The organism is Rhizobium sp. AG207R (genome assembly GCF_027109195.1).
Classification (GTDB): Bacteria; Pseudomonadota; Alphaproteobacteria; order Rhizobiales; family Rhizobiaceae; genus Rhizobium; species Rhizobium dioscoreae.
Window position 1 is genome coordinate 218,508 of the sequence record NZ_JAEPVT010000008.1, and the last position, 56,379, is coordinate 274,886.

General features: G+C 58.1%; 54 protein-coding genes and 3 pseudogenes (2 of these 57 running past the window's edge). 23 read left to right on the forward strand and 34 right to left on the reverse strand.

Annotation, left to right across the window (positions count from 1 at the left end):
- The 3 genes in view from traG to traC are tightly spaced (at most 4 nt apart) and all read right to left on the reverse strand, a layout consistent with a single transcriptional unit that may run on beyond the window.
- Window positions 1-707, reverse strand: partial view of a Ti-type conjugative transfer system protein TraG gene (gene traG / locus JJQ51_RS20670; RefSeq protein WP_269245229.1) — the 5' portion only. 1,231 nt of this gene lie to the left of the window's left edge; only the first 707 of its 1,938 coding nucleotides appear in the window; the start codon lies at window positions 705-707; the stop codon falls past the left edge of the window.
- Complete coding sequence (gene traD / locus JJQ51_RS20675; RefSeq protein WP_069610808.1) at window positions 694-909, reverse strand: type IV conjugative transfer system coupling protein TraD; 216 nt, start codon at window positions 907-909, stop codon at window positions 694-696. The genes traG and traD overlap by 14 nt, the downstream gene beginning before the upstream one ends.
- Before the next feature lie 4 nt (window positions 910-913).
- The gene (gene traC / locus JJQ51_RS20680; protein WP_269245230.1) at window positions 914-1,222 is read right to left on the reverse strand and encodes a conjugal transfer protein TraC; all 309 of its coding nucleotides are present in this window, start codon (window positions 1,220-1,222) and stop codon (window positions 914-916) included.
- Window positions 1,223-1,473: 251 nt separating this feature from the next.
- Between traC and traA the strand changes: the two genes are divergently transcribed.
- The 5 genes and pseudogenes from traA (at window position 1,474) to JJQ51_RS20705 (ending at window position 8,532) form a co-directional block, all read left to right on the forward strand.
- Window positions 1,474-4,797 (forward strand): Ti-type conjugative transfer relaxase TraA, encoded by a 3,324-nt coding sequence (traA, locus tag JJQ51_RS20685; RefSeq protein WP_269245231.1) that lies wholly within the window; start codon window positions 1,474-1,476, stop codon window positions 4,795-4,797.
- Window positions 4,794-5,360: a conjugative transfer signal peptidase TraF gene (gene traF / locus JJQ51_RS20690; protein WP_113354740.1), complete on the forward strand. Its 567-nt coding sequence runs from the start codon at window positions 4,794-4,796 to the stop codon at window positions 5,358-5,360. The genes traA and traF overlap by 4 nt, the downstream gene beginning before the upstream one ends.
- Complete coding sequence (locus tag JJQ51_RS20695; protein ID WP_269245232.1) at window positions 5,350-6,513, forward strand: conjugal transfer protein TraB; 1,164 nt, start codon at window positions 5,350-5,352, stop codon at window positions 6,511-6,513. The genes traF and JJQ51_RS20695 overlap by 11 nt, the downstream gene beginning before the upstream one ends.
- Window positions 6,514-6,529: 16 nt before the next feature.
- Window positions 6,530-7,132, forward strand: coding sequence for a TraH family protein (locus JJQ51_RS20700; protein WP_269245233.1), 603 nt, complete (start codon window positions 6,530-6,532; stop codon window positions 7,130-7,132).
- Window positions 7,133-7,344: 212 nt separating this feature from the next.
- Window positions 7,345-8,532 (forward strand): annotated as a pseudogene (locus JJQ51_RS20705) (ATP-binding protein).
- A gap of 111 nt (window positions 8,533-8,643) precedes the next feature.
- Here JJQ51_RS20705 and JJQ51_RS20710 read toward each other — a convergent pair.
- On the reverse strand, window positions 8,644-8,865 hold the full coding sequence (locus JJQ51_RS20710) for a helix-turn-helix domain-containing protein (protein ID WP_269245234.1): 222 nt from the start codon (window positions 8,863-8,865) through the stop codon (window positions 8,644-8,646).
- Window positions 8,866-9,101: 236 nt separating this feature from the next.
- On the opposite strand from JJQ51_RS20710, the gene JJQ51_RS20715 reads away from it, so the two are divergent.
- Complete coding sequence (locus JJQ51_RS20715) at window positions 9,102-9,422, forward strand: transcriptional repressor TraM (RefSeq protein WP_145323663.1); 321 nt, start codon at window positions 9,102-9,104, stop codon at window positions 9,420-9,422.
- A gap of 3 nt (window positions 9,423-9,425) precedes the next feature.
- Here the strand turns inward: JJQ51_RS20715 and JJQ51_RS20720 are convergent, their stop codons facing one another.
- Window positions 9,426-10,130, reverse strand: a complete 705-nt coding sequence (locus JJQ51_RS20720; protein ID WP_269245235.1) for an autoinducer binding domain-containing protein — start codon at window positions 10,128-10,130, stop codon at window positions 9,426-9,428.
- 652 nt (window positions 10,131-10,782) lie between these two features.
- Between JJQ51_RS20720 and JJQ51_RS20725 the strand changes: the two genes are divergently transcribed.
- The 4 genes from JJQ51_RS20725 (at window position 10,783) to JJQ51_RS20740 (ending at window position 14,730) form a co-directional block, all read left to right on the forward strand.
- Window positions 10,783-11,448, forward strand: coding sequence for a LuxR family transcriptional regulator (locus tag JJQ51_RS20725; protein WP_269245236.1), 666 nt, complete (start codon window positions 10,783-10,785; stop codon window positions 11,446-11,448).
- Between the two features lie 204 nt (window positions 11,449-11,652).
- On the forward strand, window positions 11,653-12,711 hold the full coding sequence (locus tag JJQ51_RS20730; RefSeq protein WP_269245237.1) for a class I SAM-dependent methyltransferase: 1,059 nt from the start codon (window positions 11,653-11,655) through the stop codon (window positions 12,709-12,711).
- A gap of 27 nt (window positions 12,712-12,738) precedes the next feature.
- The gene (locus tag JJQ51_RS20735) at window positions 12,739-14,142 is read left to right on the forward strand and encodes a hypothetical protein (RefSeq protein ID WP_269245238.1); all 1,404 of its coding nucleotides are present in this window, start codon (window positions 12,739-12,741) and stop codon (window positions 14,140-14,142) included.
- A 75-nt stretch (window positions 14,143-14,217) separates the two neighbouring features.
- Complete coding sequence (locus JJQ51_RS20740; RefSeq protein WP_173002565.1) at window positions 14,218-14,730, forward strand: GNAT family N-acetyltransferase; 513 nt, start codon at window positions 14,218-14,220, stop codon at window positions 14,728-14,730.
- Window positions 14,731-15,064: 334 nt separating this feature from the next.
- Here JJQ51_RS20740 and JJQ51_RS20745 read toward each other — a convergent pair whose 3' ends face one another.
- The 3 genes from JJQ51_RS20745 to JJQ51_RS20755 form a co-directional block, all read right to left on the reverse strand.
- On the reverse strand, window positions 15,065-16,012 hold the full coding sequence (locus JJQ51_RS20745; RefSeq protein ID WP_269245239.1) for a hypothetical protein: 948 nt from the start codon (window positions 16,010-16,012) through the stop codon (window positions 15,065-15,067).
- On the reverse strand, window positions 16,002-17,471 hold the full coding sequence (locus JJQ51_RS20750) for an Eco57I restriction-modification methylase domain-containing protein (RefSeq protein ID WP_113354748.1): 1,470 nt from the start codon (window positions 17,469-17,471) through the stop codon (window positions 16,002-16,004). The genes JJQ51_RS20745 and JJQ51_RS20750 overlap by 11 nt, the downstream gene beginning before the upstream one ends.
- 367 nt (window positions 17,472-17,838) lie before the next feature.
- Window positions 17,839-18,069: a helix-turn-helix domain-containing protein gene (locus tag JJQ51_RS20755; protein WP_083258085.1), complete on the reverse strand. Its 231-nt coding sequence runs from the start codon at window positions 18,067-18,069 to the stop codon at window positions 17,839-17,841.
- A gap of 133 nt (window positions 18,070-18,202) precedes the next feature.
- Here JJQ51_RS20755 and JJQ51_RS20760 point away from each other — a divergent pair, with 133 nt between their 5' ends.
- The 7 genes from JJQ51_RS20760 to pepT all read left to right on the forward strand — a co-directional run bounded on the left by JJQ51_RS20760 (window position 18,203) and on the right by pepT (window position 26,889).
- Window positions 18,203-18,778: a hypothetical protein gene (locus JJQ51_RS20760; RefSeq protein ID WP_113354750.1), complete on the forward strand. Its 576-nt coding sequence runs from the start codon at window positions 18,203-18,205 to the stop codon at window positions 18,776-18,778.
- 266 nt (window positions 18,779-19,044) lie between these two features.
- Window positions 19,045-20,634 (forward strand): ABC transporter substrate-binding protein, encoded by a 1,590-nt coding sequence (locus JJQ51_RS20765; protein WP_113354820.1) that lies wholly within the window; start codon window positions 19,045-19,047, stop codon window positions 20,632-20,634.
- A 5-nt stretch (window positions 20,635-20,639) separates the two neighbouring features.
- On the forward strand, window positions 20,640-21,617 hold the full coding sequence (locus tag JJQ51_RS20770; protein ID WP_113354751.1) for an ABC transporter permease: 978 nt from the start codon (window positions 20,640-20,642) through the stop codon (window positions 21,615-21,617).
- A gap of 11 nt (window positions 21,618-21,628) precedes the next feature.
- The gene (locus JJQ51_RS20775) at window positions 21,629-22,504 is read left to right on the forward strand and encodes an ABC transporter permease (RefSeq protein WP_113354752.1); all 876 of its coding nucleotides are present in this window, start codon (window positions 21,629-21,631) and stop codon (window positions 22,502-22,504) included.
- Window positions 22,501-24,174, forward strand: coding sequence for a dipeptide ABC transporter ATP-binding protein (locus JJQ51_RS20780; RefSeq protein ID WP_269245240.1), 1,674 nt, complete (start codon window positions 22,501-22,503; stop codon window positions 24,172-24,174). Before JJQ51_RS20775 ends, JJQ51_RS20780 begins: the two co-directional genes overlap by 4 nt.
- A 90-nt stretch (window positions 24,175-24,264) precedes the next feature.
- Window positions 24,265-25,548, forward strand: coding sequence for a CapA family protein (locus JJQ51_RS20785; RefSeq protein WP_269245241.1), 1,284 nt, complete (start codon window positions 24,265-24,267; stop codon window positions 25,546-25,548).
- Window positions 25,549-25,644: 96 nt separating this feature from the next.
- Window positions 25,645-26,889: a peptidase T gene (gene pepT / locus JJQ51_RS20790; RefSeq protein ID WP_269245242.1), complete on the forward strand. Its 1,245-nt coding sequence runs from the start codon at window positions 25,645-25,647 to the stop codon at window positions 26,887-26,889.
- 127 nt (window positions 26,890-27,016) lie between these two features.
- Here the strand turns inward: pepT and trbI are convergent, their stop codons facing one another.
- From trbI to JJQ51_RS20850, 12 genes are read right to left on the reverse strand one after another with little or no spacing between them, the layout of a single operon-like run.
- A complete protein-coding gene (gene trbI, locus JJQ51_RS20795) occupies window positions 27,017-28,312 on the reverse strand; it encodes an IncP-type conjugal transfer protein TrbI (RefSeq protein WP_269245243.1) in 1,296 nt (431 codons plus the stop codon).
- 11 nt (window positions 28,313-28,323) lie between these two features.
- Entirely contained in the window at window positions 28,324-28,761 is a 438-nt protein-coding gene (gene trbH / locus JJQ51_RS20800) for a conjugal transfer protein TrbH (RefSeq protein ID WP_113354756.1), read from the reverse strand.
- Between the two features lie 3 nt (window positions 28,762-28,764).
- The gene (gene trbG / locus JJQ51_RS20805) at window positions 28,765-29,577 is read right to left on the reverse strand and encodes a P-type conjugative transfer protein TrbG (protein ID WP_113354757.1); all 813 of its coding nucleotides are present in this window, start codon (window positions 29,575-29,577) and stop codon (window positions 28,765-28,767) included.
- A gap of 16 nt (window positions 29,578-29,593) precedes the next feature.
- Window positions 29,594-30,256: a conjugal transfer protein TrbF gene (locus JJQ51_RS20810; protein WP_113354758.1), complete on the reverse strand. Its 663-nt coding sequence runs from the start codon at window positions 30,254-30,256 to the stop codon at window positions 29,594-29,596.
- 18 nt (window positions 30,257-30,274) lie between these two features.
- Complete coding sequence (gene trbL, locus JJQ51_RS20815; protein WP_113354759.1) at window positions 30,275-31,462, reverse strand: P-type conjugative transfer protein TrbL; 1,188 nt, start codon at window positions 31,460-31,462, stop codon at window positions 30,275-30,277.
- Window positions 31,463-31,466: 4 nt separating this feature from the next.
- Window positions 31,467-31,643, reverse strand: coding sequence for an entry exclusion protein TrbK (trbK, locus tag JJQ51_RS20820; RefSeq protein WP_113354760.1), 177 nt, complete (start codon window positions 31,641-31,643; stop codon window positions 31,467-31,469).
- A complete protein-coding gene (gene trbJ / locus JJQ51_RS20825) occupies window positions 31,637-32,440 on the reverse strand; it encodes a P-type conjugative transfer protein TrbJ (RefSeq protein WP_113354761.1) in 804 nt (267 codons plus the stop codon). The genes trbK and trbJ overlap by 7 nt, the downstream gene beginning before the upstream one ends.
- Window positions 32,412-34,868, reverse strand: a complete 2,457-nt coding sequence (locus JJQ51_RS20830; RefSeq protein WP_269245244.1) for a conjugal transfer protein TrbE — start codon at window positions 34,866-34,868, stop codon at window positions 32,412-32,414. Before JJQ51_RS20830 ends, trbJ begins: the two co-directional genes overlap by 29 nt.
- A 10-nt stretch (window positions 34,869-34,878) precedes the next feature.
- Window positions 34,879-35,178 (reverse strand): conjugal transfer protein TrbD, encoded by a 300-nt coding sequence (locus JJQ51_RS20835; protein ID WP_069610839.1) that lies wholly within the window; start codon window positions 35,176-35,178, stop codon window positions 34,879-34,881.
- Window positions 35,171-35,554, reverse strand: a complete 384-nt coding sequence (locus tag JJQ51_RS20840) for a TrbC/VirB2 family protein (RefSeq protein WP_069610840.1) — start codon at window positions 35,552-35,554, stop codon at window positions 35,171-35,173. The genes JJQ51_RS20835 and JJQ51_RS20840 overlap by 8 nt, the downstream gene beginning before the upstream one ends.
- Window positions 35,544-36,524, reverse strand: a complete 981-nt coding sequence (trbB, locus tag JJQ51_RS20845; RefSeq protein ID WP_269245245.1) for a P-type conjugative transfer ATPase TrbB — start codon at window positions 36,522-36,524, stop codon at window positions 35,544-35,546. Before trbB ends, JJQ51_RS20840 begins: the two co-directional genes overlap by 11 nt.
- 10 nt (window positions 36,525-36,534) lie before the next feature.
- Window positions 36,535-37,158 (reverse strand): acyl-homoserine-lactone synthase, encoded by a 624-nt coding sequence (locus JJQ51_RS20850; RefSeq protein ID WP_113354764.1) that lies wholly within the window; start codon window positions 37,156-37,158, stop codon window positions 36,535-36,537.
- Between the two features lie 443 nt (window positions 37,159-37,601).
- Here JJQ51_RS20850 and JJQ51_RS20855 point away from each other — a divergent pair, with 443 nt between their 5' ends.
- The gene (locus tag JJQ51_RS20855; protein WP_113354827.1) at window positions 37,602-37,838 is read left to right on the forward strand and encodes a hypothetical protein; all 237 of its coding nucleotides are present in this window, start codon (window positions 37,602-37,604) and stop codon (window positions 37,836-37,838) included.
- 206 nt (window positions 37,839-38,044) lie between these two features.
- Here the strand turns inward: JJQ51_RS20855 and JJQ51_RS20860 are convergent, their stop codons facing one another.
- The 3 genes from JJQ51_RS20860 to JJQ51_RS20870 are packed head-to-tail and all read right to left on the reverse strand — an operon-like array spanning window position 38,045 to window position 39,875.
- Window positions 38,045-39,220 carry a site-specific integrase gene (locus tag JJQ51_RS20860; RefSeq protein ID WP_113354765.1) on the reverse strand — a complete coding sequence of 392 codons (1,176 nt, stop codon included), beginning with the start codon at window positions 39,218-39,220 and terminating at the stop codon, window positions 38,045-38,047.
- Window positions 39,217-39,621, reverse strand: a complete 405-nt coding sequence (locus JJQ51_RS20865) for a type II toxin-antitoxin system VapC family toxin (RefSeq protein ID WP_113354766.1) — start codon at window positions 39,619-39,621, stop codon at window positions 39,217-39,219. The genes JJQ51_RS20860 and JJQ51_RS20865 overlap by 4 nt, the downstream gene beginning before the upstream one ends.
- Window positions 39,618-39,875 carry a type II toxin-antitoxin system VapB family antitoxin gene (locus JJQ51_RS20870; RefSeq protein WP_113354767.1) on the reverse strand — a complete coding sequence of 86 codons (258 nt, stop codon included), beginning with the start codon at window positions 39,873-39,875 and terminating at the stop codon, window positions 39,618-39,620. Before JJQ51_RS20870 ends, JJQ51_RS20865 begins: the two co-directional genes overlap by 4 nt.
- A gap of 118 nt (window positions 39,876-39,993) precedes the next feature.
- Between JJQ51_RS20870 and JJQ51_RS32975 the strand changes: the two are divergent.
- Window positions 39,994-40,215: pseudogene (locus JJQ51_RS32975) on the forward strand (WGR domain-containing protein); the annotation flags it as partial.
- Here the strand turns inward: JJQ51_RS32975 and JJQ51_RS20875 are convergent.
- From JJQ51_RS20875 to JJQ51_RS20905, 6 genes are all read right to left on the reverse strand, one after another.
- Window positions 40,199-40,519 carry a DUF736 family protein gene (locus JJQ51_RS20875; RefSeq protein ID WP_269245246.1) on the reverse strand — a complete coding sequence of 107 codons (321 nt, stop codon included), beginning with the start codon at window positions 40,517-40,519 and terminating at the stop codon, window positions 40,199-40,201. The pseudogene JJQ51_RS32975 and the gene JJQ51_RS20875 overlap by 17 nt on opposite strands.
- 684 nt (window positions 40,520-41,203) lie before the next feature.
- Window positions 41,204-41,572: an HVO_A0114 family putative DNA-binding protein gene (locus JJQ51_RS20880; RefSeq protein ID WP_269245247.1), complete on the reverse strand. Its 369-nt coding sequence runs from the start codon at window positions 41,570-41,572 to the stop codon at window positions 41,204-41,206.
- The gene (locus tag JJQ51_RS32980; protein ID WP_442967335.1) at window positions 41,569-42,102 is read right to left on the reverse strand and encodes a toxin-antitoxin system TumE family protein; all 534 of its coding nucleotides are present in this window, start codon (window positions 42,100-42,102) and stop codon (window positions 41,569-41,571) included. The genes JJQ51_RS20880 and JJQ51_RS32980 overlap by 4 nt, the downstream gene beginning before the upstream one ends.
- Before the next feature lie 88 nt (window positions 42,103-42,190).
- Complete coding sequence (locus tag JJQ51_RS20890) at window positions 42,191-42,502, reverse strand: addiction module antidote protein (RefSeq protein WP_113354769.1); 312 nt, start codon at window positions 42,500-42,502, stop codon at window positions 42,191-42,193.
- A 279-nt stretch (window positions 42,503-42,781) separates the two neighbouring features.
- The gene (locus JJQ51_RS20900; protein WP_069610762.1) at window positions 42,782-43,159 is read right to left on the reverse strand and encodes a type II toxin-antitoxin system VapC family toxin; all 378 of its coding nucleotides are present in this window, start codon (window positions 43,157-43,159) and stop codon (window positions 42,782-42,784) included.
- Complete coding sequence (locus JJQ51_RS20905) at window positions 43,156-43,446, reverse strand: type II toxin-antitoxin system Phd/YefM family antitoxin (protein ID WP_113354770.1); 291 nt, start codon at window positions 43,444-43,446, stop codon at window positions 43,156-43,158. Before JJQ51_RS20905 ends, JJQ51_RS20900 begins: the two co-directional genes overlap by 4 nt.
- Window positions 43,447-43,921: 475 nt before the next feature.
- Here JJQ51_RS20905 and JJQ51_RS20910 point away from each other — a divergent pair, with 475 nt between their 5' ends.
- The 3 genes from JJQ51_RS20910 (at window position 43,922) to JJQ51_RS20920 (ending at window position 50,115) form a co-directional block, all read left to right on the forward strand.
- Window positions 43,922-46,486, forward strand: a complete 2,565-nt coding sequence (locus JJQ51_RS20910; protein WP_269245248.1) for a hypothetical protein — start codon at window positions 43,922-43,924, stop codon at window positions 46,484-46,486.
- Window positions 46,431-47,894, forward strand: coding sequence for a hypothetical protein (locus JJQ51_RS20915; RefSeq protein ID WP_269245249.1), 1,464 nt, complete (start codon window positions 46,431-46,433; stop codon window positions 47,892-47,894). Before JJQ51_RS20910 ends, JJQ51_RS20915 begins: the two co-directional genes overlap by 56 nt.
- Before the next feature lie 262 nt (window positions 47,895-48,156).
- A complete protein-coding gene (locus tag JJQ51_RS20920; RefSeq protein WP_269245250.1) occupies window positions 48,157-50,115 on the forward strand; it encodes a DUF4209 domain-containing protein in 1,959 nt (652 codons plus the stop codon).
- Window positions 50,116-50,492: 377 nt separating this feature from the next.
- Here JJQ51_RS20920 and JJQ51_RS20925 read toward each other — a convergent pair whose 3' ends face one another.
- The 5 genes from JJQ51_RS20925 to JJQ51_RS20945 form a co-directional block, all read right to left on the reverse strand.
- The gene (locus JJQ51_RS20925; RefSeq protein WP_269245251.1) at window positions 50,493-51,533 is read right to left on the reverse strand and encodes a hypothetical protein; all 1,041 of its coding nucleotides are present in this window, start codon (window positions 51,531-51,533) and stop codon (window positions 50,493-50,495) included.
- A 230-nt stretch (window positions 51,534-51,763) separates the two neighbouring features.
- Window positions 51,764-52,693 carry a hypothetical protein gene (locus JJQ51_RS20930; protein ID WP_269245252.1) on the reverse strand — a complete coding sequence of 310 codons (930 nt, stop codon included), beginning with the start codon at window positions 52,691-52,693 and terminating at the stop codon, window positions 51,764-51,766.
- Window positions 52,694-53,247: 554 nt separating this feature from the next.
- Window positions 53,248-53,922, reverse strand: coding sequence for a hypothetical protein (locus JJQ51_RS20935; protein ID WP_269245253.1), 675 nt, complete (start codon window positions 53,920-53,922; stop codon window positions 53,248-53,250).
- A 455-nt stretch (window positions 53,923-54,377) separates the two neighbouring features.
- Window positions 54,378-55,193: a hypothetical protein gene (locus JJQ51_RS20940; RefSeq protein ID WP_269245254.1), complete on the reverse strand. Its 816-nt coding sequence runs from the start codon at window positions 55,191-55,193 to the stop codon at window positions 54,378-54,380.
- A gap of 1 nt (window position 55,194) precedes the next feature.
- The gene (locus JJQ51_RS20945) at window positions 55,195-55,878 is read right to left on the reverse strand and encodes a helix-turn-helix transcriptional regulator (RefSeq protein WP_269245255.1); all 684 of its coding nucleotides are present in this window, start codon (window positions 55,876-55,878) and stop codon (window positions 55,195-55,197) included.
- 401 nt (window positions 55,879-56,279) lie between these two features.
- Between JJQ51_RS20945 and JJQ51_RS20950 the strand changes: the two are divergent.
- Window positions 56,280-56,379, forward strand: a pseudogene (locus tag JJQ51_RS20950) (DNA polymerase Y family protein); its annotated part runs 334 nt beyond the window's last position; the annotation flags it as partial.

Here is a 56,379-nt window from a genome sequence, read left to right on the forward strand (position 1 = left end):
TTGAAACCGCCCGAACCGGCGAAAACGATACCGTGCGACGATCCGAACGAACCGTCGAAACACAACAGCGATGCCTTGCCGCCGCCGCCCCAGCTCTCGGCGTCGCCCGCGCGGAAGGGACGCGCCGCGGTGCTATCCTTGTCGACGCGGTAGCGTTCGCCGATGACGATGCCGCCGGTGTCGGGAAAAAGCCTCGCCGCGTCCCGCATGTTCATCCAGTCGGCCTCGCCATGCAGCGCCCTGCGCCCTCGGATACGCCTCGGCTCGGCGCGGGCGAACGCGGCGTTGCCGATGAGCATCACCCGCAGCGCGAAACTTCCCACCATCAATGCGGCCACCGCGCCGATCATCGTTGCGGGGTCGAGATACGCGGCGATGGACCCACCCGCCGGAATCTGACCGACGAATGACATGAGGCGTGTCGTCTCGCGTATCGCCGCGATCAGGATCGTCACCATGCTCCCGGCGGCGACGCCCCAACCCGCGAACTTGATGCCGGTCGCGCCCGTGCTGGCGAACAGGAAGGTCAGGCCGATGGCCGAAGCGGTGACATAGGGCGTCGCGATGCCCACGCGGCCCAATGCCAACCTCGCGGCCTCCGTCCTTCCAAAGGCCGATAGCCAATCCTCGATACCGGCCGTGCCGAGGACGGCGAGCATCATCAGCACGATTGGCGCGGCGAGGAGAGCAAGCTTATTCGCCGTCATCGCTGAACGCTTTCACACCGATCGCGATCAGCCGCGCCCGCTCGCCTTCGTCCGACCTCAGCCGGGCGTTCAGTTCGAGCAACGCTCCAAGCAGAAGCGCGCGTTTCTCATATCGCAAGCCGGCTTTGACGATCAGGCCGCCGAGTTCGATTTTCTCGCGCGTGTCCTTCTTGCGGGCATCGGATGTCGTCGTTCTCGCCATCCGATCAAGCCTCGCGACCGCCGCCCTGAGCCGCGCCAGGCGGGACCATCGCGGTCGGCGTACCCGTGGTGCCTTTTCCATCGCCTTTTTTGCCGCCGGTCGTGGCCCCATTCCCGCCATCTTGGCCTGCGCGAAAACGTTGCGCGATATTCTCGAAGGCCGCCTGTAGCTCGGCTTCATCGATCTCGGTTTCTCCAAGACCAGCCTTGAGGGCAATTCGGCCGATCCGCTCGGCTTCGCGGGTTTCCGCGGCCTTGAGCTGTTCCTGGAGTCTGGCGATTTCGTCGCGGATTTTCGAGGAAGGTCTCTTCATTTGCGATCGTCTCCTGGCTGAGAAAGCGTGTCTTTCAAGGCCAGTTTCCGGAACTCGAGTAGCGAAGGCACTACTGTGAATCCTACAATCGCCAAGGGCGATGCTTTGGTGAATGATCCCTGCCGTTCCGAAGGAGCGGGTTCCAAGGGCGCAATTATACGTCGCTGTCGCGACGCTTAGCTTTTCGCCCCGGCGAGGCCCGCTCCCGACGCAAGCATTGGTTTTGTCCGCAACCGGGAGCCCAGACCGTCGTGGCCGTGCCTCATTTCTCCGTCAGCGTCGTCGCCCGCGGCTCCGGCCGCAGCGCGGTGCTGTCGGCGGCCTATCGCCACTGCGCGAAAATGGAATACGAGCGGGAAGCGCGGACGATCGACTATACCCGCAAGCAGGGCCTCCTGCATGAGGAGTTCGTCATTCCAACCGACGCACCGGAATGGTTGCGGTCGATGATCGCCGATCGCTCGGTGTCGGGCGCATCGGAAGCCTTCTGGAACAAGGTCGAGGATTTCGAGAAACGTTCCGATGCCCAGCTCGCCAAGGATGTCACGATCGCGCTGCCGATCGAACTCACGGCCGAGCGCAATATCGCGCTTGTTCGCGATTTCGTCGAACGGCACATCACCGCCAAGGGAATGGTGGCGGATTGGGTCTATCATGATGCGCCGGGCAATCCGCACGTACATCTTATGACGACGTTGAGGCCGCTGACCGAAGAAGGGTTCGGTGCCAAGAAGGTCGCGGTTCTCGGGCCAGACGGCAATCCGATCCGCAACGACTCTGGCAAGATCGTCTACGAACTCTGGGCCGGAAGCCTCGATGACTTCAATTCCTTTCGCGACGGATGGTTCGCCTGCCATAACCGGCATCTGGCGATGGCCGGCCTCGACATTCGCGTCGATGGCCGTTCCTTCGAAAAACAGGGTGTCGAAGTGGAGCCGACCATCCATGTCGGCGTCGGCGCGATGGCCATTGACCGGAAGGCGGAGCGGGCGAAAGCACAATCATCGCCAAGGTCGCCAAAGCTCGAACGGATCGAGCTGCAGGAGGTGCGGCGAAGTGAGAACGCAAGACGCATCCAGCGCCGGCCGGAGATCGTCCTCGAGCTGATAACCCGGGAAAAGAGCGTCTTCGATAGCCAGGATGTCGCGAAGATCCTGCATCGCTATATCGATGATGCCGTTCTGTTCCAGACTCTGATGGTTCGTGTCCTGCAGAGCCCCGAAGCGCTCTGTCTCGAAGGCGAGCGGATCGCGTTTGCGAGCGGCGCCCGGGTGCCGGCCAAATACACGACGCGCGAACTGATCCGGCTGGAAGCCGAGATGGCCAGCCGTGCCATGTGGCTGTCGGCACGATCCTCGCATGGTGTTCGGGAAGCCGTGTTGGCGGCGACGTTCAAGCACCATTCCCGACTGTCGCAGGAGCAGAGGACCGCGATCGAGCATGTCGCTGGATCCGAGGGGATCACAGCTGTCATCGGCCGTGCTGGCGCCGGCAAGACGACGATGATGAAGGCGGCGCGCGAGGCGTGGGAAGCCGCCGGCTATCGTGTCGTCGGTGGCGCGCTTGCCGGCAAGGCCGCCGAAGGGCTGGAGAAGGAAGCTGGGATTGCCTCGCGCACGCTTTCGTCCTGGGAGCTTCGCTGGAGCCGAGGCCGAAACCAGCTCGACGCAAGGACGGTCTTCGTTCTCGACGAGGCCGGCATGGTGTCGTCGCGGCAGATGGCGCAGCTGGTCGAGACGGTGACGAAGGCCGGCGCCAAGCTTGTCCTGGTCGGCGATCCCGAACAGCTTCAGCCAATCGAAGCGGGAGCCGCGTTTCGCGCGATCGCCGACCGTATCGGTTATGCGGAGCTCGAGACCATCTACCGCCAGCGCGAGCAATGGATGCGCGATGCGTCGCTCAATCTCGCTCGCGGCAATATCCGCAAGGCTATCGCTGCCTATACCGCTCATGATCGAATGATCGGTTTGACGCTGAAGGACAAGGCAGCCGATAGGCTTATCGCCGATTGGAGTCGGGACTTTGACCCGACGAAGACGACATTGATCCTCGCCCACCTCCGGCGTGATGTGCGAAAACTGAACGGCATGGCACGGGCCGAGCTCGTCAAGCGTGGCATCCTTGGCGAAGGTTTTGCATTCCGGACGGAGGATGGGCACCGCAACTTCGCGAGCGGCGACCAGATCGTCTTCCTGAAGAATGAAGGATCGCTCGGTGTCAAGAACGGCATGCTCGGAAAGGTTGTCGAAGCCGCTCAAAACCGCATTGTCGCCGAGATCGGCGAAGGTGAGCATCGCCGGCGGATTACCGTCGAACAGCGCTTCTACAGCAATCTCGACCATGGCTATGCCACGACGATTCATAAGAGCCAGGGCGCCACCGTCGACCGAGTGAAGGTGCTCGCGTCACTCTCCCTCGATCGGCATCTGACCTATGTAGCAATGACGCGTCATCGCGAGGATCTCCGCATTTATTACGGCACCCGGTCCTTCGCATTCGCCGGCGGCCTCGTCGAGATCCTATCACGCAGACAAGCCAAGGAAGCCACGCTCGATTACGAGAAGGGCAGCCTCTATCGCCAAGCACTGCGTTTTGCCGAAGGACGCGGCCTGCATATCGTCAACGTCGCCAGAACGGTTGTTCGCGACCGGCTCGAATGGACGATCCGCCAGAAACAGAAACTGGCCGATCTTGCCCACCGGCTCCTCGTCGTCGGCGCCAAACTCGGCGTTGGTGCCAGCACCAAACCGACCCACTCCCAAAGCAGCAAGGAGGCCAGCCCTATGGTTGCCGGCATCGCGACATCCACGAAAACCGTCGAGCAGGCGATTGCCGAAAAGGTCGAAGCCGATCCCGGCTTGAAGAAGCAATGGGATGACGTGTCGACCCGCTTCCACCTGGTCTACGCGCAGCCGGAAGCCGCATTCAGATCAGTCAATGTGGACGCCATGCTGAAGGATGAAGCGATCGCAAAAACGACGCTTGCGAAGATCGCCAACCAACCGGATAGTTTTGGCCCCCTCAACGGGAAATCGGGCTTGCTCGCCAGCCGCGCCGACAAGCAGGACCGTGAGCGGGCTGAGCGCAATGTGCCAGCCCTGGCGCAGAGTCTCAGCGATTACATGCGTCAGCGCAGCCACGCAGAACAGCGCTATCAGGCGGATGAAATGGCGGCTCGTCGCAAGGTCTCGATCGACATTCCGGCGCTGTCGCCAAGTGCGCGCCAGACGCTCGAACGGGCGCGCGACGCCATTGATCGAAACGATCTTCCGTCGGCGCTCGAGTTCGCGCTTGCCGACAAAATGGTGAAGGCGGAACTGGAGGGATTTGCCAAGGCGGTCACGGAGCGCTTCGGCGAACGGACCTTCCTGCCCTTGGCCGCCAAGGATACGAACGGGGAAACCTTCAAGACGGTCACTGGGGGCATGAACTCTGCTCAGAAGGAGGAAGTCCAATCTGCCTGGAGCCTGATGCGCGCGGCGCAGCAACTCAGCGCCCATGAGCGGACGGTCGAAGCACTCAAAAAGGCCGAGACGCTTCGCCAGAGCAAGACCCAGGGGATGTCGCTGACATGATCATGCCCGTCTTGAAGATGGCGCCAGCAAGGCGACACAACAAACTCATCCAACTTGGCTTGGCCATGATCCCAATGGCCTTGCTGGGAACGACCTTGGTCGCCTGGTCTGGCAACTATCGGATCAATCTCACGCCGAGCGAACCACTCGGTCTCTGGCGTATCGTCAAGCTCGATCGTGCGGCCGCCGTCGGCGATCTCGTGTTCATCTGCCCGCCTCGAACGCCAGCCATGCAGGAGGCGCGCAGTCGCGGCTATCTGCGCTCCGGCTTGTGCCCAGGCGGCGTGGCACCGCTCATCAAGATGGTTATGGCCGTTGCGGGACAACGGGTCGATATCGGCGCCAGTGTGACTGTGGATGGCCGTCCGGTTCCCTTCTCCACCATTGTCCAGCGAGATGGCGAGGGACGGCCGCTGATGCCTTTCGTCGGAGGCATCGTGCCAGCGAGCTGCGTCTTCCTTCATTCGGCTTTCGCTGGATCATTTGATTCGCGCTATTTCGGTCCCGTTCCCGCTGCCGGCATCCTGGGTCTCGCGCAACAGGTTCTGACCTATGCGCCGTGATCATTTCGAACCAACGCTGCTGATCATTGGAGCGATCGTCGCGGGGACAATCGGATGGAGTGGTCATGTCCTGCTGCTCCCGACAGCACTGGCGTTCCCGATTCTTTGGGCGCGGGCGCAAACAAGATTGGTGGCGGCGCTTGTTTCAGCCGGGTATTTCCTGGCAGCATCACGTGGTCTGCCACAGGGTGTCGCCGCCTTCTATTCATCGGACATCTGGCCCGGCCTGTTGCTATGGCTGTGTGCGTCGGGGAGTTTTGTTGGCGTGCATGCGGTGCTCTGGACGAAGCGCTCTGGTCCTCGCCCGTTGCGCTATCTGGTGGCGACTGCCCTATTGGCGATCCCACCTTGCGGCATTGCCGGCTGGGCAAATCCTATGACATCCGCCGGGGTTCTGTTTCCCGGTTGGGGATGGGCGGGTTTGCTTGCAATCACAGCCGGTCTCATGGGCCTCGTGACCCGCATGTGGCCTGCTGTCGCAATCGCCTTCGCAGGCTTCTGGTTGTGGTCCGCCGCTACCTGGACCGAGCCGCATCTACCCGATGGTTGGCAAGGCGTCGATCTCGAAATGGGACCTTCGCTCGGCCGTGACATTAGCATTCAACGCCACCGTGATCTGATTGCGACGGTGAAGGGTCGTGGAGCTGATGACCGCCCGACGATCGTGCTCCCAGAGAGCGCCTTGGGTTTCTGGACGCCGACGGTCGATCGGCTCTGGGTCAATGCTCTTCAGGATACGGACATTACCGTCGTCGCTGGCGCGGCCACCGTGGACGCGGCTGGCTACGACAACGTCCTCATTGCCGTCTCCGCAACTGGCGGCAGGCTCCTCTATCGCGAACGGATGCCGGTGCCGGGCTCGATGTGGCAGCCTTGGCAGTCATGGTTCGGTAAGAGCGGCGGAGCTAGAGCCCACTTCTTCGCAAATCCCGTTGTCGATCTTGGGAATGTGCGAGGCGCTCCCCTGATCTGCTACGAGCAACTGGTCGTCTGGCCGGTGCTGCAATCGATGCTGGATGACCCCGACCTGATCATCGCCGTCGGAAACGGATGGTGGACCAAAGGCACGTCGATCGTCGCAATCCAACGGGCAAGCACGATCGCCTGGGCAAGGCTCTTCGCCAAGCCGCTTGTTTTTTCCTTCAACACCTGAGGCCCGAGGAGACGTCATGTTGGATGCTGCGTTTATCAAGGAATGCGCCGATCCCTCACTCAGGCCCGCTGTCGTCGAGCAGTTCGTGGCGGCCGTCGGCTCGACGGATCCCCTCGCCGTGACGATCAAATCCGGGGGCCGGTTGATCCTCGTTCCGAAGGCGAAGTCGGCCGACGAGGCGATGGCGATCGTGAGGCAATATGTCGGCCAGGCGGTGGTTCGCGTCGGCTTGACGCAATTTCCCGCTGGCGTCGGCATCAAGGATGCAGCCGACTTGCAACCGGACCTCGTGGAGCCTTGCGAAAACCTTCGCAAGGGAACTGCGATGTTTGCCAAGGTTCTGAGGATCGTTGCCAAGTGGTACGGCAATCCTAAGAGCGACGAGGTTTTCCCGCAGATATTCGAGGACGCGGTCTATGCCTGGAAGACGGGCGAATTTGAGGGAGAGAGCGTCTTTCAGGCCGAGGATCCGGGCGGCGTGGCAGCAGAGCAGCCCACTCATGCCAGCCAGCGAGAAGCGACGACGGCCGATCAACCTGTCGAGCCGGCAGCTTCTCAATCGAACCTGAAGGACGCTGGTATTCGGATCGACCTTTCGCGGATCGATGGGCAGCGTTAGCGCTCGGCGGGGGGACGATTATTCAAGTCGGGCAGAAAATTTGTGTGATCCAAACGCATTAACTTGGTGTCGTCCCTTGATGTCCCTGCGCGACGAACCCCCTATAATTTGAGAGGCGCCATCTACGGAGATTGGCCGAGGCTATGAATCAGCCGTGCTTTAAATTAAAATCAGTCAGACATACGCTTTAAATTAGCCGACCGATCGTCGAAATGGCGCTGGCTGACACGTGTGTTGTGCTAATTGCCGGCCCGCGGCAAGCCGGAAAGACGACTCTCGCACGACAGGTCTCTGGCTCAGATCGTCCATTTATCACCCTCGACGACGTTGGTACGCTGAATACAGCAAAGACCGACCCGATCGGCTTTATCCGAGGCATCAAACGGGCTGTCGTCGACGAGGTGCAACGGGCGCCCGAACTGATACTGGCTATCAAGGAAAGTGTTGACCGCGATGACGAACCCGGACGGTTCTTGCTTACAGGCTCGCCAACCTTGCCACCGTTCCGGCGATTGCAGACTCGCTCGCCGGCCGTATGGCCGTTGTCCCACCGTTGCCATTTGCCCAATCTGAGATCCGGTCCACCCCGGGTCGTCTGCTGGATCGGCTGTTCGCCGGCGAGGAGCCTTCCGCCGGCGAGGACACGGTGGTTGGTGACGACCTGATGGCGATAGTGCTGCAGGGCGGTTACCCAGAAGCTTTGCGTCGGCCGACGGCCGACCGGCGAACCGCTTGGCTGGAAGATTATGTGAAACTGATCCTCGACCGCGACGTACGTGAGATCGCCAACATCGATCAGTTGGACCGGTTGCCGCGGTTGCTCGAAGTTCTAGCGGAGCATGCTGGACAATTGGTCAATCACAGCAGTTTCGGTGCGGCGCTTGGATTGTCGAGCATCACCGCACAGAAATACGTCGTGATCCTCGAGTGTCTCTTTCTAATCACTTGTCCCATGGTCCAACAACCGCTTGAGCCGGCTCGTCAAGACACCAAAGCTTCACTTTCTGGACACAGGCTTGCTTGCGACTTTGCGAGAAGACGACGCGGTTGCGTTACGTGACAACAAGGGTCGATTTGGCGCTCTGCTTGAAAGCTTCGTGGTTTCAGAACTGCTGAAGCTGGCGTCATGGTCAGGCCGGCGATTTTCCTTCTCCCACTACCGGACGAGAGACCAAGATGAAGTCGATATCATCATTGAGGATCGGCGCGGCCGGGTTGTTGGGATAGAAGTTAAGGCGTCAGCAACGGTGAAATCTGACGATTTTCGCGGGTTGCGCCAGTTACAAGAGGCGGTCGGTGATCGTTTCGTGCGAGGGCTCGTCCTACACGACCACGACCGAGTGACGCCATTTGGAGAAAAGCTCCAGGCAGCACCGCTATCTCTCCTATGGACAATGTGAGCCGCGAGCAAGCGGCGTCTCTCGCCGAGACGTTGCCGCGGGCATTCCTTCCTTCTCAGCAGATGTCTATCGTAAAGTCCCGCGAGATTTTCGTCAGTCAAGATCGCGGGTTCACTTCTCCTCCGGCAACCGTTTCAGCAGATCGGACGCCTCTGCTTCCAAGACCCTCGCCAAGCGATCCACCACGACGATACTGGCCTTGTATACGCCGCGTTCCAGGGAGCTGATATAGGTTCGGTCGATTCCTGCTCGATGCGCGAGTTCTTCTTGCGACAGGCCCTTGGCCAGACGCGCAGCTTTCAGGTTTCGTGCGAACACCTCTCGAATCTCCATGATCGAGAGAGCAACCGGTTGTGGAGTATTTCACCACGGAGTATACTCTACAAAGCGGTTCCCCATGTGGAATCAAGGCCCTGCGCGGCGCCAAATGGTGCTTATGTTCGGCGGTGAACGACAGAAAAATCAATTTCCCTCGACTGTCAGAAAATTGGTAATCGATCGCAAGCATGCATGATGCCACTAAGCCTCGGTTCCTGGCGACCGCGAAAATGAAGCAGGAGGAAACAAGGATGATTGAGGCTGGCTCATCCGAGGCAGGCGAACAGGCCGCCCGTGAATCTCGCTACCGGTCGATGCAAGAATCGGAGCTGGAAGCATTGGCCGTTTCCGCGATCCTTGAACACCGTCGCCTTCTTGTCGCGGACGAGGCTGTTTACGAAGAATGGACCCGTGCGTCGGCGGACCCGTCGGTCTCCGCCGATGTCCTTGCCAGTCTGCAAGACGAATATCTCGCGCGCCAGAAGAAAGCCGAGGCACAGCAGCGAGAGCTTTCGGAAATCATCGACGTTCTGGGTTATGTTCCCGAGGTTCCGCTCGACGAGGAGACGTGACGGTTACACCAATCCGTGATCCTTCGCGATCGCGACGAGTTGTGGAACAGTCGCGGCCCCGAGCTTGCGACGGGCTTTATCAAGATAATGCTGGACCGTTCTCGCCTTGATCCCCGTCAGCCTGGCGGTTTCTGGAGCGGTTTTGCCTTTCGCGGCCCACATCATGCACATGGCTTCCCGGGGAGAAAGCAATCGTTTTGGTGCAAGAATGGCAGAGGCGGCGATGATTTTCAGGCCGTAGTGGACCGCGAGCACCGCATGAACCGCCTTTCGCGGATCCCGGAGTTTCGAAATGTCGGCCGATTGTGCCGAGGACGCGAAGGTCAGCATCATCGTGGAGCCGAAGCTTCCTTCGACGGGTATCGTCACGCCGCTGCGAATGCCGTGTTTGATTGCCTGGTCTCGAAAGCGCCTGAGTTCAGAGGATCCACGCGCCGGCCAATCATCTGCCCTCCAGCTAAACATGTCCATGCGACGTTTGGCTTCGATGATGACGGGATCGATTAACGAATACCGGCTTTTGAAATAAACGCCCTGCCATTCCTCCGAATACGAATTGCATGTTCGGATTTGCAGGCCCTCTTTCCGCAGAAACGCGAAGCGCTCGAAGCCACATGAATGGGCAAATGTCTTCAGGGCGCTCTTGATCATGCGTTCGTCGTGGGCGATCTCAGTCATGTCGATGAGAGAGCGAAGATCACTATCCATGAAGTTGTCTCCAGTCCGATTGCGTCAGTCCTCCCTTTTGTCTGTTCGCACGGCGCCGGGTACCGCAACGCCAGATCATCGCGGCGACCACGGCCTCCCGCCGTGCTCGCATCACCCGGTGTTTGTGAACGTTTTATGATAACGTCATTCGCGCTTAACGGGTAGTGATTTTTTCGTTTCAAGTTCGGGGGTGTCCTGAACCAAACCTCGGCCCCGACGGTTGAACACGGAAAGCGGTTCGCTCGTGGCTCGGCTCCTTGCATGGTCCCAAGCAACACGAAGCCCGACGCTTGCGCCACCTGCGGCAGCTGTCCGTCGTCCTCGGAGGGGACTTGGTGAATCCTCATATTGCCCACGCTCCCTTGGGCGGCGATCTTGGCGATCAGGCATTCCGTCGGACTTGGATGAAGCTCATTCAGGGCCCTCGGCACGTCCGATCGCCGGATTCGAGAAGATTTGGATCGCGACAAGGAAGATCATTGGTAAGCGACAAGCCATTGGAAAACGACGAGCTGAGAAGGGGCTTCGTCAAACGCCGCGCCGCCCGAGCCATGGACCGATGACGGGGTCGGGCGCGGAGGAAACATCTTTCGTTCGAGGCCGGTTGTCGTCGGCACTGAAAACACTGAAGCGTGTGCGGCACGGTGACGAGTTGGACTTGGTCCTCGCGGAAATCCGCCAGGCCTATGGCTTCGCGCATGCGACATTCCTTGTCGTCCGTGCCGGGATTTCTCCCCTTTGCTATCCGTACTTTCGCACGACCTATCCGCCCGAATGGACGGACACCTATTTGCGAGAAAACCATTTCGAGATCGATCCTGTCATCGCGATCAGCCGTACCGGCCTTCTTCCGGTCGACTGGCATGCCCTGCGCGTGCCGTCCGAAAAAAGTAAGGCGTTCTTGAGGGACGCGAGAGCGTTTGGCGTCGGCAGACATGGCCTCTCCGTGCCCGTGAGAGGGTCACGCGGAGAGCGTTCCCTCTTTTCGGTAACGTCAAATGCGAGCCGGTCGGACTGGCGGAGACTTCGCGATTCGAGCATCCACGAATTGCAAATCCTGTCCCATTATCTGCATGACAAGGCTTTACCTGTCTCCGGCCTTCGCGCCTTTCGCGAGCACGACGTACTATCCCGCCGCGAGCGCGAGTGCCTGCGGCTTGTCGCGCTCGGTGAGCTTCCCAAGCGCATTGCCGCCACGCTGGGGATTTCCGAAGGCACGGTACGACTTTATCTGCGCCTGGCCAGGCGCAAGCTCGGCGCCAGGACGCTCTACCAGGCGGTCGCCAGGGCCAGTTTCCTGGAGATGATCGATGTATGAGCCAAATGCCACTCGGCGCCAATCCGACAGCCTTCGCTTGCCCGTCAATCTAACAAAATCGGCCGATTGCTCCGCCATCCCACCTCGATGACATCTGTGCATCACGGAGCCGCCGTTTCAGCCTGCTGACGACGACCCAGTCCAAAGCCGTGATCGCATCGTGACGCGGCTGCTCCTTTCGACCCGACGGGAAGGATTTGAAACATGGTTGATAGGCAAACGATCGAGGCTTGGCGAAAGGCGCCCCGCCTGAACGCGTTCGCGCCGTTTTTTGAGCGAACCGCTCGAGGTCTTGGCGGAATGCCTGACCTCGCCACTCCCGAACCCGACTTATCGCTCCTGGAATTCGATCTTGACTGCATGGCGTTCTGGGACACGCACCGCCGCCTTTGGGGGAATTTCGACAACCATTATTTCGCGAGCATTCCCTATCGCCTGGAAGAGGAGTGCCGGTTGGGCGCCGCGATGCTCGTCCTTGCCCTGCACGCATGGGGACGCAGGCGGCAAGCCGCTGCCGTTTATACGCTCGGGGCCGGAGCCGGCACGCTTTCGAGATCGCTGGCAAGGCTCGGCGACGGGAGGCTGAAAACGCTCTGCTGCAGTCCCACGGACGGAAATCGCATCAGTTTCTTCGCGCGGCGCGGAAGCGAGCATGCCCATTTCCATCACGGTCCGTTCTTCGAGCTCGACGACGAACGATATGCGACCGATGAAAATCTCCAGCCATTCCGGGACGGCTATGATCTACTTTTCGAAGATACGACCTTTCAAATGTACGGTCGTGACCGGAAGGAGCAACTCGCCGTCATCGCGCCTCGGGTCAGACCCGGCGGCCTGCTTATACAGGTGCAAAAGATCGCGCATCCGGACGTCGATGCCTATCTGGAACGCGAGCGCCAGAAGGACGAACAATTCAAGTCGCGCTATTTCTCGAAAACCGAGATCGTGGCCAAGAAGCACGAGGTTCTCGACACCATGACGAAGTTCCAGGTGGACCTGGAGACGTCGATCACCGCGCTGGGATCCTATTTCAGCTATTCCGTCGTCACCTGGAATAGCGGCAATTTCTACACGATCGTTTCGTCCAATTCGGCCGCGTCACTGCGAGAGTTCGTCACCTCGATGGTGAAGCCGGCGATTCCAGAGGAATTTTGCTACGAGCAACTGCCTCTTATTTTTGCGCACGAGACAGCGCCGCCGCTCGATGAGCGGTGGGCGTGGCGGACTGCTCGCCCTGCGGTGGATTCTGACAGTGCCATATGAGGGGTCAAGACAAGGAACCGGACACGCATGGATGCGAGCGGCGACGGCCATTTGACCCCGGCGGACCTGAAGAGGACCTTGTCACATGTGATGCCAGGCCTTGACCAGTTCTGGAGCCGCGAGCTTAACGATTACGCAAGAGCTGTTTATGAGGTCGAGCGCCACCGCGCCGGTTGCGCTATTCGCGACGATGCCATGATCCGGCTGAAAGCGTGTGTCGAACGGGCGGCACTGAGGTCAGGTGCCGATCGCGCGCGGGCGCGAGAGGCTGCGGATCAATTGGCCGCGGCTCCTGTCATGCAAACCGGACCACATTGCCATCTGCTGATAGAGCCCGATAGCTTTTACACACATCTGTTCAGCCTGCTTGGTCTTAGCGCCCATCGGCTTCGATGGCATATCTGGTATGGCGCCTCCACCGTCAAATTCATCGAGAAGGCGAAGAAGGGGCCCGGGTGGCTCAATCTTGAGAACGAAACGATCAATCTGTTCGGCCTGCCGCGAAGCCGAATGGACGCCTACAGCCTATGTGGATCGAATGGCGCCTACAATTTCCTGTTGTCGGGAATCGAAAGGAGCGAAGCGGCCAATCCGTCTGCGGCGAGGTTGAAAACGATCCTGCCGAGCGAAGGCTTCGCATCGGCCGCCGAGGCGATCAAAGCCGGGAATCAGGCACTATGGACGCGGTTTTTTCCGGAGCCGATTCAGTTGCTTCAGATTGACGACATCGATGTCGCGGATCTCGTGGCAGATCACCTTGAAGATACGGGCTCATGGCTTTCGAAGTGCATCGGTGGAGATGGCGCATGGGCTTCCGCCATCCTGGAGGCGATCGATGAACTTGACACCGGGCCATGGACAGGATGGATTCGCAGAACGACAGACCTGTTCTGGGGATTGGCAGACGGCAAGATCTATCCCTTGCAGTTGAAAAATGGCGATCTGTCGGACATTAAGGGATCCCACTCCGACGTGCCATTCCAGCCCAGCTGTATCGCGGAAGCGCTTCGGGAACGCAGAATCGTGCCCAGCCTGTTTGTCGCGTTTCTGGTGATCTCAATCCTGCCAGGAACACGCGTTCTCGGTGGATGTCGTCAGGTCGTCTACTATCCCCTCATGCGCCATGTTCTTGCGACAGCGCTCGGGAAGACAGGTGAAACTGATCTGTTGAACTCCCTCCGCGCCGACGCCTGTCCAGGAGTATGGGGACATCGCGTGCTGAAACCACATAACGGTTCTTCCTTTGCGGCCTTGGAGAACGAGACCGTGATGGGTCTGCTGGAGATCTATGGTAAACAGTCGCTTACCGACGCATGCGGTGATCTCGCGAGTTTTACCGGCGATTCGATTTGGGCGGAACTGACAGAGCGCGCGAGAAACAGGGGGCTTCATGCTCCGCCGCCGGAGTGGCAGTGGGCACGGTGGTCGTAACAAACCGCCTCGGAGAAACTGAAACATACGGCCCCCTCACCCGTTATAACTGGCCCTACTCTACTGGAGATGGATATGTCGTCGAACGCACGGAGGCTAATGATCAGGCGCCTAACAATCGACGACGTCGAAGTCTTCCGCCGCATTCGCCTGGAGGCACTTTCCTGCGAACCGTCCGCATTTGCGAGCGTCCACGAAGATTGGGTAGATCTTTCGGACGAGGAGTGGCGCAACCGGTTGAACGAGCCGGCTTTCGTCGCTTTCATCAATGAGGAGCCGGTTGGGATGATGGGCCTCTCACGTCATCGTCCGAGGAAATTGGCGCATCGCGCAACCCTCGTGAGTGTTTATGTGCGAAAGAGTGCGCGCGGATCCGGCGCCGCGGCCGATCTTCTGACCACGGTTTCAGATTATGCAAGAAGTCTTGGAATTCTGCAGTTGGAACTCGCGGTCAACGCCGAGAATACGGTCGCGGCGCGATTCTATCGGCGCCATGGCTTTGTCGAGGTTGGTCGAATTCCCGGCGGAGTGCTCGACGACGGCAGGGCAATCGACGACATCATCATGGTGTGGCGACTGGGCGGATGAGGCCACCCTCGACCAGCTGGCTGGCAGGCCCGCGGCAAATCTTCTCACGTAAGATGGACTTCGAAGCTCACGTGATGGAGCAAATGCTGGTCCAGCCTTAAAGAAACGGGGCAAAGGTCAGGGGCCAATATTTTTCGCGCCGAGCCATTTTTCATCAAATACCTCGCGCGAAATCGGAACGTCGTCGTGGGATGCTAGGCAACCGACCAGTTGAATGCCGCTATTGAAGATCAGAGATCTCCTGCCACCATCAGGTCTCATCGCGGCGATTACGCGCGTCGAGCTTCCCCGTTGAGAGAAGCAGCCTTTTATATACTTGCCAGTAGTGCGAATTTTAATCAGAACTTTCGACTGGCGCGATCTCTCCACCCACTCGCGGCATATAGTCCAGATCCGGCATCTTAAAGGCCGGTGATGCCGGATCCCATTCCAGTCGTCTCGTAGTGCGCGAGAGATCGGGAGCGCTGACCACAAAACGCTCATCATAGCGAGCATACAGAGTGTCGAAGAAGCCGCTCAATCGAAGCGGGCTATCGAGACCAGGAAAACTATCGAGCAGGCTGTTTCGTCCAGTCCCGTGCATTTCGACCAGACCGAAGCCTATCGCCTCGTAACGGCTTACATCGTCGCGAATGCCGCGCCGGCCGACGAGTTCGCGCAGCGCATTATGAAAGCGGACGATACCGGCAACCGGTTCGCCACCTTCCGTCATAGCGATGTCGTTTGCGGCAAGCGTCTTGGCACCTTCGCTTGCCTGCTCCACATCTGCGGCGACTTCGGCGGCATCGTCAAGTGCAGTTTCAATCATTCGGTTTGCACGTAGCAGGACGAGGTAGCCTAGAACCAGTGCCGGATACGTGATGTGCAGATTGGTGCACTCACCGATCGTCTCTTCCATGCGGTTCGTCAGGTTTCGGAATGCACCAGTCACCCCCTTGCATGAAACAGCCAGAACCGGGCCAATACCCTCGCGCGTCACCACGACGTCGACGTTCTTAGTCTTCAAGCCGCCAAGGACGGTCCGCTCGCCACCTCCTGCCGAAGCCGGTTCGTATTCGAGAAGAGGGGGCTTTCCGGAACGGCGCTTTATACGAAATGGTGGGCGGGGTACGATATCGTCTGGATCAAAACCGCCTTCAATGACCAATCGACAGGCTACATACCAATGCAGCGGCTTGATGTGGCTGGCGCTCTGGGTCTTGCCAGTGAATTCGGCAAAAGCCGCCAAGGCATCAGACTGATTGGTCCATTGGCAGGTCTTCGCCTCCAGATTACTCGACATAATGCCTCCAACGATGGAGCGTGTTGATCGCATCTTCCAATGCGTCGGCTTCAGCGGCTCTGGCCTCCGCTGGAAAGAGAATGCGCGAAGCTTCCCGGGGCTCCAGCTTCAACATTCCGCCGCCGAGCGCGTGCCCTTCAAGCTCGCAACTCAGCCGCACGAATGGGGTTGTCCATTGCGGCAGCAACTTGGCTGCAAGCGCACGATCACGGACACGCACCGAATGAACGCTGTTGGTGCAGGTCACACCGGCGAGGTTTTGCACGAGGTTCGCGGATCGACCCGACATGTAACTCAGGACGAAGTCCGGTATCTGCACATCCGGCACGGCATACCACGGCGCGCGATTGCGGCACTTGTAGCCGAGGCGGGCTTCACGGCCGGCACTGCTGTTCAGATAGCGCTGCACGCTCGACGGCAGTTCCTGTTCGCGCGTCAGTCGAAGGAGAAGAACCTTATCATCACTTTTGGTCCAACCTTCGACAGTTGCCTCGGTAATCTGGCTGCTCGGCATCGCCCGGCCGTTGCGCAGGCTGGGATGAAGAAATGCAGCCGGAATTCCCAGTCGCTTGGCCTCCGATGGCCGCAGATGGAAAAAGTCATTGTCTCCGCTCACATACCCGATACCAATGGAGGCTATATCGCCGAACCGTTTGCTTGTCGGATCCTGGATGGCCGTCGCATAGATGTCGCGAACATTCTTCGACAAGAGGTACGGTCTCAGGCGACGCGACCAGGTCGTGCGCCATTCATCGACGTCGACGAAGATATCAGGCTTCGGCCTGTGTTTGTCGGGCTTGAATGTCTCGCACACCGTCAGGCCAATGCGGGACGTTGAACCGCCGTGGCCTTCGGCATAAAGCAGCCAGCAATCTTCCGAAAGCGATGGAAATAGCTTTCGCCGGATGGCGATGATGTGAACCTCAGCAAAGGAGCCGACAAGGTATTCCAGGAGAGGGGCGGCATATGGCGCATGCCCGATTTCTGCCGGCACCACGAAAGCCATCCGTCCCTCCGGCTTCAGCAGCGAGGCGGTTGCCACCAGGAACGGCGCCCAGGACGATGTCAGGCCGGAGAAGTGCGCGCCATATTGCGAACACAGATCCAACGCGCGGCGTCGGACGTCCCCTTTGAAACTTTGATAGCGAATAAATGGAGGATTGCCCGCTGCGCATTCGAAGCGCTCGCGCGTTTCGGCAGCCCAAGCGAAAAAATCGCCTTTATGAACCAGCGCCCAGGGTGCGGCCGCAATGGCAGCTTGAGCGGAAAGCGGGTTTTGCTCGATGCCGACGGATTTATGGTGGGCGGAAATGAATTGGCCGTCGCCGCATGACGGGTCTATCAGCCGGTCGGACGGCCGACGAAGCACCCAACTCACGAGAGCCTGCGCGACATCGCTTGGCGTGAAATAAGCACCAGATTGTTTCTGGCTGAAAATAGCCGACTCACCCTCTATCATCGCCCTACCTTGTCCTAGCGCATCCGCTGTTTCAACTGACCACGTCGCCAGCGATGGGTAGAACATACAAAGAACATTTAAGAGATGCAAACGCTGCTGATGGCGAGCCCGCGTGCTCAACCGATCTTCCCTCCAGACAGGTCATTGCTTCAGGCAGAGATATGTGGAGAGGGGGCCCAAGGTTGGGGAAACCGGTATAATCCTTCTGCAGGTTGGCAAGCACATCTGCCGGTGTGTGGTACCCGGTGTTGTATGGTTCGGAGGCAGCCGCGCCGCTTGCTCGTGTGCCGAGCGCCAAAAGTGAGCCGCGGCAATCGTAAGGGCGACGGGCTGCAGCGGTGTGTTCGGCCGATTGTGTTTTAGCGGTCTACACCCCCGGCTTCCTGAAACGAACGCCAACTCCGCCGCCGTTTTCTGCGATAAACTCTATACCTGCATTTTCCAGCACGCTCTTGATACGTTCCAATGTACTCGGCCGTAGCTTCTCACCTCGCTCGAGGCGAGTGATAGTTTGTGTCGAGACGTTTGCTGCCTTTGCAAGATCGAGAACTCCCCAATCGAGCGCAACGCGTGCTAATTTGCACTGAATTCCCTTCATATCACCATGCCATGGTGATTTTGGTTGCACATTCAAAAGTTGCCCTGTATAGAGTGTTTAACTAAGCAGCTGCATCCGGTGCTGGAACACCGAATGCAGCCTAACCACAACCAAGCTGTCAGGAGCTCGGATCATGGCTGATTCCGACAATAGCAGAACTTTGTCTATGGTCACGCAGGGAGACCTCCATTCCTTCGTGTCGGCGTCTTTTCCCACACATCCTGGGCTTGCAGCCCGACTTATGGGGCCGTTGGACATCCAAAAAGACGATCTCGCCTTTGCCATTTGGGAGCAATGGTGTGCGGCTCGGCACCGGTTAATCGAATCATGCGTGCGGCAGCAGGGTCTCGAAAAGAGGCTGTTCGAGATGGTTGGCACGCCGTCCGACGCGCCTGAGGCGTGGAAGGCGGCCGACCGAGAGATCGGATATAGCGCGGCGGTTCGGGAAGAGGAACGCGCGGCCGCCATTGAAGACGGGTTGGCAGAAAGGCTGTGGGATACGCCCGCGGAATCAATCGTCGGCGCGAGCCTCAAGCTCGATGCCATGCTCGCCAGATGGGAACCATCCGCTTCAAGCGATGAGTATCCCTGGCCACAGCTCCGTTCTGTCATCGCCGACTTGCTGAAGATCGACGCCGAAATGTCGTCCCGCGGTAGCGTTCGTCGCCAGGTCCCGGCCGCGATGCAGGGAGCGACTCTCGGTGTCTAGCACCGCGCGTCTGCCGCAGGTCGGGTTCGCCGTTTCGGTTCCTCTCTAGGAATCTATCGGTTTTCGTTCCCCTCCGCTGACGCGGAGACGCCTCTGCCTCGTGTAATCGGAGGATGCCGCTTCGGGGTTGCTCATCGGGACGGCCGGCCGGGCCAGACGGTGCGAGCCGGATCCCTGAGGAAATCATCTCAATAGACATGCGTGGTGGGATCGCTTCCACCGCGACGGCCTCGGCCGCGCCAAAATTAAGAAAAGGGAACTTCATGATGAAACTCGGAAATCCATTGCGTCGGCTCATCCTGTCCGCGGCGCTGATCCTGCTTACGGCCTGGAGCGTGCAGGCTGGCCCTGCACAGGCGCAGGAGCTGCGGATCGCCACCTCGTACAAGCTGATGACGCTCGATCCGCATTACGCGAACCTCAACGAGAACACATCACTGCTGTCCCATATCTATGAGCGGCTGGCCTATCAGGATGAGCATCTTGACCTCAGGCCCGAGCTCGCGGTTTCCTGGCGCGCCGTTTCCGACACGCAGTGGGAGTTCAAGCTCCGCGACAATGTCCGCTTTCATGATGGCTCGCCCTTCACGGCGGACGATGTCGTCTATACGATCGAGCGAATCCGCGATGTCCTGAAGCCACCGAGCGGGGGCTTTCGGTCCTATCTGACCGGAATAAAGTCAGTTTCGGCAAGAGATCCCCTTACCGTAGTCATCGACACGGACGGCAATCTCCCGAGCCTGCCTTTGTCCCTCTCCTCGATCTTCGTGATGCATCGGCCGGCGCAGGGGTTCCAGACCACCGAGGAACTCAATACCGGCCGTCCAGTCGGCACGGGACCCTACAAGTTCGAGAGCTGGAGTTCCGGCGAGACGCTGAAGCTTTCCAGGAATGATGGCTACTGGGGTGGAAAGCCCGCCTGGTCCGCGGTGACGTTTCGGGTCATTGAAAGCCCCGCCGCACGCGTGGCGGCGCTGGCCACCGGCGATGTCGACGTGGCGGACGCCATTCCCGCGCGCGATGTCGTCTCCCTGAAAAATCGCGGCGTCCGGATCGCCAGCATTGGCGCCGCGCGCGTTAATTTCCTGCAGTTCGACGTGGGCAGAGATACGCTCCCGGGCGTCACCGGAAAGTCCGGCGAACCCATTCCCAACCCCTTCAAGGACCCATCCGTCCGCCGGGCGCTCGCCATGGCGACCGATCGCCGTATCCTGGTCGAGAAGATCCTCTCGGGCTACGGCACGGCCGCTGCGCAAGTCTTTCCGGCGGGCCTGCCGGGCACATCCGCGACCCTGAAGCCCGAGGCGCCGAATTATGACGACGCGAAAGCGCTTCTAGCGAAGGCAGGCTTTCCGAACGGCTTCAACGTCGTTCTGGCCGGACCCGCCGGCCGCTATCCCGGCGACGCCGAGAGCCTTCAGGCCATCGCCCAGAGCTGGGCTCGCATCGGCGTCAGCGTCCGGCCGGTCGCCTCTCCGTTCTCGGTGTTCAATACCCAGAGGGCGGCGGGCGATTATGCCCTGTGGTATGGCGGCAGCTCGGGCGAGACCGTGGATGTCATCCTCGATGCGCTGCTTGCCTCCCCAAATCCCGGCCGTGGAACCGGAGCCCTGAACTTTGGACATTATCGTAACGAGACCTTCGACGCGATGCTCGCCAAGGCGGAAAGCATGCAGGATGGGCCGGAGCGGAACAAGGCACTTGCCGCCGCGACGGAGTTCGTCATGGCCGACCAGCCGATCATTCCGCTCTACCACTTCCATCACATCGTCGGTTACGGGCCGCGTATCGCCTCCTATGTGATGCATCCCCGTGGCTGGACGACCGCGATGCAGGCGCTCGCGGCGACGGAGTAAGCATCATGGCCTTGGTTTCAGTCGCATTCGGAAGGCTTTCTCAAGCCCTCCTTCTCCTCCTCGCCATGTCGCTGATCGGTTTCATCGGGCTTCACAGCGTCGGCAACCCGGTGTTCAGCATCGTCAATATGGAAACCGCCACGCCCGAGGATATCCGGCGCGCGACCATCGCGCTCGGGCTGGATCAACCGATCTGGCGTCAGTATCTCCTGTTCCTGGACAATGTCGTGCATGGAAACTTCGGCACGTCCTACATCTATCACCTGCCGGCCTTCGCGCTGGTCATAGCCAAGCTTCCCGCGACGCTCGAACTCGCCTGCGTGGCGATGCTCATCGCGGCTCCGGTCGGCGTAGGAGTGGGGCTCCTCGCCGGCCGGAGGAAGGGTACGTCACTCGATAAGGCCATCTTGAGATCAAGCGTGTTCGCGCTCAGCGTTCCATCATTCTGGCTGAGCATGATGCTGATCCTAGTCGGCGCCATCCTGACGGGCTGGTTCCCGTCCGGCGGCCGGGGTTCGACCGTGGTCGTCCTCGGCGAGGACTGGAGCGTGTTCACCGCGAACGGCCTGTGGCATCTCGCCCTGCCCGCCCTGGCGCTCGCCATCCCGAATATCGCGCTGATCGCCAGGCTGTCGCGAGCAGGCACGATCGAAGTCGAAAACCTGGACTTCACCCGGTTCTGTCGCGCCAAGGGCCTTTCCCCGCGACGGATACTGTTTCGCCACACGCTTCCCAACATCAGCGTGCCGATCGTGACCATCATCGGCCTGCAGTTCGGCGGCATGCTCGCCTTCGCGGTGGTGGTGGAATCCATCTTCGCGTGGCCGGGCGTCGGCAAGCTGCTGATTGATTCCATCCAGCTCCTCGACCGGCCGGTCGTGATGGCCACCCTGACCTTCATCGCCGTCGCCTTCGTCGTTCTGAACGCCCTTGTCGACCTGTTCCAGGCCGTGCTCGACCCGCGCGTGCGCTTGTCTTCATAAGGTGATCCATCGTGAGAACTGAAATCCTAAACACGCTGAAGAGGCGTCCGCGCCTTCAAGTCCTGACCGCCGCCAACATCGTGCTCGCTGTCTATATCCTCGTCGCGGTCGCCGCGCCGGCGATCGCGCCGCAAAACCCTTATGATCCGCTGCAGATCTACGGCTGGGAGGCATCCTCTCCGCCGGGCACACCGGGCAGTGGCGGCTATCTTTACTTGCTCGGCACGGACGGGCTCGGCAGGGATATCGTCAGCTGCATCCTCTACGGATTGCGCATCAGCCTCGTCGTATCGGTCACCAGCGCCGCTATCGCCGCGTTGATCGGGCTCACCGCTGGCGTTAGTGCTGCCTTTTTCGGCAAGTGGGTTGACATCGCGATCATGCGGCTGGTCGACCTGCAGCTTAGCCTTCCGACGATCCTCATCGCCCTGATCGCCATCGTCACGCTCGGACCCGGAATGGACCGGATCATCCTGGCCCTGATCATCGCCCAATGGGCGATCTATGCGCGGCTCGCGCGCGGCATCGCCTTGAGCGAGACGGGCAAGCCTTACATGGATGCCGCGCGCTTGCTGCGGATGCCGACCTCGCGGATCATCTTTCGCCACCTGCTGCCGAACAGCATCGCGCCTGCCGTGACCCTGATACCGATCGAGATCGGTCACGCCGTGGCGCTCGAGGCGACCTTGTCCTTTCTGGGCCTTGGGGTGCCGCTCGACAAGCCATCCCTTGGTTCCACCGTCGCGAATGGCTTTCAGTATCTCCTGACCGGCCAATACTGGATCAGCCTTTTCCCCGGCCTCGCCCTATTCGGGCTGATCGCCAGCATCAATCTGGTCGGCGAGGATATTCGCCGCCGTCTTGACCCGAGGAGCCGCGCGGCATGAGCGAAGAAAATATGAAGACTCCCCTGCTTCGGGTGTGCAATTTTGGCCTTCGTTACCGCTCGGCGTCCGGGCCGGTCACAATCCTGACCGATGTGAGCTTCGAACTCGATCGTGGCGAGATCCTCGGTGTCATCGGCGAGTCGGGAGCGGGAAAATCCACACTGGGTAATGCCGTGCTCGGCCTGCTCGCACCGGAATTCCAGCAATCGACCGGAACGATCGAATTCGATGGCAAGTCCATCGACGCCATGACAATGAGTGAGCGAGATGCCATTCGTGGGCGGCGGATATCGGCTATTTTTCAGGATCATACATCCTCGCTCGATCCGCTAATGAGCGTCGGGATCCAGATCCAGGAGACGATCCTGGCGATCGACCCCTCTCTTTTTCGGCGCCAGGCCCGCGCGCGTGCGATCGATCTGCTGGGCCGAGTTGGAATTCCCGACCCGGAGCGGCGATATGGCGATTACCCGCATCAGTTTTCGGGTGGCCAAAGACAGCGGATTGTCATCGCCATCGCGCTTGCCGGCTCTCCGGACATCATCATCGCCGACGAGCCGACATCGGCGCTGGATGCCACCGTCCAGAAGCAGATTCTCGGATTGCTTCGAACCCTCGTCGATGAAACCGGCGTCTCGGTCGTCCTCGTCACGCATGACATGGGCGTGGTTTCCGAGATCACCGACCGGGTCCTTGTCATGAGAAAGGGCCAAGTGGTCGAGCAGGATCGTACCACGGCTATCCTGGACGTGCCGCGAAATGACTATACGCGGAACCTGCTCGCGGCCGTCCCGCGGCTGCGGATCGCCGTGACGGCTGTGAAGACTGATAATGACACGGGTGGGATTGTTTCCGTCGAGAACGATAACGAGCGAGACATGTTTCTCGTGGTTGAAGGTCTTTCCAAAACCTTCCCGCCGCCGGGCCTGGCGTGGCGCCTTGGCCTGAACGGCCCGAAGTTCGCGCTGCGTGACGTCAATGTCCAACTGCGGCGCGGCACGATCACCGGCATCGTCGGCGAGAGCGGGAGCGGCAAGACGACTCTTGGCCGTATCGTCGCTGGCCTCGACACGGCACAAACAGGCAGGATCATCATCGACGGAAGGGATTATGACCCTTCGAGGAATGGCCGGCGAGGCGGTCTTCTCGGCCGCGTGCAGATGATCTTTCAGGACCCGGCCATGTCGCTCAATCCCAGGATGACGATCGAGGAGACGCTGCGCGAAAGCATCCGATTTGGCGGAGTTTCGCGTCACGATGGCGAGCCCGACGATCTCGTGAGGATGATGGATCGCCTCGGCCTCGCCCGAAGCCTGCTCGGCCGATATCCGCACCAGCTTTCGGGCGGCCAGAAGCAACGCGCCTGCATAGCGCGAGCCCTGCTGGCTGAGCCGCAAATCATCGTGGCGGACGAACCGACATCGGCTCTCGACGTCTCCGTGCAGGCGGAGATCGTGACGCTGCTGAAGGACACCATCACCGAGCGGGACATCACCATGATCTTTATCTCCCATGATCTGGCCGTCGTGCAGCAGCTCTGCGATTCCCTTTACATCTTCAGGAATGGCCAAGTGGAGGATGCCGGTCCTTGCGATGCCGTCTTCTCGCGTTCCCGCAATCCCTACACGCAAACGCTCATCAGCGCGCGGCCTCACCGCTTCATGGCCTGAGCCTCGATTGTTGCAACGGCTGAGCGCCGGTGCGCGCTTCAATATTGGTTTTTGGAAATTGGCGGCATTCGCCGCGATAAAAGGTGACATATGAACAACAGCTTCACGTTGGCCGTCACAGGCCAATCGCTCATAAAGCACGACATCCACGATATAAGCGCTGCAGCCTTCGGGCAGGTTCGCTCGCTACTTCATCAGGCCGATCTCTCGTTCACCAATTTCGAGGGGACGATCCTTGGTAATCACGGCGGTTGGCCGCTAAAGGGTTCGTTCTTCGGATGCAGCAAACCAGCCGTCCTGGACGCTCTCCGATCCATGGGGTTCGGCGCGCTTTCGCTCTCGAACAATCATGCCTTCGATCTTGGCCCGCCGGGCGTGTTGTCGACGCTGGAAGAGGTGGAGAAGCGTGGCTTCCTCCATGCCGGTCTTGGTCGCAACCTTCAGGAGGCCTCGCGTGCGGGTGTCGGGACAATCAAGGGCCGGCGTGTCGCGATCATCGCGATGGATGGCGGTCCGGGTCCGGATTTCATGTATGCGGCGGATGCGGACAACGGCCGTCCCGAGCGCCCCGGCGTGAACCGGCTCGGACTGTCACAGGTGATCGAGGTGGACGAAGAGTCGTTCCGACGGATCGGCGTCATCCGGGACAGGGTCGGCTACACGCCGATCGACCTTGCCAATGACAGCCAGCCGGACGATCCACGGCGTCTCTCTCCAGATCGCGAGATCGGTATCGGTCGCGCCGTGTTCACGCGATCCAACGGGTTCGGCCGCGGCGTGACGATCGATGAGCGCGACATGGCGAGAAATCTCGCGGCGATCGGCTCCGCCGCGGCCGACGGCTCCTTGGCGGTCGCCTATCTGCACCATCATCACTGGGCCTCGGACTGGTACCAGGTTCCCGAATGGGTCGGCGGCGTCGCCCGGCAGTGCATCGACGCGGGAGCCGCCATGTTCGTCAGCCACGGCGCGCCGGTTCTCCAGCCCCTGGAGATCTATCGGGCCAAGCCGATCTTCTACAGTCTCGGCAATTTCATCTTCCATGTTCGTTCGGAAAAATCGACTTGGACGGCACCCGAGGTCTGGGAGAGCGTGATCGGCTCGTGCTCTTTCGACGGTGACAACAATCTTACCGCCATAACGCTTCATCCCGTCATCATCGGCGGCGACGAGGGACTGAAGGACCGACTGCTGGAGCGCCGGCTGGTGCCACATCTGGCAACCGGGAAAAGCGCCGAGAGAATCTTGCGGCGGTTTTCCCAACAATCGGCCAGCCTTGGCGTCGATATCGTGATCGAGGGCGATATTGGCGTCGTGCGGCTCGAGCCGAGGACATCAGGGTCGGAGGTCATGCGCGATCGCTTCGCTATCTGACGCCATGCCCAAATGCAGCGATCGGCCGTGCCACGAATGAGAATGCCGAGGATTTCGACGGCACCCCCTTGGGCCAGCCTGGATGGGATGAAAAACATGCAAGTTCGAGACGAGCTCGTCAGTCGATTTTTTCGTTATGCCGCGATCGAGAGCCAGAGCGACGGCCGTTCCCAATCGCTGCCATCATCACCCGGACAACTCGAGCTCGCCGTCTTGCTGGCAGAGGAGTTGCGTACGCTCGGGCTCGATGATGTCCAGGTCGACGAGCATGCGATCGTGACGGCGGTGAAGCGCGGGAGCAGACCGAAGGCTCCAAAAGTTGGCTTCATAGCCCATCTTGATACAGTCGACGTCGGTCTCTCGCCGATCGTCCGACCGCGGGTTCTTCGCTTCGAGGGAGCGGATCTTTGCCTCAATCCTCGCGAGGACATTTGGCTGCGCGTCGACGAACATCCGGAAATTCTCCGTTGGGCAGGCGAGGAGATCATCTTCGGCGACGGCACCAGCGTCCTGGGCGCGGATAACAAGGCGGCGATCGCGGTCATCATGACACTCCTTGCCCGGCTCGATGCAAAAGGCGAGCACGGAGACATCTTCGTTGCCTTCGCACCAGACGAGGAAATCGGGCTGCGGGGATCCAAGGCGCTCGATCTCTCCCGCTTCCCTTGCGATTTCGCCTATACGATCGATTGCTGCGAGCTAGGCGAAGTAGTCCTTGAGACCTTCAACGCCGCATCTTGTGAAATCGTCTTCACGGGTGTCAGCGCTCATCCCATGTCGGCGAAGGGCACCCTCGTCAATCCCCTGCTAATGGCCATGGACTTCATCGGCCACTTCGACCGTGGCGATGCACCGGAATGCACTCAGGATCGGGAGGGTTTTTTCTGGTTCAAGGATCTGATCGCAAATGACAGCCAGGCGACGTTGATCGCCCTGATCCGGGACTTCGATGAGATCGGATTCAATGAACGCAAACGTCGGATCTTGGAGATAGCGGATTTGGTCAACTCGCGATATCCGACTGGCGATGTTCGCTGCCAGCTGGCCGATACCTACCAAAATATCGCCAGCAGCCTTTGCGATGATAACCGCGCCGCTGAGCTGCTTTTCGAGGTTCTCGCCGAGCTCGGGATCGAAGCGAAGCTCCTGCCAATGCGCGGCGGCACCGATGGCGCCGTGCTTTCCGCTCGAGGAACACCGACTCCGAACTTCTTCACCGGCGCGCACAACTTTCATTCTCGCTTCGAGTTTCTACCTCTGCCGGCCTTCGAACGATCATTGGATGTTGCCCGCGGGATATGCCTGCTGGCCGCCAGGGAAAATGGATCGGACGGCAGCTGAAGGAATCGGGACTCGCGGGACCTCGTTTGGCATCGGCACCTTCTACGGAAAATTCAGCGACTTAGGGACGAGACGGATGCACCGAAATCATCGATGCGTTCCGCTTGACGCTCCGTCGAAGCTTCTCTTATCCCTGATAGGGGGCCGGGAAGATTATGTCCTGGTCCACCAGGACGTTGAATTTGTAGCCCGGCCTGATTTGGATCGTCGGCTGAACATTGAGGCTCTTCGAGATCGTCTGTTCCGCGACCCGGCCGAAGCTCTCGGCGAAATTTCGTCGCGCGGCATCCGACGCCGTGTCCTGCGTCGCAAGCGTTGAGCTTTCCGGCATCGACATGTCGATCCCAGTCCCGATAATCGCCACCAGCGCCGCTGAACCGAATGTCCTCCAGAGATGGCGGTCTACCTTGTCCCGGAAGCCCCCATATCCCTCGGCGTCGGTGCCGGCCATGCCGCCGATCCGCAAGGTAGACCCGTTTGGGAATATAAGATCCGTCCAGACGACTAGTACCCGCTCCTGGCCGAAGGAAACTTTCGAGTCATATCGACCGAACAGCTTGGCGCCTTGCGGGATGAGGAGGCGATAGCCCGTCGCGCTGTCATAGACGTTCTGGCTGACCTGCGCGCTCATGCGCCCAGGCAGGTCGGAGTTGAGGCCGGTGATCAAGGTTGCCGGAATGACCGAGCCGCGCTTCAGTTCATAAGGCGACATCCGCGGCACGACCTGGTTCGGCAGGTAGCCGAGATCCTTGATGTCCTGGTTGAAGAAATCCTCCTTCGACGCCTGGCCGTTCTGGTCGACGTTTTGGCCGATAAGCCCGGATTTCATGGCGGTGGCGTAGAGGTCCGAAGCATTGTTCGCGGCGGCATTCGGCGCCTGGCGACCAGGCTCATTGGTGGAACTCGCCGCCTTCTCGACATCCGAGATGTCGACTTTAAGCGGTGAATCGAGCGCGGTGGCGCGGGCCTGAAGGCGCGCCATCCGTTGGCGCTGTGCTTCACGGATATATTGCTCGTCCTGCTCCCGCTTCAACCGCGCCTTCCACTCCTCTTCCGACTCCAGCCTTTGTCGACGATCTTGCCGCTCCGGTGGCTGACGTTCGACGAGTGGTTCGTGCTTCTCCGTTTTTTCCACGATAACGGGAGTTGGTTGAAACGACTCCTGCTTTTCCGGCTCACCGATAATGCCATCGGTTACACCTCTCTTGAGCTGGTCGCCGAAATTGGTCGCGGGGCTGTTAGACGCCTCCACGATGTCGCCACGTTGGAAGGAAAGACCGCGCAGCGACAGACCGATGACGACGATTCCCACGAACAGCGTGATGACGATGATGGCGACGATGATCGGCAGGCGGTTGAGCCGGCGCATGCCGGTCTGATCGTCGGCTTGGCCTGACGTGCCAAGCTGGAGCGATTGGCCCATTTCGATCTCCCTCAGTTGCGCCGCATGATCGAAAGCGGACTGGCCGGCGCGGCGCCGGATCCCGTCGGCGTATAAGCACGGCCAAGAGCGATCGAAGGCGTCGACAGGCGCGCGAAAACCTGTCCATCGAACCGCTCGATTGCATAAGCAAGCTCAACCGGCTTGACGTCCTTCGCAACCTTGCCGTCCGTGACGACCGTGTAGCCCCACCCCTTCAGGGCCGCCTCGAGGGCGGTCGCGAACTCCGAGGTGTCGTTCTCCATCTTGATCGTCGCCACACCGGCCGGACCGATCTGCTCGGCAAGCCGGCTTGCCATGTCACCGGCAATGGCGCTTGCGGCGGGTCCGGTGACGGCGACGGGAGTTGAGCTCGTGGTCAGCGCGTCATCCCCCGTTTGGCAACCGGAAAGTAGCACGACCACGAGCAGGAATCCGAAAAGCTTGCCCATCGATCATCCTCCCCGCCGGATAGTGATCTTCTGCTGTCGCCAACCGACGCCGGAAACGAGGATCGCCTTGTCGATGGCATAGTCGACGGTCATCATGTCATTCTTCATCCGATAGTTCACGATGCGATTTTGGCCGCCGGAAACGACGAACAGTACCGGTGCGTCCTGACCCGAGATCGACTTCGGGAACTGGATGTAGGTCTTCACACCGTCCGAATAGACCCGCTTTGGCCTCCAGGGCGCGCTGCCGCTCACGGAATAGGAGAAGTTCAGCTTATCCGGCGTCGTGCCCGGAATGCCGCCTGTTTCGAGACGGGCATTGATATCCGCGAGCTTGGTCGAAACATCTTCCGGATATTCGAAGCCGACACGCGCCATGTATTGGCTGGGGTGAGACTTGAGCTGAATATGGTAGGTGCGTCGCGATGTCGTGACCACCATCGAGGTCACAAGACCAGATTCGGAAGGCTTGACGATCAGGTGGATCGCCTGGCCTCCGGTGGCCCCCGATGTCGCGGGTTCCACCTTCCAGCGCACCGTGTCGCCCACCAGCACGTCACGGACGATCTCACCACCCTGCAGCTCGATATCGCAGACCTGCAGTGGCGAACAGACGACCGAGGGCTGGGTCTCGCCGAACAGGAAGATGACCTTGCCATCCGGTCCTGTCGTGACCAGGCCAGGTGCCCCACGCCACTTCCGGGAAATAGTCGTTCCCCTCACTTCATTCGTGGTCATGCTTTGCGCCTGCGCGCACGCCACAAAGGCGAGTCCGGCCATACAGCCGGCGGCCGCGATCAATCCTCTTTTTCGCATTGAGATATCCCTATCCTTAAAGCTGAGCCGTCCAGTCGAAATCCCGGACATAGAGGCCGATGGGATTGAGGCGGATCGTCGCCTCATCCTGCGGCGCGGTAAGCGCGACCGTGGCGATGCCACGAAAGTGACGGGTCCCGGTTTCCTTGCCCTTCCGGTCCCGCTCGTATTCCGTCCAGTCGATCTGATAGGTCTGCTTCGAAAGCGCCACGATGTTGTTGACCTCGATCGCGACCGTCGAGGATCTCGCCCTCTCGAAGGGTGAATTGCCGCGGAACCAAGTGTTGATCTTCTCGGTCGACGGATCGGAGGTGCGCAGCAGGGCGTAGGTGCGGTCGATATATTGCTTCTGTACCACGGCGTCGGGCGTGATAGAACGGAAGCTCGTGACGAAGTTGCCGAGCGTCGAGCGTACCACCCGCGCATCGGCATACTCGATTTGTTCGGGGAAGCCGGCTGTTACCGCGGTTCCAAGCTTGTCGACCTCGACGATATAGGGGACAAGCTTCACTTGGGTACTCAGATACATCGCGTAGCCGAACCCGATCACGGCCATTGCCAGGCCAAGGATGCCGACGATCCGCCAAGCGGCGGCGGCTTTCACATAGGAGCCATAGCGTTCGTTCCATTCAAGACGTGCGGCGAGATACGGATTATCAGGTGCGCGGTTCGCTGCCATTTGTTCTTCCCTTGTGATTTATGATCTGTCGTTGCGTTCCGGGGGCGGCTTTGGCGCGCCGTGACCGCCACGCTGTTCATCGAGCTTCGCATTCGCAAGTCCGAGAATGGAGCCGGCATAGGCGCCGGGGGAGCCGATCGCCTTTTCCTTGGCGGCTGAGCCGGCTGCTTGCGCGCCCGAACCGAAGCCCACACCGATACCGCGAAGAGCGGCGCCAGCGACGGAAGAGCCCGCGGCTCGTGCGGCCTGGGCCGCCGCGAAGCCCGCGCCGGCAGCGCCAGCGGCGAGGAACCCGGCGCCGGTGGCGAAGGATGCCGCCTGTCCACCATGGCGGATCGTCTCCATACCGCCGCTGACGGAGGCTCCCTGGACAACACCCTGAAGGATGCTCGGTACATACATGGCGATAATGAAGACCACGACGGAAATGCCGGCGATCGCCAACGCGGTTTGGAACTGGTCGCCAACATCAGGTTCGTTCGCCAGGCCGATCAGGACTTCCGATCCGATCCTGGAGATCATCACCAGGGCCATTAGCTTCATCCCGACCGAGAAGGCGTAGACTAGATATCGGACTGCAAAATCCTTGGTAAAGGACGAACCGCCAAGACCGAGCATGATCATGCCGGCGAGGAGCCCGATATACATCTCCACCATCACGGAAACGAAAATGGCAGCGACAAGAGAAAATGCGATAACCGTGACGACCATGGCGAACGCCGCCGAGATAGCGAGCGCATTGTCCTCGAAGAGGCCGAATTGGACTTTTTCCGACATCTTCGTTGCAACTGCCAATCCGGCATTGAACACGTCAGCCGGGGAGGCCGTCCCGCCGCCGGCGCCGATCTGAAACAGACTGTCTACGACTGCTTTCGCAAAGGTTGGCCCCTGTGCTAGGACGAACGCGAAGAAGCCGACGAACATGATCCGTCGCACCAGTTCGGCGAACCAGCTATCCAGGGTGGCTGACTGGATAGCGAGCCAGACGGCGGCAATGCCGATCTCGATCGACGCGAGGATCCAGAACAGAGATTTCGCGGCGTCCATTACGGTGGTTTCCCACCCCTTCGCAGCGGTCGTGATCTGGCCCTGAAGGGACGTCAAAACGGATCCTTCTTGAGCAAACGTAGGCTGGGTCGTCACCACCGCGAACGCGGCAATCAGCATGGCGAACCGGAGCTGATGAAGTGTCGTTGTGTGTGTCATTGGATCACCATTCGACCTTCATCTTCTCGCCGCCGGATGTCGGGTACTCCTTCGATGAGCCAAAGAACATCGTCCTGCGCTCCTGAGCCGCCTGCTTTTCGGAGATCAGCATCCAAATGCAGGCGCTGCCGAAGGCCAGAATTGATGCGGCCACAATGAGGATTGCTTTCGTTCTCACCACTCCACCTTCATTTTCTCGCCGCCGGACGTCGATGGCGCCTTCGCACTGAAGAACTTTTCCCGACGGGCCTGAGCCAAATCCTTGTCGGTCTGCTCGGTCTGGAGCCAAGTTCCCATCATCGTCATTTGCTGTGAGACGAGACCGCGAAGCTTCTGCATCTGCGCGACCTGCTGGGCGGCGATTTCGTGGCCCACCTGTAAGGCCTTCATCTGCCCATCGGCCGTCTCCGACATCGATCGCAAGGACGACATCGTCTCCTCCTCGCTGTCGAATTGGCTGGCCGTCAGGCTCGCCGCCTTCAGGGAGCTGGCGATGGTGTGGCGGTTTGTGTTTGACCAGGACTGATAGGTCGAGGAGAACGTCGCGTTGTCCGGCAGGCCGGTTTTAAGATCGGCATAACTCTGAAAACGCTGCTGAAGAACATCGTCGGCATTGCCCATCGAAAAGGCGATGCCCTGACCTTGGTTGACGATACCGCGCAGCTGATTGAGATCGCTTTCAACCTGTCCCCAGATATGATCGGGAAGCCGAGCCGTGTTTTGCAGCATGTTCTGGTAGATCTTGAGCTGGTTTTCGATCTGATCCGCAAGCTGGCTGATCTGCGTCAGCTGGTTGTCGACCTGGATGCCCGAGCTCTTGAGCAGGTCCACCAATTGCGCGTTGTTGGCGAGCTGCGTCCACTCCGTCGCGGCACCGGTGGCGGTCCCCGCTCGAGCTAAAGGCGCGGTTCCGATCGTCAGGGCCGCGGCCGCCAGCCAGGCGAACCATCTATTCGAACTTGAGTAGCGATGTGGCATCGTGAACTCCTCTCGATTCAAGCCAGTGGATCGGCCAGTCATGGCCATGTTCGGATTTCAGCGCGCGGATGCGCTTCAAGTCTTCCTTGCCGGAAGCGCCGACGAAGCTAAGGGCGACCGGTCCGAGCGACATGTCGAAGAGGCGTCGGCCTTCAGGCGTCGCCACGTAATATTCGCGCTTGGGGATCGCGGTGGAGACAATGTCGATCTGCCGCTCGTTAAAGCCCATTCGCTCATAGAACTCCCGCGTGCCCGGCTGTCGAGCGGAACCATTGGGAAGGCAAATCTTGGTCGGGCACGACTCCTTCAGGACGTCGATAATCCCGGACCGCTCGGCGTCCGAGATGGATTGGGTCGCGAGCACCACCGCGCAATTGGCCTTGCGCAGTACCTTCAGCCATTCGCGGATCTTGTCGCGGAACACGGGATGACCGAGCATCAGCCAGGCCTCATCGAGGACGATCAGACTGGGAGGCCCGTCCAGGCGCCTCTCGATCCGGTGGAACAGGTAGGTCAGAACCGGGACGAGGTTGCGCTCGCCCATGCTCATGAGCTGCTCGATCTCGAAGGTCTGGAAGGCGCCAAGGGTCAGCCCGTCTTTCTCGGCATCCAGGAGCTGCCCCATGGGCCCATCGACGGTGTAGTGATGCAGTGCGTCCTTTATCTCGCGCAGCTGCACGCCGCTCGCGAAATCCGAAAGCGATCGCCCAGAAGCACTCGCCATCAGTCCGATCTGACGGGAAATGGCATTACGATGATCGGGCGTGATGGTGACACCCTGGAGGCCGATCAGCATCTCGACCCATTCCGTCGCCCACGCACGGTCGGCGTCGCTTCCGAGTTCGGATAGGGGGCAGAAGGCCAGCGCCCGATCCTTCCCTTCGGCGTCATCGCCGATCTCATAGTGATCGCCGCCGGCCGCGAGCGTCAGCGGCAAAAGCGCGCTTCCTTTGTCGAACGCGAAAATCTGAGCTTGGCCGTATCGGCGGAACTGCGCGGCGATCAGCGCCAGAAGTGTCGATTTACCCGATCCCGTCGGCCCGAAGATCAGCGTGTGGCCAACATCATCGACATGCAGGTTCAGCCGGAACGGGGTGGATCCGCTCGCGACCTGCATCAAGGGCGGCGAATTCGGTGGGTAGAAGGGGCAGGGGGCGATCGGGCTTCCCGACCACACCGAGTTGAGCGGGATGAGGTCCGCGAGATTGCTGGTGTTGATCAGTGGTTCGCGGATATTGCAATACCAATTGCCTGGCAGACTGCCAAGAAACGCGTCCGTCGCATTGAGTGTCTCTATCCGAGCGCCAAAACCTTCGGCCTGGATCAGCCGGCGGATCGCCTCAGCCTTTTCCTGCAGTGCCTCGCGGTCGCTGTCGAACAGCACGATGACCGGCGTGTAATAGCCATAGGCAACCAGCTGCGATGAGGCCTGTGCGATGGCATCCTCGGTCTCGGCCACCATGGCCATCGCATCCTGGTCCATCGACCGGTTTTGTGTTTGGAATATCTGGTCGAAGAATGGCCGGACTTTCTGCTGCCATTTCTTGCGCGTGCGCTCCAGCTTTTGCCGCGACTCCTCCGCATCGAGAAAAATGAAGCGGGATGACCATCGATAGGTCAGCGGCATCAAGTCGAGGCTATTGAGAATGCCTGGCCAGCTCTCCGCCGGCAGACCATCGATCGCGACAACGCCTAGGAAGCGGCTTTCGACCTTTGGCGTCAGGCCATGCTCAAGCTCGGCCGTCGCGATCCAGTCGACGTACATGGGAATATCCGGAAGCCTGATCGGATGGTTCTCGCCCGTGATGCAGAATCGCACGAATTGCAGCAGGTCGTCATAGCGGGCGATCCTTTCCCTTCCCTTCTCGATCGTCTCACGGGTTTCCATTCGCCTGATCGACAATGTGTTCGCGAGATACTGCTCGATTTCACGGATGGCATTCTTGAAAACAAGGAGCACCGTGTCCGCGTAAGACTTCTTCCGACTCTCTTCATCCGAATAGATATATTTGCTGAGAGCGGTCTTCCGGGACTCAAGCGGCCGGTAGGTGAGAATGAGGGCGTGCTTGCTCTCGAAATGCCCCTGATCCCGCTTGAAATGCGCCCGGCGCTCCGCGTCGATCGCGCGCGTGACCGGATCGGGGAAATGGCAGCGCTCTTCCGACGGATAATCGACCGTCGGAATGCGGATGGCCTCGACCTGGATCATCCAGCCGCTTCCAAGCCGCGAGAGGACCGCATTGATCTGCCGCGAAAGGCCGTTGCGTTCAAGATCGGTCGCGCTTTCCGAGTCCGGACCGGCGAAGTACCAGCCGGCCATCAGGCTCCCGTCCTTCAGCAGGAGAACGCCATTGTCGACGAGGCCCGCATAGGGAACCAGATCGGCGAAGGATGGACCGGTCGCGCGGAAGCGTTTGAGTGCCGCCATAGCCGTCTCCTCAATACCGGCGCCAAGGCGACGTGGTCGCCTTATAATAGGGTCTGTACGAGATATGCCGGATATAGACCTGCCGCATGAATGGGTCGGACTTCGCCATCATCCTGAGAAGTCCGACGATGACGATCCAAACGGCGACTCCAAAGAGCGCGGAATAGACGGTCAGCACAACGAAGATCAGGATGACCGCGGCCAGACCGGTGAGCAGCACTAGTTCGCGGTCGGCGCCCATCAGGAGGTTCGGACGCGAGAGTGCACGGTGAATGCGGTTGCGCTGCAGGCCAGATACGGGCTCAGTCATGAGTCCTCCCCCCGTCCAAGCGTTGTCCGTTCGATGTTAGCTGCGCGTCCGGCAATCCGATCGAGGCACCGGTCGCGCCGAACAGGCCCACGATGTTGGTGGCGCCGAGCAGGATGCCGGCGACAAGGACGACATAGACCAAGCGCCGCGCGAAATCGTTGAGCTCGCCGCCGAAGATCAGCATTCCGCCAGCGATGGCCACGGCGGCCAGTGCAATGGCGCCGGCGACCGGACCGGTGATCGATTCCTGGATTTGCTGCAACGGACCTTCCCAGGGGAGGCTGCCGCCAGAACTGGCGAACGCTGGGGTGACGCTAGCAAGAGCGAAGGATGCGGCAAGCAGCGCAACGATGAAACTCAAGTTCTTACACGACATGATGTGCTTCTTCCTGTTCTTCGCTAAGTTGGTCGGATTCAATTTCATATCGGCCGTTGACGAAGCGCTCGACCTGGATGACGTCGCGAACGCGCCGCCCGCGCGCTGTCCGTTCGATGGAGACAACGAGATCGACGGCTTCGCCGATCAGCTCGTTCATGGGCTGCTGGCTTGCTTCCGCCGTGAGCTGCTCAAGACGACGCAGCGCCGACAGGGCGGTGTTCGAGTGAATGGTTGCCACTCCACCCGGGTGACCGGTGTTCCATGCCTTGAGCAAGGTGAGAGCGGCACCGTCGCGGACTTCGCCGACAACAATCCGATCGGGACGCAGGCGCATGGTGCTCTTCAAGAGCCGTGCCATGTCGACAGTGTCACTGGTATGAAGAAGAACGGCGTTCTCCGCCGTACATTGGATCTCGGCCGTATCCTCCAGAATGACGAGCCGATCCTCTGGTGCGCATTTCACGATCTCGTCGATCACGGCATTCGCGAGCGTTGTCTTGCCAGACCCGGTACCACCCGAAATGATGATGTTCAGCCTGGAGGAGATCGCGCTTCGAATCGTGAAGGCCTGGTCCTGTGTCATAACGCCGGAGCACACATAATCGTTGAGCGGGATTAGACGCGAAGCGCGTCGGCGAATCGTGAAGGCAGGCTTGGCGACCACCGGCGGCAGCAGACCTTCGAACCGGTGACCGCCTATCGGTAGCTCTCCGGAGATGATGGGTTGCTCGGCGTCGACTTCGGACTGGAGGGCATGGGCAACCGTGCCGATCACCATTTCGGCGGCGGCCGACGACATCTCGCCGGCCGGAGCGATACCGTGCCCAAGCCGTTCGATGTAGAGCTTTCCGTCCGGATTGAGCATTATCTCGACGACGGTCGGATCATCTAGCGCGACGCAGAGCTGATCGCCGAGGGCTTCTTGAAGTTTGCGGACAAGCCGGGGGTGAGAGCGAAGCTGGTTCACCGATTTCTCCTTACACTGCATGGTTGCTAGGGGTGAATTCCGACTGGTAGTTGGAAGGGCGGAGCTTCTGAAACATCTCCTCATTGGCAGGTAAGGTGCCGGCTACCGCCATGGTACCACCGATCTTCCTGGGTCGGCCGAGGCGCTGGAGCGGCCAATCGACACGAGCGAGGATCCGCTCGAAGCGGACGTCGGTCACCGTGACGATTTCCGAGAAGTTGTTCGCCATGCACCATTCGATGATTCCCGCGAACATGGTCAGCGTTGCTTCATGCACTGAACCCGTTTCCCTTCCCTCCTTAAGTGCGGTGTCGACGCAAAAGCGCGAGCTTTCGATCATTGCGCGGTGGGCATTTAGCCGGCCATTCGGGAGAAGCGAGGAAAAGACCTCGGTCACCATGGTCGGACCGAGGGCCGGGAGCAGCCTTGCACATCCGGCCACTTGGCCACAGGCGGAGATTGCGAGGACGTAGGTTGGCCCATGAGCGTCAAAGTCATCGGACTCGCATTCCGCGGTTACCTTGACGTCCCAACCCAGGCGACCGGAGAACACGCGGGCACGGAGTTTGTGATGCATGTGGAGGAGATGCGTCTCCTGGATCGTTCGGGGCGTCGAGAACGCGACAACTCGCATGAACTTCTCCGTCGTTGTTTCTTCCGCGGAGAAATCAGCACAGATTGGAATCGTGTGGCAGTTGTAGAATCCTACAAATCGGTAGCGGCCTGGGTCGGGTGACTTGGGAAAGATGCTGGAAGATCAATATTTCAACAGCGTTTCCGTTGAATGTGGTACCAGAGCCTGCCCGCAAATTTCGAGCCATGCGATTTGTGGCGGATTTCGCATGGGCGCGAACTGATGGCGGCCACGGTGGTCGTTCGGGCCATGCTGGGGGTGAGCAATGCAAAGCTTGCTGTTGATCGACCTCGCACCTAAAGTGTGAGTCCAAGCTGCAACAGTTTTCGACAATCGACCGCTTGGCCCAGCCGGCGCTGGATCCCTTTCCTCCGTTCGAGTTATTTCGATAGGGCAGGATGATTTGAGCGGACATGGTGGCCGTCTCATCCGAAGGACACGTCATGACGGCGCAGATTGTCGCGGCATGGGCCGCACGGAACGGTTTCGATTTGCTCGATGCATGGAGGTATCGTCGCAGTGACGATGCACGCACAATCACCATCGAGATCAAGAGGCTCTCGGTGGTGTTGATCGATGAGAGAACAGGTTCGCGCCCGCGGATCGTTTCCGCATTGTTCAAGGATCTGGTGTTCGGGAATCCGAGCAGCAAACTCGACCGGCTCCTGCTTGATCGTTGACAAGCGGGTGGCCGGGATTTCCATCTCTGTAATTGTTACGCTATTCGACCATGCGCAGCTGTGGACCCTCCGAGATTACATTGAATCTCTAGGTGGTAGCTTGAAAATCATCGCCGATGTCGCCGGCAAGAAGGTCGACCTTTCCAGCATCGCTGAAAAGTCACCACACCGCTCAAAAAGGGCATAATTCTGAGTTCGGGCGGCCACTAGATTACCAACCTAGCCGCCCGTCCGTTCTTTCGCTCCGCATTGTTATAGTAACTCGCCGCCTGCGCCACGGACTTGTGTAGGGATTGCTGCATGGCTTCCTGCAAAGGAACGCCGCGATTGGCGGCTTCCGTCAGATATCCGGAGCGCAGTCCATGCGCCGAAAACAGCTCCGGATCCAAACCGGCCTGGCTGCAGCGTGTCTTCAGGATCAGATTGACCGACTGTGGCGTCAGCGCCCGCCGATCGATATTGCCCCATTGGTCGATGCGCCGGAACACCGGTCCCGCGTCGACCTTGGCCTCCATCAGCCATTGCTTGAGCGCTTCGACCGGCCGGCCGATCAAAACGACGTGCGCGCGGTCGTCGGCCGCTGTCGTCTTGGTGCGGCCGAGAGTGATGGTGAGACACGGCAGGAGAGGGGAGGCGGGATTTCGGGGATCGGCATGCACCGGCTCCTCGTCGACCAGATCCTCTACTCGCAGGTCAGCGACTTCGGAGCGCCGGCGGCCGCCGGAGGCAAAGGCAGTCAGCAACAGGGCGCGGTCGCGAAGATCGACGCGGCGGTCGCCAGCACAAGCGGCCAGCAGCTTTGCCAACACATCGCCGGTGACGGCTCGTCTGCTCTTGCGGCGGCGTTGTCGCGGCGTGGCGCGCACAGCCAGGCGCAATGCGGTTTTCAGGGAAGGCGCGGCAAATGATCCCGTTAGCCCGCGCCAGCGCGTCAGGATCGACCAGGAGGTCAGCCGCCGGCGTACCGTGTCTGGCGCATGCGGGCCATCGACACGCAGTAGACCCTGGGCGCGCAATCCGATCTCGACGTTGGCCGGCATACCATGCGTGGGATCCTCGGCACGCTCGGCGGGATCCCAGAGATGATGGGCGACGAATTTGAGAAGCAGGCTTTCCGGCGCCGGCCAGGGGAGGGAAGCGCCGGTGGCAAGCTCGCACCAGGCTTCGAGATAGCCGAGATCGGAGGCGAGTGCGCGAAGCGTATTGGCGCCCATGCCTTCCTTGGCGAGATGCTTAAGGGTGGCGACGTCGTCATCGGTCAGCAGCGCCGCCAGCTGATCGCGGCGGGCGAAGGGCAGGATAGCATCAAGGGCGTCCAGCTCCTCGGCGCAGAGCAGCACTGGATCAGCGGGGGAGGGCCGGACGACAGCTTTGCTTGTCATTGAGTAGCCGATGCGGGATGGCACTTTACGTCCGTCCGCCCGAAATCATTCCCCTTGAAGAGGAGAGGGGCCTTTGCGATCGCGGCAACGGCGTACGAATAGCAGTCGCCTATGTTAAGGCTGGCCGGATGGCGACCTTTGCCAAACAGGTCGAAGGCCTTCTCGGCAACATAATGATGCCGCTCGCCAAAGGCCACCGCAATCACATTTGGCAAAGCGACGAGCTGTGAAATGATGATTGCAGCGTTAGGAAAGTTCTTGCCGGTGAGCACCATTCGTGCCTCAAGCAAGGTCGGCCAGCCAATGACGACATCCTCGCGGGAGACGAGCGCATGAAACCGTTCAGCTTCGGGCTCTCCCAGTGATGTAGCCACAATTACCGACGTATCGACAGCGATCACTTCGGCAAACCGTTTTCGTCGTAGAGATCATCGTGGGCGTAGGTGGTGCCGGCCGGCACGGACCGTCGGCCCTCCGCCATCAACTCCCAAAGCGTGTCGGCTGGCGTCTGTGTCGGTTTTTGCCGCAGTTCTTGGTCGTAATGTTCGAGCGCAATTTCGACGAGCTTGTTGATTGGTTGGCCGGTGCGTCTGGCCAGGGCGTGCGCCAGATCGCGTGCCTTGCTGCTGCGGATGGAAAGCCGCGGTGCGGGCATTTTGAGCACTCCTGGCGCGGATATCATGGCCCGCAAAGATAGTGCTTTGCTGGGAAGATAGCAAGCGAACGCCTTCAGATGGCTCACTATCGATACTTGGTAAGTCTGGCTTGAGCGGCGTTGGGGCCGGATCGCCACGCACGGTCAGATAAAGCTGGAACTGATCGAGAAGGATGTCGATCCCTCGAAGCGCATCGATGCGCTGGCACCTCAGAAAACCAGACGCGGCTATCAGCCGAAATACCCCCCGGCGGGACAGGCCTCTTTGACGTTCGACGGCAGAACGATGCCCCCGGTGGCAAGACCGGGGGAGATTTGCGGTGTCAGTCCCAAGGGATGACGGCCATCAGCTCGTCGCCATCCTGTCCGGGATAGCGGCCGAGGTTGGCGTTGAGCCTGCCGTAGCCGGTGTTGACGGAGAGGGTCAAATAGTCTCCGCCATTCTGGTTCTGCTTCTTCCAGATGCCGCCGATTTCGACGCGGCGTCCGCGAGGTGTCTTGACGAAGAGGCGATAGACCGGAGCCTTGGCGCTGGGGCTATCGAATTCCTCCCCGAAAATGTCGAAGTCGTAGGCGAGGGATGCGACATTGCCGGTGAGCATGTTGTCCTCGTTGACGCGGATGAAGTTGACGAGATCGGTCATGGCAGTGTCTCCTTGGTTTGCGTTGCCGATGGTCACCATCAAGCGGCCGGAAGACAGTCAGCGCAAATGCCAGGGCATTTGCCGCGGGGACTGCACCCGAGGGGCAAAGCGCATGCGGAGCGGCGCCGGCTGGGAGGAATTTGCCTCGCGAGGAATGACGTCAGTCAGGGGAAATTCGTCAATGCGGCGGTTGCTGTCCGACTGGCCGGTCGCAATGAGCCATCAACTTGAGGCAACGCAATCCAGGAAGATACGTCCGCGCTCAGGTTTCGTCTCATCTGCCTTCCATGAAGACAACGCGCCGCCGGCGCGATCGAACAACAGCCATGCCACGGATGGGTAGGGAAATTACGAAACAGCAGCGCCAAGGTTTCGGTCCACAGCCCGAAGGTGATCACCTAGGCGTGCCTACATGCTGGTATCGGCGGCATATGGAGGAAGCAGAAGCGGCAACGGCGCTGTTTGAGAAGCCGTCACTTAATAACCAAGCCGCCCGGCATTGCACCGAACGGTATGCTTCCGACGGGGATGTCTTAGTCCTGTCTGTCGTGCTCCGGGTGCGATCGGACCGATCTGGCCGAAAAGCCGGGGGCATCGCCTGCCTTCGACCTTGCGTTTCATTGCGGGCGGGCAGGGGTGCACGAGGGGAAGGGCCGAAGGGGGTTCCCCTCGCCCCAATGATGATCAAGCAGCTGCTCGCAGATCGAAATTCGCGTGGATCACCTCGTAGGGAATATGAATTTTCCCATCGTCGGTCTGTTCGATTATACCCCAATCAGACAAGGCTGACACATCGTCATGCACCCGCTTGATGTCCCGTTCGAGAGAGCGGGCAAGGCCGCGAATGCTCGACGGGCCGATCTTTTGAAGATGTTCGATCAATTCCCATCGTTTGGGTGTGATGACCGAAAAGAGCTGGGCGGGTGAGGAAAAAGTGAAGACGGCGACGGGATCAGAGGGCTTTCCCGACCGCATCGCGCTAGCCGCCCGGTCAAAGGCTTCATCAAAAGCTGCTTCGCTATCAGCTCGGATTTGGATCAAGGCTTCTTTCATGGCTTCTGCCTCCTCTTGATGATCTCCTTCCGAAAATCGGACAGGAGGGCATCGGTCGTCGTGAAGTGGTAAGGCTGCTCGTCACCGTCCAGATGGCAATGATCACCCTTACCCCGCTCATTGTCGAAACCGACGATGCGGCGACCATCCTTGCCGTAGAACAGTCGATACTTGAACAGATGCATGCTTCCGGCAACAGGTTCAGGCACTTTCCAGATAACGATCTCGACAATCGCGCCGTCTGGCAAAACCGTTTTGGAACGTTCGATCAAGGTCGCTGCAATCATGTTGTCATTTATGCCATCAGTTAAAACCGTTGTCAAGAATGACAACGGGCAAGATATGGAGAAAGCAAGCCGGTCGCAGCGGAGAGACGCTGCGACCGGCGACGGCTGATTACTCAGCCGCCTCGGGACGTTGATCATGTCCGTTGCATGGTAGTCGCTGTACTCATCTGCCTCGGCAGCCAGCAAACCACCCTTGCCTTCGTCCGCCTTGGAAACGGCGGGGCGGATGAGGGAGGGGAGCAAAGCCGCGCCGATGGCCCGGGCCTCGGCATAGGCTGCGGCTTCAGCGTTATGAGACGGCGGCGAAGGAAACCTTCACGCCACCTCGTAATCAAGCCGCCTTCGATGGCTCGTCCGACGACGCGAGCGACACGGAGAGTTTCACGCCGAGCGCTCTGGCGGCACCGATCAGCGTCGAAAGCTTCGGATCGCCGTGCTCGCTCGGGGCTTTATAGAGCGCTTCCTGCGTTACACCTGCTTCCTTGGCAACAGCACTCATGCCGATAGAACGAGCAACATCGCCAAGCGCATGAGCGATCAGGGAGGGGTCGCCATCCTCAAAAGCCGCTTCGATAGAAGCGAAGCGCTCCTCCGGCGTTTTCAGGTAATCCAGAACATCAAAGCGGGTCGTTTCTAGCACCATGTCAGATCTCCTTCGCCATTTTCTTCGCTTGGGCGATATCGCGCGTCTGCGAGGACTTGTCGCCGCCACATAAACGAATGACCAAGGTGCGGCCCGTATAGGTCAAATACAAACGATATCACGGCTTAGATTGATCGAACTGCCTCCGAAGGACCTGCCATTCCTCCCAGACATGGGAAAAATCAACATCCTTGTAGCCACGCCTCTCTTCTACAGCTTCCGCGGCGCTCGTCGGCACAGCAATGGCGGCAGCGCATAAATCTTCATCGCTATTGCCCCTTACCAGACCCGTTCGTGCAGCACCGTGTCGAAAGCCACGTCTAGCGACAAGAAGGTGCAGTGTTCCAGCCGTGTCTGGGCGGCGAGAATGCGATCCCAGGGATCGCGGTGATCCCAGTCGAAGCTTGCCGCCAGCTCGGCATGCAGATCGCTGATGGCCAGCGTCTGCAAACCGCTGGCGATGACTGCGGCGCGCAATTCCTGCGGCTTCAGGTCGAGTTTCCTCAGGCGCATCTTGTTGTCGAGCTCGTAGAAGGAGACGGCGCTGACGAGGATGGTGTTGGCCTTGTCCTCGATTAGTGCCCGGGCGGTGCCGGACAGCCGGTCGCTGCCGATCGTCCACCAGTAGACGGCGTGGCTGTCGAGCAGCACCTTCACGGCTTGGGCTCGCGCTCGGCCGCTCCGCCCTGCCAGACGCCGACATCGTCGTTGAAGTCGCCGGCATCGATCACCGCCTGCTCAGTGTCGACATCGTCGAACAGGTTGTCCGGCAGGCCACGCTGGCGCAACAGGCCGAACGGGCGTTTGCCACCGTCGGCCGGGCCGATACGCGCGTAGACTTCGTTGCCGCGCATGATAACAATTTCCTCACCCTGGTTGGCTCGTTCGAGCACCTCGGCGAAATTCTTGCGTGCATCGCTGATCTTGTAGCTGGTCTGGGGCATTGTGCGCTCCGATAGTGGCTTTTGGCGCTACTGTAGCAGCGTGAATGCTCGCGTACAAGGCATTTGTACTTATCACTATCGATACCTGAACCCTATCGATGGTAAGAGCCACAGAAAAACGCCGTCTGTGCAACGGAAGTTAACGCCTTATTCGATTCACTATGAGAGAAGAACAGCGTTAATTCATATAGTTAATATGATGGAACTAGGTACGCGCTCTCGATCACTGGGAGGAAGAGAGCCGTAGTCTCGCGTCGCGTCGATGATTTCGGACATATGTAAATATCCGTGATTGACCCCCCTCTGATGTGCGCACGGGCGAGCGAAAAGGTGATCGCAATCCACAATTTTGAGGTGTTTCTCGGGCTTGCCTCAGATGAATGCGGTGACAAGTTTGATATAATCTTTTCGAAAATCGTCGCGTATCGGCTAGTCGATCTTGGCGATACATCTCCCGATGCAGGAGCGTTCTCGCATGGAGGATTTTGAAATCGACTATAATAAAGCAGTCGATGCAGGCAGGCGAAATCTGAAAGCTACCAAGCTTCTAAGCAATTGGTGTCTTCATGCGGAGTTTGCCCGCATGGGTGGCAGGGGAATGATCGAGGCAACGACCGGCCTTCCGATCGGGCACATGGGTGTTCGTTGCAAATTTTCGAAAGCAAACTCCATGTTCACGTGGCTGCTCGAAGACGCGGCTTATGGATTTTACTTAGCCAACTGTAAGGGATGCGACAAGCGAGTGGCGGTTGGACTCCCGAATATTATGGAGTTCATCGGCCCTAGGGAACAAGAAGCAGAGCGACGCGCGATTCAAAGTCAAGAGGAACTTGAGCGGCGAAAACAGGAGCAGTCGGAACGAAAGAAAGTCCGCGCAGAATTACGAAACGACTTGTCTTTGGAAGAGGGTTTTGTGCTCGATCTCATTGACGAGCTCGACAGCGACGAAATTTCTCACACCGACCCAAGGCTCGAGCAGCTCGCAAACCTCGCACCTGAAAGTTTCGGCCGCAAGGTCATCGATTATCTGCTCCCGGCGGCGACATGCGAAAATCGCCCGTATTCGGTCCACGCCGCAAAGGCGCTTTTCAGGGCAAAGGTGGAGTTAAATGAGAAGCTCGCAATCGCGGTACGGTTGATCCAAAACTATGCGGAGTCGAAAGACGTCGTAGACTTCGTGATTCTGGAATCTGCTAATCTGGACTGTGATAGCCTTGCAACGGTTCTGCGTCGCTTTGTTTCACTTGCAAATCCTCTGCCGCCGGGCATGCGAATCGGTGCGGAGGAGCGAGAATATGATCGCGGTCCAATACAAGCTTTATTTGAGGCCCGGCCAGCCGACGTTTGCAATTACATTGCAACGTTTATCACTAGCGGGAATCTTGCGGAATTCGAAGCTGCCACAGAGATGATTATCGGTATAGGCAGCGATGAGCTTTTTCAGAAACATGCCCGCAGCCTAATTGGAAAACTGATGCGTCGAAAGCGTTTGCTACCGCAGGAACGTCGTGACAGCAGCGTACTCTATTATCTTAGAATGGCGGCTTCTGAAGCCCTCGAGCGGCTTCCGGAACAAACCGACGCAATTATTCAATCCTTTCTTCGGGACAATGAGGATATCGGTAAGAGGGAAGCATACAGGACCTATCGTTCTGTACTTCAACACAAATACGGTGAAACGGCCAAGATCGGAAATCCTCAGAAGATCGCGTTCCGAAGATTGCTTTGGGCCGCCGTTGATGCGCCTGAGTCCCCGACAAATGAGGCGGCACAGTTCTTTAGACATACATGGGACGAATTCGAGCAATTAGCGGCGGAAAATCTCGATGAACTTATCGGCGCCGCCGCAACTCTAAGCGCGAAGTACGAGCGGCTCGAAGAACAAAGCACGCTGGAAATCCCCGACACAGTTCTTGCGATGATGGAGCGGAGGAACCAGCGCAGTTCGATCGACACATTGCAGGGCGCGTTGATCAGTTGGGCCGCCCTAGGCGCAAAAGCTAAGGGCAAGCAGGGAGTGGGTGACTTTCTCGATCTTTACCGTCGGATGCCGGAAGGGCAGACACAGATGCGTGGGAATATGATCGCCCATGTCTCAAAACTGCTGTCAGGCATTGAAAGCCTCAGTCCGGTCTTGTCTGATTGGTATCGGGCATTGATGGACGAAAGTGCGCTTGTGCGTGCAAGTGCGGCTAAGGCGTGGGAAGATGTGCCCTCCGCCTTGGAAATCAATTTTCCCGACCTTTTTTTCGAAGCATTTGCTGTCCTTCTTACCGACCGTTACGTCATCGTTCATCAATGGGCTGTTCGCGCCCTGCGGAGGAACTTCTTTCCAAACGATAAACGCTCAATGCTCGCTATTCCATTACGGAATCTGATCCACCACTATTCCAAAGATGGTGAACGAGAGCAGTTTCTGGTGGATTGTATTGATGTTTTCGCACTTCTCTGTCTGACCAAGGAACAGGTAAAGGGAAATTATGGAGCATATTTTTCAAACCTGCTTGTGAGGCTCGAGGGCGATGCGCTGTATTCTGCAGTTAGCGACTTGAACTATCGCCTTGGTGAGGCGCCGGGATTCCTCAAGGTCATATTGAAGGCGTGGCGCGACGATTACGTTCGCTCGATAAGTATCGATGATTGCATCAGCGCAATTTTGAGAGCGCCATTGGAGCAATTACGAGAATGTACGGAGGAGATCATAGCTGCATTTCGGGCGATTACGCCAATTGAGCCCGAAGATATCGTGGAAGCCCTTGTCCTGATTTTTTCTTTGAGCAGGGCCACACGATTTGCGACCGCTCGTGATTGCGCCCAAGCGTTGTTGGCGGGGATTCCCACCGAAGATCGAACCCAAATGTGGCGGCTTCAATTGACACTCGTTGATGTTGCCGTCGCGATCGAAAACGCGGTCGCCAACCGCGAAGATTCCGCCGAATTGATCGCGTTATGGAGCAGAACTGAAGCAGAGCTGGAGACCGAGATTGAAGAACGAGCCCGAATTCGAAACTTTCCGCCGCACGTTCTCATCTCGGATTAACGTGGCTTCTGCCATCTCCGAGGCACTGAATGCTTCTCAAGGAGCATCAGATCGATTAACTGAGGCTTGCCTACAATTCGACACTACAATTTCTGCGATCGGGAACGGAGACGTGGAGGATCAGTATCGCGCATATGGAATGGCGTCTGGTCTTTTTGCTCTTCTGGCTGAATGGAAGCAAGCCATCCGCCGAGCCGAGCCAGAATCGTATCGTTTTTTAGCCGCGGCGAAAATGAAGGCCTCGGAAATCGATCGGGATGCAGGTTTTGCTCAAGTCGATAAATTGCTCGATTTCCTCGCAAAGGTGGATAATGTCCAGACGCCAGCCGACCTCGATGACCTGCAAGCGCGTCTTTGCGGTTGGAGTCTTCCGCCTCTACTCTTTGCTAAGATTCCGAAGCCGCTTCCCGATTATGTTCGGGCGCCTGGCGGTGTATCCACATCAAATGAGCTCGACACTACAGTAGCTTTCCTTAGGTTTGATATCGACGGTCAGCCGGCAAAACACTGGAACCATCTCAAACCCCGGACCGCCTACGATTTATCCATAGAGGTCCGGGTGTCGAACTGGCCACAGGGCGCAACCACATTGTCGCTGGTTCCAGTGACATTGGATAGCCGGGAGCGCGACTGGTTGCCAAAGTTTCTCTTCGCGAAGCCCGACGGTGGTGGGCCGTTTACGCTGACTGGAATTGGGAGAGCGGTGCTGGAGACCGCCAACTCATTCGGGTCGAGGCCTTATGAGTTTCTTTACGCTGCTGAGTTCAACGATCTGGAGGGTCACCGCAAGGTGGAGATCGTCGGTCACCGGCGCTTGCTGCTGGAGGGAACCGATGTTGATGCAAATCCGCTGACCGGTTTTCCCAACGTAGACCGACACCTTCGGAAAGTTCGCGATCGTCTCCGGTCATTTGCCGGATTGAACGTGGATGACCTGGCGAACGCGATGGTCATTCTCGGCGGTTTTGGAAGCATTGCTGCGTCAGCACTTCAAGACGCCATCTTTGAGGCGGACACCACTGAGCGCGAGTTTCAAAAGGAGGTGACCGCGCGGCTACGGATGCGTCCGGATATTGGTTCCGAGCTCAACGGCCATCCGGCTGCTGCAGGTGGAATCACCGATTTAACATTCCGGCATGTCCCTATCGAGTTGAAGGTCGAAAACAGCAAGGTCCTTTCTCCTAAAGACTTCGCGAATTATTTTGATCAGACGGCAGCCTATGCGTTGGGGCTCGGCAAGAAGATTGCGATCCTTTCGGTACTAGACTCCTGCGCTAAAAATTCGCCTATCGGAGATGTTGAAAAGGATATCGATATCTTTTCACATCAAGTCGGCAATTCTGCCGTTGTCATCGCGGTGGTCGTCATTCGTGGTGGACTTCCTAGGCCCAGCTCCTATTCAAGGTAGGTCGTACACAATGCAATCTCGCATTCCCAAACGCCTCGGGGATATCCATGCAACCGCCGCGAAGTAAAATGAAACGCACTCGCTCGCCCTTATCTTACTCGAGGATCCCAAACCAGTTCTCGATCATTGATCGATACCGAACGATCATTTGGTCACAACTCCGTTCCTTATCCAGCCGATCGAAGCTAGTTCCGCTGTGGATGCGTTTGGATTGACAACCACCGCTCGTCATTTGAAGGTGACTTCTAAAGGGAGGTTTGGGATGCAAATACCGGAGGCGATAGAAGCGGTCATCCATGAGTTCGACAAAAAGAAGGAGCCGCTAAGCACGTATTCCATTCAGGCCGCTCTTTCAGGTGCGCGAACAAAACTCGAGGACAAAACAGCGATCAGCGACGCTTGGGCCGATTTAGCCGCGTTCGCCTTAGCGGCCGAGCAAAAGGACCGGCCCCCATGGAACACATACTTCGGCCCAATGGGGTCTGGGACCGATCGCGACGGCAATGAGGTATACTTTCCTGACATCCAGCAAGTGACGCCCGAAATCGTGAGCCATTGGGAGCAACGCGCCGATGCTCTGACGCATCCCGTCATGAAAGCCAGATATGCTGATCTTGTATGGGACTTGAGCAAAAGGGCCGCGAACCGCCGTCCTGATGTCCGGTTTGCCCGCATAGCGATAGACAGTTACATTGCAAGCGTCGCAGACGGTTGTTACGCGGAGATCTTTGAAGACGTCGTGGTGCTCAAACGTGCGCTTCAACTTGCTACCTCTCTCCAAGATGATGAGAGGACCGGAATCGTTAAAGACATGATGATGGCCAAGTTTCATGTCGAAGCTGAAACGAACGGCAGGTGGGAGGACCTCTACGACACCCTCACAACAAACCGAAAGTGCAGACTGAGCGCGGATGAGAAAGGCGGCATGGTCGCTCGTCTGGAGACGTTGCTGGCAACATTCATTGAGCAAAATACTCTTAATCCGCATGGTGCGCAGAGCGTGGCATCCCGTCTTTCCCAAGCCTATTCCACAGCTGGAGATTCCGACAGCGTGAAGAGGGTCGCGCTGGCAGTAAGCGAGGTATTCGAGAAGATCGCAGCTGGCGCCACGCGGATGCAGGCCATGGCTTGGCTTCAAACCGCGTTAGAATTCGCGCGACGGGCTGGTGACGAAGAGCGGTACAATAGGCTGCGGGTGGAGAGAGAGGCGGCGATCCGCGACTCCGGATCAGAGATGGCCACTTTTAGTCACACGCAGAAAATCAAAAAATCCGATGTGGAGGACTTCGTCAACATTCTGATTGACGACAAAAGCTGGCAGCAGTCGCTCTTTAACATTGCTGTTGAGTTCATCATTCCCAAACAGGAACTGCGGCATCGCGCGACCGAAGGTGCGGAGAAGTACCCCCTGCTGTCTATGATTCCGATGTCATTGATCGCCGATGATCATGTTGCGGCACAGGTCGGCGGTGATGATGATGGACCCCTTTTTAGGTATGCGGATTACTCACGCCAGTCGAGCCGCATCTTTCTAAGCAAGGCGCTCGACACTGCGGTCGAAAGGCATAAGCTTTCGCCAGAGGAGGTGGCCGCGTTCGTTCAAAGGACGGAACTTTTCTCCAATTTTCCACTGATCATTGCTGGGATCAAAGCCTGGATCGAGGGTGACTACGTCAAGTGCCTATTTGTCCTGGTCCCGCAAATTGAAGACGCTTTCCGGAACTTGGCTCGCGCTCTCGGCGAGCCCGTGACAAAAGACAAACGAGGTCAGAAAGGCTGGGAGGTTTCTGCAAATCTTGGCGATCTGCTCAGTATGGAAAAGGTCAAAGCCGACGTCGGTGAAGATATCCATTTCTGGATACGCGCAATATTTGCCGATGCCCGGGGAATGAACCTTCGCAACCTCGTTGCACACGGGTTGGCAAGTCGTGAAGCCGCGACCTACTATAACTGCGATTTGATCATCCACTCGATGCTCATTCTCGGGGCATACAAGGAGGTCGCGACTGCGTGCATTCGGAAGGCCGAAGCGCAAAAGAAACGGCGCGACAAGACTAAGGCATCGAGCCAGTCCGACCAAGACGACTTTGACGCAGAGGAATCAGTGATTGGCGTTACGGAGATACCTAGAGGCGAGCGGAAGCCTAGAGAGAGCGCCGAATTGCGTAGACGTGAGCCTCGGCGTCGACCGCAGCCGTCCGAGCCTGACGAATGCGCGTAGCGGCCTACATCTAGAGTTCTCATTGATCGCAGATTCGGTGGCTAGAAATTGGGGGAGAGAATGGGCGCGCTGACAAAAGCTGACGTAATCGATTGTTTCGATAGCCGCGATAGGTCCTACCGTCTCGCACTCCTGTGCACTCACGGGCTGCAGCGTGTTGAGTTTCACGACATTCCGACCCGTATTTTCATTTGACGTTGATCCTGTCAGTCGCGGTCAAACCGTTGAAGGATCGAATGTATCAATGTCGAAGTGGGGTGATGGCGGAATGCAAATCTGGGTGAAATTGCGATGAAAATAAGCAGCGAAGGGCTATGAACATCGCGGCGACCGTGAAATTTACACGCAACGGAGAGTGACCAGGTGCTGTGCGATTATCACGAGCACGGTTGCTGCCCATCTGCTTGGATTTGCTTGATAGTATTTTCGGGGACGTTTACACTGGGCATGAGGCGGGCAACGGATGGATCAAGCCGATATATCCGGCATCCTGTGCTGTCATACTCGTCGGTTGGATTCACCCCATAGTACATCGCGGGGGAGGCACCATGAGCTAACCCGTTCCAAGCATGGCGAATGTATGCCTCTATGCCGGCAGACTCACCCAATCTCGATTTTGAATTCACATAAAGCGCAATGCTCTTTTGTGGACGCCATTCATCGGCGATCGAGCGAAACTCTATCCTCAAATTCTTTGCCGCTCGAATGGCTTGAGTGAAGGTGAACGTAAAAGGCGATTGGAGGCCTAAAAGATCGGCTCCGCTGCAACAAGACGAGCCATCGCTGAAATGAAGGAGATCGCTATCAGCGGCTCCATACAACATCTTGTTATCGTGGGCTCGGTTCCGGAATTCAACTTGGCGACTTACTCTGGTCTCGATCGGCAAAACCCATTCGCGGCCAATTCGGGTCGACCCCATCCCTTCGAAGTAGTGCTTAATGTCGAAACCAAGCGCTGATGACAGGCGGCCGTGGTTGCTGGGCTCTACCGCGAGCTTCAGGTGTTCGACCGAGACGTGCTTCGCGCCGGCCTGAGCTAAGCGATCGATGAGTTCAGTCACATCCTCCTCTCTCTTTGGGAGGACTGGCTGAATCCGACAAGCAGCACTTGCACCAGCCTCAGCGAGCGCACGAACAGCTAAGAGGCGGCGAGTGGCGTTCGGCGCACCTACGTCAATACGTTCGACAATCTCGTCGCTGTGGCTGGAAAGAGAAATCTGAGTAACGAAATTCGGCTGCTTTAGAAGATTGACATATTCCTTCCGCGCACAAGTGTCTGATTTCGTGCTAATGACAGTTGGATATTCAAAGTTCGCCAGTACTTCCAGCATCTGAAATGTTGTTCGCATTTCACGCTCGAGCGGATTGAATGGATCGCTCATTCCACCAAAATGAATAGGGATTCTGGCGGAAAGCATCTCATCGACTATGGATGCAGGCTCGAGCCCGCCCTCGAGCCGCTCCAATCTACGCCTAAGTGCTTGTGGATCGGCTGCCTGCAGCCTTCGCTTTGTTGCCGCACCTCCACGCGCTGCGGCGAAGCAGTAATGGCATGCGAACTGACAAGCGGAGTAGCTATCAAGTCGCAGCGGCATGCTGCAAAAAGGAAACTGGCTCGTCAAGGACAACGCGTACCTATAAGTGGGCCTCATTTGCTATTCACATGCAGGGAGGTTGCATCGACTTTGAACTGTCCAACCGTTCTCAATACGATGTAGTAGTGTTGGGTAGTGCATCCGGATATCACCCCGGAGATTTCGTTTTGCTTTACCATTTCGAGCGGCACTTTCAGGCCTTCACTTGTACTAAGAACCCATTGTGGGAGTTCTGAAAGTGCCTTCCCCGTGTTCGTAATATCTACGTTGAGAAGGATCTCTTCAGCTCCGTTTTCGACCGTATGGCTGAGCCACTCCCCTCGTATAAGAAGCTTATCGGTACGCCATTCCGCAGCGTGAGGAAGCTGAGCTCTATGGTCTTGGATGGCCCCCGCGATGATCGAAAATATAGATACAGTTATCCAAATTATAAACCCATTATTAAGTATCGATCTAAGTCCAGATAGGTATAAATTTTTGTATTTTTCATTTAGATGCAGAGAATATAGTTGCTGTTGATCCTGTTCGTAATCTTCGTTTTTATTGACAAGGGTCGAAAGTTTTTTCTGAAACAACGGCAGTTGTCGATTATATTCTAATTGGACGCGCGCTCGTTCGCGTTTAGTGACATATATATTCGAAATAAATTTGGAGCTAAAGGCATTCTGGTCTGGCAAGGCATCACGATAGAACCACTTCCAAGTGGTGGTCGCTGACGTCCAAGGGTAGAAGTTAGTCTGGCGAGCATAAACAACAAAAAGGACTATTCCCAGTAACGTGAATGAAATGGCGCTGGTCCAAAGCGGGTAAGCCAGCACTGCGTCCATTTGCTTTCCAGCAATCAAACCTAAAAGAGCAACACCACCGGCAAGCAGAACCCCAGCGATCACAGTGAAATTTGAGCGCCGACTTTCAGCGTAGTGAATTCGTTCCGCGACTGCCTGTAGCACGGGCGTTAAGTCAGGCTTCTGATCGGGTGACATAGCTACGCTCATCTCCAGGCTAAATGCTGGCGTTACATACCAGACATCCGCTCATGATACATGCTTTGAAAACGAGTCAACCCAGATAGTCTGATGTAACCCAGCAAATATTTCTACCTCTAAACGATTCAGAGAAAGGTCATCTTTTGGTGACCGAAGTATTATGCTGCGCGACCGCGAAGGTGCGGGGAGTTGTAGTATCGGTCGTCTCCATCTTGCTAGCCGCAGACGGTTCCCTTTTCGTTCGATGGGTCATCGGTTCGACTCCTTTCAAGAGCTTCACATTGCATTTATAGTCACGCGGGCATGGTGTGGATAGAGTCAAGGCCTCGGATGCAAGGGGCGGAGGATGTCGTCGATTTGTGCTGGCTGGAGCCTCTCCTCACATGGACGTCGAACGACAAAGGTGGAGGCAAAGATGATCGTGCTGCCATTTAGGGGGAAGCGTGCGAAAACCCATCGGGGCTCGCAGCGACGGTATTCGCACTGCATCAAGAAGCCGAATATACGTCAGCAGTTGTGACCTGACATCATCCCTCGATCGAATGCTTACGCTAAGATGGCAGGCTGCCGACTACGAACATATTGTTCTGATCATCGAAGTGTACGGTTTGCGCGGCGTTGCTCGTGTTGAAATCGAGGATGAGCGGCGGTTGCGCGGTGATTTGGGATGCGTTGCGCTCGTGCTGACTTTGTGACTGGGAATCGGGGATGATTTGGCTTGGAATTGCCATGCCGAGCTCGACACCACCTAGTAAGGTCAACATGATTTCATTGTTGATTTGGAAGCTGCCTTGACCATTATTCAACACCGAGGAAGCGGTTGTGATTGCAGGAGATTGCGATTGTCCATCGATATAGAACGTCCTGGCTAATCCTGAGGTCACGGTGCTGCCGGCGTTGTTGGTAAGCTGGACGGTATTAGGCAGGTTAGTTGTACCGGTTTGATTGATAATAGTGCCATCAAAGGTAAATGTCTGTCCGGATAATGCTGGCGCCTGAGAGTTGATCTGCAAAACTTCATAGGCTTGCAAGCTATATGACGATGTATAGACTAATATGGAATCGGTCCAGCATATGTGGATAGTGTTTGCTGCTGAGGTTAACAGCGCCACAATTTGATAATCAGCCGTATCTTGAGGCTGCAAGAGCGCCACGGACATTCCAGTATCCGATATGGTTTGAGATCCTGCCTGGTCAATTTGGATTTCGAGGGAAAAGTCGGTCATAATCGCTATCCGGGCCGAAGCGTTGGAAGTCGAGGTTTCGGGGGGCATTTTTCGAGCGGTGAATGCGTTTGCCCGAAATGCCAAACAAGTCATTCCGGACAAACGATTTTTCTATGCAAGCGTGGGCCGCTACCAGCTTATCGTCAGATTGTCCGGGCCGGGCGCGGCCGTAGTGTTTGTTACTGACACACTCTGGCCATTGATGGCATAGACGTCAGCAACTCCTACTGCCGCCACATGCGCAGCGGCTGCTCCGCCATTGATCGAAATGGTGTAGGGCGTAGCCACGCCAATTACATTAAGGTTGTTTGTAACGGTGTTTGCACCAAGATTAGCGGTATGCCCGCGTGGGATTACTTGACTTGGCATTGTATGTCCTTTCTCGATGAAGTTTTGCGACTGCAACATCTGCGTCGTGCAATAAGTATACTTTACTGAACAACGCAGATTCGTTGCTAGCTCATGATGAATTGGTTCTGCTGATCGTTATACGTGATGCTGGCAGTCGTATTCGTCGTATACTGCACCGTCAAAGCGTTGCCGGAAACCTGCGAAATGACGATGCCGTTGTTAGAGTAGCTTGACGTAAAGACCTGAATAGTTTCGATCGGAGTGAATAATGCTGTCTGATTATACAACACGCCGGCGGCGCATATGGGAGCGGAAACGGTTGTGCCGTTAACACTGGCCCCTTGAACCAAGCCGGCTGTGACCATCGCCGTCCCACTAATAACAAGACTCGGATCGTTGTTGACGATCTGATACTGGGTTGGGCCTACGACACCAGAAGCACCCGGGTTGAAATAACCAGAAGTGTTGAGAGTGTAGCTGCTGCCGGCAATTGCAGTGGCTTCGGAACTGGTAACAATCACCGCTCCTGACTGAGCGTTGGTTGTGGAGGAATAAACAGAATATTGTTCCGTCCATGAGATGCTGTTGGCCATTTGTGGTGTAAAGGTGATCCATGCGGTGGGCTTGCCACCTGCGGACTGCTTGACAATGGTAACGCTTTGGCCTGAGGCACTAAGTGCACTTAGTCCGGCTGCGTCAAACGTAATGTTTAGTTCGTAGCTTGGCATTTTGCGTTCCTCACGGGCACCCAAAAACGGCACCCTTCTGTGTTGATCGGGTTTGGTTCGATGAGGTTCTTCGTCAAGATTCCGGCCAATTACATTCGTGATCTCATGCAATGTATGGCTTTTCACTTTCAGAAGGACAACCTCGAGTACACGGTACTCGGGTGAGAATTTGTGTTCTTCTGCGCCGTTCACATTAACTTTTGCGCGGTTCAGTCTTTCTGTAATGATGGGGTGTCATGCCAAAATGTCGCCGGAAAGCCGTCGCGAAGTTGCTAGGCAAATCATACCCGAAATCTGCTGCGATCACGTTGACGGGTGTATTTGTTAGTCTCAATTGATGCGCAGCGCCCTCCAGGCGCACCTTGCGTTGCCACGCCGAGGGCGGCAGGCCCATTTCCCGTTTGAACATCGCGTTCAGTGTGTTGTGATTGGTGTTAAACATCTGCGCCAGCGCCCGTACTGAAATATCTTCAGTAATATTGCTGACCATGTAGGCACAGCATTTCTCCACCAAGGCGACGCGCGAGTACCGATATTGTGGGTCTCTAATCGACTGGGCCCGACATTGCGCCAAAATGCGCGCATACAGTTCCGATGCTAAAACGGGCCAGCTTAAGTAGTCCGCAAATCCAATCATGAATGCGTCGTGCCGATTGCTGGGCTCAGGCTCAATGAGCGCGATGTTGGAATAGGCAGCGCTGAGGTGCGGAAGGTAAGCGCTGTTGAGATCGGGAAAGCGACTTCGGCAGTCAAAAATGACGATCTGCTTGTTCGCTACCTCGCTGTCAGGCTTGGCCTCAACAATATCGAGCTTTGTCATGCTGCGGATATTGTGACGTAGCAGCCCGTCGAGACCCATATCCTCTGACTGGACCATGAGTTGAAAGGTTTCTAGCCCGCGATGGGTCGCCGTGCGAAAGAAAGCGATATGACGAACAACGCCCCCCAATATCCACAGGATTTCCTAAGCCGAGTGCAGAGTTTCTATCAGGCAACTTAGGGTTAAGGTAGTTGCATGGGAGCTTATATTCTTTTGCACTTATCATCTTAATTTTTGCGGGATTCATCTTCTCGGCAATCATAGGATCGGTCTCGTCAAGCCGTTTACCACAACGCATCCCACGATGGGCTCTGTCTCGTTCATGAGGATCAAGTTGGAGCCGTTCTTGCGGCGCCAAGACGAGCGCGACATTCGAAAATGTTTCGTAATTAAACGATATGCTGGAGGCCTTCGGAAGGCCGCCGGTTCGATTCCGCTCAAGACCGGGGCATCATCACCCCTTGATTGACACCTTTGGCAATCGCGGACAGCGCGTTTATCGCATAGCACCCGTTGCGTCCGATGTGCCCGAACGTAGCATCCGGCGGATCTCGGCGG

What these genes read in the sequence shown, in the direction of transcription:
- traD (WP_069610808.1), bottom strand. Translation starts at nt 909, where the DNA reads ATGGCGAGAACGACGACATCCGATGCCCGCAAGAAGGACACGCGCGAG.
- traC (WP_269245230.1), bottom strand. Translation starts at nt 1,222, where the DNA reads ATGAAGAGACCTTCCTCGAAAATCCGCGACGAAATCGCCAGACTCCAG.
- traF (WP_113354740.1), top strand. Translation starts at nt 4,794, where the DNA reads ATGATCATGCCCGTCTTGAAGATGGCGCCAGCAAGGCGACACAACAAA.
- JJQ51_RS20695 (WP_269245232.1), top strand. Translation starts at nt 5,350, where the DNA reads ATGCGCCGTGATCATTTCGAACCAACGCTGCTGATCATTGGAGCGATC.
- JJQ51_RS20700 (WP_269245233.1), top strand. Translation starts at nt 6,530, where the DNA reads ATGTTGGATGCTGCGTTTATCAAGGAATGCGCCGATCCCTCACTCAGG.
- JJQ51_RS20710 (WP_269245234.1), bottom strand. Translation starts at nt 8,865, where the DNA reads ATGGAGATTCGAGAGGTGTTCGCACGAAACCTGAAAGCTGCGCGTCTG.
- JJQ51_RS20715 (WP_145323663.1), top strand. Translation starts at nt 9,102, where the DNA reads ATGATTGAGGCTGGCTCATCCGAGGCAGGCGAACAGGCCGCCCGTGAA.
- JJQ51_RS20720 (WP_269245235.1), bottom strand. Translation starts at nt 10,130, where the DNA reads ATGGATAGTGATCTTCGCTCTCTCATCGACATGACTGAGATCGCCCAC.
- JJQ51_RS20730 (WP_269245237.1), top strand. Translation starts at nt 11,653, where the DNA reads ATGGTTGATAGGCAAACGATCGAGGCTTGGCGAAAGGCGCCCCGCCTG.
- JJQ51_RS20735 (WP_269245238.1), top strand. Translation starts at nt 12,739, where the DNA reads ATGGATGCGAGCGGCGACGGCCATTTGACCCCGGCGGACCTGAAGAGG.
- JJQ51_RS20740 (WP_173002565.1), top strand. Translation starts at nt 14,218, where the DNA reads ATGTCGTCGAACGCACGGAGGCTAATGATCAGGCGCCTAACAATCGAC.
- JJQ51_RS20745 (WP_269245239.1), bottom strand. Translation starts at nt 16,012, where the DNA reads ATGTCGAGTAATCTGGAGGCGAAGACCTGCCAATGGACCAATCAGTCT.
- JJQ51_RS20750 (WP_113354748.1), bottom strand. Translation starts at nt 17,471, where the DNA reads ATGATAGAGGGTGAGTCGGCTATTTTCAGCCAGAAACAATCTGGTGCT.
- JJQ51_RS20755 (WP_083258085.1), bottom strand. Translation starts at nt 18,069, where the DNA reads ATGAAGGGAATTCAGTGCAAATTAGCACGCGTTGCGCTCGATTGGGGA.
- JJQ51_RS20760 (WP_113354750.1), top strand. Translation starts at nt 18,203, where the DNA reads ATGGCTGATTCCGACAATAGCAGAACTTTGTCTATGGTCACGCAGGGA.
- JJQ51_RS20765 (WP_113354820.1), top strand. Translation starts at nt 19,045, where the DNA reads ATGAAACTCGGAAATCCATTGCGTCGGCTCATCCTGTCCGCGGCGCTG.
- JJQ51_RS20770 (WP_113354751.1), top strand. Translation starts at nt 20,640, where the DNA reads ATGGCCTTGGTTTCAGTCGCATTCGGAAGGCTTTCTCAAGCCCTCCTT.
- JJQ51_RS20780 (WP_269245240.1), top strand. Translation starts at nt 22,501, where the DNA reads ATGAGCGAAGAAAATATGAAGACTCCCCTGCTTCGGGTGTGCAATTTT.
- JJQ51_RS20785 (WP_269245241.1), top strand. Translation starts at nt 24,265, where the DNA reads ATGAACAACAGCTTCACGTTGGCCGTCACAGGCCAATCGCTCATAAAG.
- pepT (WP_269245242.1), top strand. Translation starts at nt 25,645, where the DNA reads ATGCAAGTTCGAGACGAGCTCGTCAGTCGATTTTTTCGTTATGCCGCG.
- trbI (WP_269245243.1), bottom strand. Translation starts at nt 28,312, where the DNA reads ATGGGCCAATCGCTCCAGCTTGGCACGTCAGGCCAAGCCGACGATCAG.
- trbH (WP_113354756.1), bottom strand. Translation starts at nt 28,761, where the DNA reads ATGGGCAAGCTTTTCGGATTCCTGCTCGTGGTCGTGCTACTTTCCGGT.
- trbG (WP_113354757.1), bottom strand. Translation starts at nt 29,577, where the DNA reads ATGCGAAAAAGAGGATTGATCGCGGCCGCCGGCTGTATGGCCGGACTC.
- JJQ51_RS20810 (WP_113354758.1), bottom strand. Translation starts at nt 30,256, where the DNA reads ATGGCAGCGAACCGCGCACCTGATAATCCGTATCTCGCCGCACGTCTT.
- trbL (WP_113354759.1), bottom strand. Translation starts at nt 31,462, where the DNA reads ATGACACACACAACGACACTTCATCAGCTCCGGTTCGCCATGCTGATT.
- trbJ (WP_113354761.1), bottom strand. Translation starts at nt 32,440, where the DNA reads ATGCCACATCGCTACTCAAGTTCGAATAGATGGTTCGCCTGGCTGGCG.
- JJQ51_RS20830 (WP_269245244.1), bottom strand. Translation starts at nt 34,868, where the DNA reads ATGGCGGCACTCAAACGCTTCCGCGCGACCGGTCCATCCTTCGCCGAT.
- JJQ51_RS20835 (WP_069610839.1), bottom strand. Translation starts at nt 35,178, where the DNA reads ATGACTGAGCCCGTATCTGGCCTGCAGCGCAACCGCATTCACCGTGCA.
- JJQ51_RS20840 (WP_069610840.1), bottom strand. Translation starts at nt 35,554, where the DNA reads ATGTCGTGTAAGAACTTGAGTTTCATCGTTGCGCTGCTTGCCGCATCC.
- JJQ51_RS20850 (WP_113354764.1), bottom strand. Translation starts at nt 37,158, where the DNA reads ATGCGAGTTGTCGCGTTCTCGACGCCCCGAACGATCCAGGAGACGCAT.
- JJQ51_RS20855 (WP_113354827.1), top strand. Translation starts at nt 37,602, where the DNA reads ATGACGGCGCAGATTGTCGCGGCATGGGCCGCACGGAACGGTTTCGAT.
- JJQ51_RS20860 (WP_113354765.1), bottom strand. Translation starts at nt 39,220, where the DNA reads ATGACAAGCAAAGCTGTCGTCCGGCCCTCCCCCGCTGATCCAGTGCTG.
- JJQ51_RS20870 (WP_113354767.1), bottom strand. Translation starts at nt 39,875, where the DNA reads ATGCCCGCACCGCGGCTTTCCATCCGCAGCAGCAAGGCACGCGATCTG.
- JJQ51_RS20875 (WP_269245246.1), bottom strand. Translation starts at nt 40,519, where the DNA reads ATGACCGATCTCGTCAACTTCATCCGCGTCAACGAGGACAACATGCTC.
- JJQ51_RS20880 (WP_269245247.1), bottom strand. Translation starts at nt 41,572, where the DNA reads ATGAAAGAAGCCTTGATCCAAATCCGAGCTGATAGCGAAGCAGCTTTT.
- JJQ51_RS20890 (WP_113354769.1), bottom strand. Translation starts at nt 42,502, where the DNA reads ATGGTGCTAGAAACGACCCGCTTTGATGTTCTGGATTACCTGAAAACG.
- JJQ51_RS20905 (WP_113354770.1), bottom strand. Translation starts at nt 43,446, where the DNA reads ATGCCCCAGACCAGCTACAAGATCAGCGATGCACGCAAGAATTTCGCC.
- JJQ51_RS20910 (WP_269245248.1), top strand. Translation starts at nt 43,922, where the DNA reads ATGGAGGATTTTGAAATCGACTATAATAAAGCAGTCGATGCAGGCAGG.
- JJQ51_RS20920 (WP_269245250.1), top strand. Translation starts at nt 48,157, where the DNA reads ATGCAAATACCGGAGGCGATAGAAGCGGTCATCCATGAGTTCGACAAA.
- JJQ51_RS20925 (WP_269245251.1), bottom strand. Translation starts at nt 51,533, where the DNA reads ATGCTTTCCGCCAGAATCCCTATTCATTTTGGTGGAATGAGCGATCCA.
- JJQ51_RS20930 (WP_269245252.1), bottom strand. Translation starts at nt 52,693, where the DNA reads ATGTCACCCGATCAGAAGCCTGACTTAACGCCCGTGCTACAGGCAGTC.
- JJQ51_RS20935 (WP_269245253.1), bottom strand. Translation starts at nt 53,922, where the DNA reads ATGACCGACTTTTCCCTCGAAATCCAAATTGACCAGGCAGGATCTCAA.
- JJQ51_RS20945 (WP_269245255.1), bottom strand. Translation starts at nt 55,878, where the DNA reads ATGGTCCAGTCAGAGGATATGGGTCTCGACGGGCTGCTACGTCACAAT.